This window comes from Planctellipticum variicoloris, assembly GCF_030622045.1.
Lineage (GTDB): Bacteria > Planctomycetota > Planctomycetia > Planctomycetales > Planctomycetaceae > Planctellipticum > Planctellipticum variicoloris.
This window is the reverse complement of sequence record NZ_CP130886.1, coordinates 6,860,547-6,916,976: the sequence shown is the minus strand read 5'-3', so window position 1 is coordinate 6,916,976 and position 56,430 is coordinate 6,860,547. Positions and strand designations below refer to the sequence as shown.

55 protein-coding genes and 1 pseudogene (1 of these 56 cut by a window edge) are annotated in these 56,430 nt (G+C 63.1%); 46 read left to right on the top strand and 10 right to left on the bottom strand.

From position 1 onward, the window contains the following. Positions 1-302 carry the 5' portion of a hypothetical protein gene (locus SH412_RS27005; RefSeq protein ID WP_336521146.1) on the bottom strand. It extends 169 nt beyond the left edge of the window, so 302 of the gene's 471 nt are visible here — the first part of the coding sequence; its start codon is at positions 300-302; its stop codon lies beyond the left edge, outside the window. Between the two features lie 374 nt (positions 303-676). On the opposite strand from SH412_RS27005, the gene SH412_RS27000 reads away from it, so the two are divergent. The 3 genes from SH412_RS27000 to SH412_RS26990 are packed head-to-tail and all read left to right on the top strand — an operon-like array spanning position 677 to position 3,454. Continuing rightward, positions 677-922, top strand: a complete 246-nt coding sequence (locus SH412_RS27000) for a hypothetical protein (protein WP_336521145.1) — start codon at positions 677-679, stop codon at positions 920-922. Further along, on the top strand, positions 919-1,257 hold the full coding sequence (locus tag SH412_RS26995; RefSeq protein WP_336521144.1) for a hypothetical protein: 339 nt from the start codon (positions 919-921) through the stop codon (positions 1,255-1,257). Before SH412_RS27000 ends, SH412_RS26995 begins: the two co-directional genes overlap by 4 nt. A gap of 28 nt (positions 1,258-1,285) precedes the next feature. Further along, entirely contained in the window at positions 1,286-3,454 is a 2,169-nt protein-coding gene (locus SH412_RS26990) for a sulfatase-like hydrolase/transferase (protein WP_336521143.1), read from the top strand. Positions 3,455-3,522: 68 nt separating this feature from the next. Here SH412_RS26990 and SH412_RS26985 read toward each other — a convergent pair whose 3' ends face one another. From SH412_RS26985 to fabG, 3 genes are read right to left on the bottom strand one after another with little or no spacing between them, the layout of a single operon-like run. Then, complete coding sequence (locus SH412_RS26985) at positions 3,523-4,692, bottom strand: thiolase family protein (RefSeq protein WP_336521142.1); 1,170 nt, start codon at positions 4,690-4,692, stop codon at positions 3,523-3,525. Then, a complete protein-coding gene (locus SH412_RS26980; RefSeq protein ID WP_336521141.1) occupies positions 4,689-6,257 on the bottom strand; it encodes an acyl CoA:acetate/3-ketoacid CoA transferase in 1,569 nt (522 codons plus the stop codon). Before SH412_RS26980 ends, SH412_RS26985 begins: the two co-directional genes overlap by 4 nt. Continuing rightward, a complete protein-coding gene (fabG, locus tag SH412_RS26975) occupies positions 6,254-7,006 on the bottom strand; it encodes a 3-oxoacyl-ACP reductase FabG (protein ID WP_336521140.1) in 753 nt (250 codons plus the stop codon). Before fabG ends, SH412_RS26980 begins: the two co-directional genes overlap by 4 nt. A gap of 249 nt (positions 7,007-7,255) precedes the next feature. On the opposite strand from fabG, the gene SH412_RS26970 reads away from it, so the two are divergent. The 3 genes from SH412_RS26970 to SH412_RS26960 are packed head-to-tail and all read left to right on the top strand — an operon-like array spanning position 7,256 to position 8,639. After that, positions 7,256-7,711 (top strand): type II secretion system protein, encoded by a 456-nt coding sequence (locus tag SH412_RS26970; RefSeq protein ID WP_336521139.1) that lies wholly within the window; start codon positions 7,256-7,258, stop codon positions 7,709-7,711. Beyond that, positions 7,708-8,235, top strand: a complete 528-nt coding sequence (locus tag SH412_RS26965) for a PulJ/GspJ family protein (protein ID WP_336521138.1) — start codon at positions 7,708-7,710, stop codon at positions 8,233-8,235. Before SH412_RS26970 ends, SH412_RS26965 begins: the two co-directional genes overlap by 4 nt. Next, positions 8,232-8,639 carry a hypothetical protein gene (locus SH412_RS26960; RefSeq protein ID WP_336521137.1) on the top strand — a complete coding sequence of 136 codons (408 nt, stop codon included), beginning with the start codon at positions 8,232-8,234 and terminating at the stop codon, positions 8,637-8,639. Before SH412_RS26965 ends, SH412_RS26960 begins: the two co-directional genes overlap by 4 nt. 16 nt (positions 8,640-8,655) lie before the next feature. Here the strand turns inward: SH412_RS26960 and SH412_RS26955 are convergent, their stop codons facing one another. After that, positions 8,656-10,104, bottom strand: coding sequence for a neutral/alkaline non-lysosomal ceramidase N-terminal domain-containing protein (locus tag SH412_RS26955; protein ID WP_336521136.1), 1,449 nt, complete (start codon positions 10,102-10,104; stop codon positions 8,656-8,658). Continuing rightward, the gene (locus SH412_RS26950) at positions 10,101-11,360 is read right to left on the bottom strand and encodes an MFS transporter (RefSeq protein ID WP_336521135.1); all 1,260 of its coding nucleotides are present in this window, start codon (positions 11,358-11,360) and stop codon (positions 10,101-10,103) included. The genes SH412_RS26955 and SH412_RS26950 overlap by 4 nt, the downstream gene beginning before the upstream one ends. A 191-nt stretch (positions 11,361-11,551) precedes the next feature. Between SH412_RS26950 and SH412_RS26945 the strand changes: the two genes are divergently transcribed. After that, positions 11,552-12,946 (top strand): aminotransferase family protein, encoded by a 1,395-nt coding sequence (locus tag SH412_RS26945; RefSeq protein ID WP_336521134.1) that lies wholly within the window; start codon positions 11,552-11,554, stop codon positions 12,944-12,946. A 90-nt stretch (positions 12,947-13,036) separates the two neighbouring features. Further along, positions 13,037-13,495 (top strand): hypothetical protein, encoded by a 459-nt coding sequence (locus tag SH412_RS26940; protein WP_336521133.1) that lies wholly within the window; start codon positions 13,037-13,039, stop codon positions 13,493-13,495. A 27-nt stretch (positions 13,496-13,522) separates the two neighbouring features. Here the strand turns inward: SH412_RS26940 and SH412_RS26935 are convergent, their stop codons facing one another. The 3 genes from SH412_RS26935 to SH412_RS26925 all read right to left on the bottom strand — a co-directional run bounded on the left by SH412_RS26935 (position 13,523) and on the right by SH412_RS26925 (position 16,275). Then, positions 13,523-14,905 carry a transposase gene (locus tag SH412_RS26935; protein WP_336521132.1) on the bottom strand — a complete coding sequence of 461 codons (1,383 nt, stop codon included), beginning with the start codon at positions 14,903-14,905 and terminating at the stop codon, positions 13,523-13,525. Between the two features lie 147 nt (positions 14,906-15,052). Next, positions 15,053-15,334: a hypothetical protein gene (locus SH412_RS26930; RefSeq protein WP_336521131.1), complete on the bottom strand. Its 282-nt coding sequence runs from the start codon at positions 15,332-15,334 to the stop codon at positions 15,053-15,055. Between the two features lie 656 nt (positions 15,335-15,990). Further along, on the bottom strand, positions 15,991-16,275 hold the full coding sequence (locus SH412_RS26925) for a hypothetical protein (RefSeq protein ID WP_336521130.1): 285 nt from the start codon (positions 16,273-16,275) through the stop codon (positions 15,991-15,993). A gap of 930 nt (positions 16,276-17,205) precedes the next feature. Here SH412_RS26925 and SH412_RS26920 point away from each other — a divergent pair. The 28 genes from SH412_RS26920 to SH412_RS26785 all read left to right on the top strand — a co-directional run bounded on the left by SH412_RS26920 (position 17,206) and on the right by SH412_RS26785 (position 42,480). Continuing rightward, positions 17,206-18,588, top strand: a complete 1,383-nt coding sequence (locus SH412_RS26920; protein ID WP_336520611.1) for a transposase — start codon at positions 17,206-17,208, stop codon at positions 18,586-18,588. A gap of 202 nt (positions 18,589-18,790) precedes the next feature. Then, the gene (locus SH412_RS26915; protein ID WP_336521129.1) at positions 18,791-19,426 is read left to right on the top strand and encodes a hypothetical protein; all 636 of its coding nucleotides are present in this window, start codon (positions 18,791-18,793) and stop codon (positions 19,424-19,426) included. 360 nt (positions 19,427-19,786) lie between these two features. Further along, complete coding sequence (locus SH412_RS26910) at positions 19,787-20,602, top strand: class I SAM-dependent methyltransferase (RefSeq protein ID WP_336521128.1); 816 nt, start codon at positions 19,787-19,789, stop codon at positions 20,600-20,602. Between the two features lie 565 nt (positions 20,603-21,167). Next, a complete protein-coding gene (locus SH412_RS26905; RefSeq protein ID WP_336521127.1) occupies positions 21,168-26,249 on the top strand; it encodes a chemotaxis protein CheB in 5,082 nt (1,693 codons plus the stop codon). Between the two features lie 36 nt (positions 26,250-26,285). Then, entirely contained in the window at positions 26,286-27,158 is an 873-nt protein-coding gene (locus tag SH412_RS26900; protein WP_336521126.1) for a Na-translocating system protein MpsC family protein, read from the top strand. 699 nt (positions 27,159-27,857) lie between these two features. After that, positions 27,858-28,187, top strand: coding sequence for a carbon storage regulator (locus SH412_RS28745; protein WP_419555762.1), 330 nt, complete (start codon positions 27,858-27,860; stop codon positions 28,185-28,187). A gap of 133 nt (positions 28,188-28,320) precedes the next feature. Then, entirely contained in the window at positions 28,321-28,797 is a 477-nt protein-coding gene (locus tag SH412_RS26890; RefSeq protein ID WP_336521125.1) for a hypothetical protein, read from the top strand. A gap of 123 nt (positions 28,798-28,920) precedes the next feature. Beyond that, positions 28,921-29,196, top strand: coding sequence for a DUF1328 domain-containing protein (locus SH412_RS26885; protein ID WP_336519365.1), 276 nt, complete (start codon positions 28,921-28,923; stop codon positions 29,194-29,196). Beyond that, positions 29,168-29,656, top strand: coding sequence for a ferritin-like domain-containing protein (locus SH412_RS26880; protein ID WP_336519364.1), 489 nt, complete (start codon positions 29,168-29,170; stop codon positions 29,654-29,656). Before SH412_RS26885 ends, SH412_RS26880 begins: the two co-directional genes overlap by 29 nt. A 104-nt stretch (positions 29,657-29,760) precedes the next feature. After that, complete coding sequence (locus tag SH412_RS26875; protein ID WP_336519363.1) at positions 29,761-30,153, top strand: response regulator transcription factor; 393 nt, start codon at positions 29,761-29,763, stop codon at positions 30,151-30,153. Positions 30,154-30,235: 82 nt separating this feature from the next. Beyond that, positions 30,236-30,661 (top strand): hypothetical protein, encoded by a 426-nt coding sequence (locus SH412_RS26870; protein WP_336519362.1) that lies wholly within the window; start codon positions 30,236-30,238, stop codon positions 30,659-30,661. A gap of 2 nt (positions 30,662-30,663) precedes the next feature. Then, positions 30,664-31,128 (top strand): phage holin family protein, encoded by a 465-nt coding sequence (locus tag SH412_RS26865; protein ID WP_336521124.1) that lies wholly within the window; start codon positions 30,664-30,666, stop codon positions 31,126-31,128. After that, entirely contained in the window at positions 31,092-31,643 is a 552-nt protein-coding gene (locus tag SH412_RS26860) for a hypothetical protein (RefSeq protein WP_336521123.1), read from the top strand. Before SH412_RS26865 ends, SH412_RS26860 begins: the two co-directional genes overlap by 37 nt. A gap of 12 nt (positions 31,644-31,655) precedes the next feature. Then, positions 31,656-31,859 (top strand): CsbD family protein, encoded by a 204-nt coding sequence (locus SH412_RS26855; RefSeq protein WP_336521122.1) that lies wholly within the window; start codon positions 31,656-31,658, stop codon positions 31,857-31,859. Between the two features lie 100 nt (positions 31,860-31,959). After that, a complete protein-coding gene (locus SH412_RS26850) occupies positions 31,960-32,706 on the top strand; it encodes a COG1470 family protein (RefSeq protein WP_336521121.1) in 747 nt (248 codons plus the stop codon). A 95-nt stretch (positions 32,707-32,801) separates the two neighbouring features. Further along, positions 32,802-33,236: a four-helix bundle copper-binding protein gene (locus SH412_RS26845; protein WP_336521120.1), complete on the top strand. Its 435-nt coding sequence runs from the start codon at positions 32,802-32,804 to the stop codon at positions 33,234-33,236. Positions 33,237-33,416: 180 nt separating this feature from the next. After that, positions 33,417-35,204: a hypothetical protein gene (locus SH412_RS26840; protein WP_336521119.1), complete on the top strand. Its 1,788-nt coding sequence runs from the start codon at positions 33,417-33,419 to the stop codon at positions 35,202-35,204. A 65-nt stretch (positions 35,205-35,269) separates the two neighbouring features. Continuing rightward, the gene (locus tag SH412_RS26835; protein ID WP_336521118.1) at positions 35,270-35,497 is read left to right on the top strand and encodes a hypothetical protein; all 228 of its coding nucleotides are present in this window, start codon (positions 35,270-35,272) and stop codon (positions 35,495-35,497) included. Positions 35,498-35,772: 275 nt separating this feature from the next. Further along, a complete protein-coding gene (locus SH412_RS26830; protein WP_336521117.1) occupies positions 35,773-37,218 on the top strand; it encodes a PDZ domain-containing protein in 1,446 nt (481 codons plus the stop codon). A gap of 58 nt (positions 37,219-37,276) precedes the next feature. Beyond that, positions 37,277-37,426, top strand: a complete 150-nt coding sequence (locus SH412_RS26825; protein ID WP_336521116.1) for a lmo0937 family membrane protein — start codon at positions 37,277-37,279, stop codon at positions 37,424-37,426. A 448-nt stretch (positions 37,427-37,874) separates the two neighbouring features. Then, positions 37,875-38,273, top strand: a complete 399-nt coding sequence (locus tag SH412_RS26820) for a Na-translocating system protein MpsC family protein (protein ID WP_336521115.1) — start codon at positions 37,875-37,877, stop codon at positions 38,271-38,273. A gap of 189 nt (positions 38,274-38,462) precedes the next feature. Next, positions 38,463-38,618, top strand: a complete 156-nt coding sequence (locus SH412_RS26815) for a DUF3309 family protein (RefSeq protein WP_336521114.1) — start codon at positions 38,463-38,465, stop codon at positions 38,616-38,618. A 54-nt stretch (positions 38,619-38,672) separates the two neighbouring features. After that, entirely contained in the window at positions 38,673-38,867 is a 195-nt protein-coding gene (locus SH412_RS26810; protein ID WP_336521113.1) for a PLDc N-terminal domain-containing protein, read from the top strand. Positions 38,868-38,942: 75 nt separating this feature from the next. Continuing rightward, a complete protein-coding gene (locus tag SH412_RS26805; RefSeq protein WP_336521112.1) occupies positions 38,943-39,380 on the top strand; it encodes a sll1863 family stress response protein in 438 nt (145 codons plus the stop codon). A gap of 46 nt (positions 39,381-39,426) precedes the next feature. Continuing rightward, the gene (locus SH412_RS26800) at positions 39,427-39,603 is read left to right on the top strand and encodes a CsbD family protein (RefSeq protein ID WP_336521111.1); all 177 of its coding nucleotides are present in this window, start codon (positions 39,427-39,429) and stop codon (positions 39,601-39,603) included. Between the two features lie 113 nt (positions 39,604-39,716). After that, positions 39,717-40,064: a hypothetical protein gene (locus SH412_RS26795; RefSeq protein WP_336521110.1), complete on the top strand. Its 348-nt coding sequence runs from the start codon at positions 39,717-39,719 to the stop codon at positions 40,062-40,064. Between the two features lie 70 nt (positions 40,065-40,134). After that, a complete protein-coding gene (locus SH412_RS26790) occupies positions 40,135-41,982 on the top strand; it encodes an alpha-amylase family glycosyl hydrolase (RefSeq protein ID WP_336521109.1) in 1,848 nt (615 codons plus the stop codon). A gap of 276 nt (positions 41,983-42,258) precedes the next feature. Then, positions 42,259-42,480, top strand: a complete 222-nt coding sequence (locus tag SH412_RS26785) for a hypothetical protein (RefSeq protein WP_336521108.1) — start codon at positions 42,259-42,261, stop codon at positions 42,478-42,480. On the opposite strand, the gene SH412_RS26780 is transcribed toward SH412_RS26785, so the two are convergent. Then, the gene (locus SH412_RS26780; protein WP_336521107.1) at positions 42,396-43,511 is read right to left on the bottom strand and encodes a tyrosine-type recombinase/integrase; all 1,116 of its coding nucleotides are present in this window, start codon (positions 43,509-43,511) and stop codon (positions 42,396-42,398) included. The two genes, SH412_RS26785 and SH412_RS26780, sit on opposite strands and share 85 nt — an antisense overlap. Before the next feature lie 401 nt (positions 43,512-43,912). Here SH412_RS26780 and SH412_RS26775 point away from each other — a divergent pair, with 401 nt between their 5' ends. The 10 genes and pseudogenes from SH412_RS26775 to pglW all read left to right on the top strand — a co-directional run bounded on the left by SH412_RS26775 (position 43,913) and on the right by pglW (position 56,325). Further along, entirely contained in the window at positions 43,913-45,853 is a 1,941-nt protein-coding gene (locus SH412_RS26775; protein WP_336521106.1) for a recombinase family protein, read from the top strand. A gap of 246 nt (positions 45,854-46,099) precedes the next feature. Next, positions 46,100-46,808, top strand: a pseudogene (locus tag SH412_RS28740) (IS5 family transposase). Between the two features lie 334 nt (positions 46,809-47,142). Beyond that, positions 47,143-47,511, top strand: coding sequence for a hypothetical protein (locus SH412_RS26760; RefSeq protein WP_336521104.1), 369 nt, complete (start codon positions 47,143-47,145; stop codon positions 47,509-47,511). A gap of 667 nt (positions 47,512-48,178) precedes the next feature. Further along, positions 48,179-48,418, top strand: a complete 240-nt coding sequence (locus tag SH412_RS26755; RefSeq protein ID WP_336521103.1) for a hypothetical protein — start codon at positions 48,179-48,181, stop codon at positions 48,416-48,418. 102 nt (positions 48,419-48,520) lie between these two features. Then, complete coding sequence (locus SH412_RS26750; RefSeq protein ID WP_336521102.1) at positions 48,521-48,718, top strand: hypothetical protein; 198 nt, start codon at positions 48,521-48,523, stop codon at positions 48,716-48,718. A gap of 266 nt (positions 48,719-48,984) precedes the next feature. Further along, positions 48,985-49,224, top strand: coding sequence for a molybdopterin converting factor (locus SH412_RS26745; RefSeq protein WP_336521101.1), 240 nt, complete (start codon positions 48,985-48,987; stop codon positions 49,222-49,224). Between the two features lie 142 nt (positions 49,225-49,366). Next, entirely contained in the window at positions 49,367-50,386 is a 1,020-nt protein-coding gene (locus tag SH412_RS26740) for a hypothetical protein (protein ID WP_336521100.1), read from the top strand. Further along, on the top strand, positions 50,328-50,990 hold the full coding sequence (locus SH412_RS26735; protein ID WP_336521099.1) for a hypothetical protein: 663 nt from the start codon (positions 50,328-50,330) through the stop codon (positions 50,988-50,990). The genes SH412_RS26740 and SH412_RS26735 overlap by 59 nt, the downstream gene beginning before the upstream one ends. Then, the gene (locus SH412_RS26730; RefSeq protein WP_336521098.1) at positions 50,968-51,645 is read left to right on the top strand and encodes a ThiF family adenylyltransferase; all 678 of its coding nucleotides are present in this window, start codon (positions 50,968-50,970) and stop codon (positions 51,643-51,645) included. The genes SH412_RS26735 and SH412_RS26730 overlap by 23 nt, the downstream gene beginning before the upstream one ends. A gap of 378 nt (positions 51,646-52,023) precedes the next feature. Beyond that, positions 52,024-56,325, top strand: a complete 4,302-nt coding sequence (gene pglW / locus SH412_RS26725; protein WP_336521097.1) for a BREX system serine/threonine kinase PglW — start codon at positions 52,024-52,026, stop codon at positions 56,323-56,325. Positions 56,326-56,430: the final 105 nt, after the last annotated feature.

The following is a 56,430-nucleotide window of genomic DNA, read 5'->3' as shown; positions in this document are numbered from 1 at the left end:
GGAATCCATACGCAATCAAGACGTTTTATCTGCTCCCAGGGATAGTGCGTTTCGTATGCAGTGACTCCGGTCATATCGATCCGACCGCGACAGATCGGCTTCAAGGCAATGCGTCGAATCGCGCCGAACAGCAGACATCCGAAGACGACCAGGACCATGAGAGTCAAGAAGATACGCTGATGAAGCATCAGGAATTGGACCGTCCAGAGCGACAGAAGCGATGACGCGACGATCAAAAGAACGGCGACACAGCCCATTGCCGCCAGAAATATGGGCAGCGGGCGGAACACAGAGTAGCTCAACTCCAGGAACACCTGGCCCCCGCGAGAGACTGTTTCCATGTCTGTGCGACCGTAGCGGAATTGCTCCGGAAACCGCTTCCGAGCAGCCCCGGAAGCGAACATCTCAACCGAATCAGTTCACGCCATAGTTCGCGACGCTCGGTTGCTCGACCGTCACGAACCAGGCGAAGTTTGCCGGGCAGAGCTTCAGGATTTTCGGCGCCGTGTCGACCGGCGGACGGCCGGCGCCAGAACGGGGGCCGCCATGCCCCGCTTGAACTGATGGCTTTTGTCTCTCTTTTTTCAACCTGACGCCTCGGATGGCGTTGATAGAATATTCTCAGAATCAACGATACGCCACACGGTGTTGCGAACTGCAAGCGGAAGTGGTGAAGATGGCCTGGTTCGAATTCTTCTGGACGCCGGAAATCGAGGCCCACCTGGCCGAACACGGCGTCACCCCGGAAGAATTTGAGGAGGTTGTCATGCACCCAGTCCGGCGCGGACTCAGCAGGACGCAGCCGCGCCGGTTCGCTGACGGGCGCACCGCTGCCGACCGCTACATTCGTTGCGTCTACGAACTAATGGACGACGGCATCACCGTCGTACCTGTGACCGCCTACGACCGGAGAGAACCATGATCGGCCCGAGGACTCCCGAAGAATCCGCCAGGCTGCTCGACCGATGGAGGGCTTCCCTGGCGGAATTTGAGCAAGAACGCGACGACGTCGACGCGATGATGGATGCTTTCGCCCGCGCCGGCAAGGAGCGAACATTCAGCGGATTCGTGCGGCGGGCGATCCACACGAGCGACATCCCGCTCGATGCGCTGGCAGCCGCCGCCGGTGTCGGCTGGGGCGATCTGGAGGCGTTCCTCGCCGGGACCGGCGACCTGCCGAGCTCGGCGATCGACCGACTCGTTGAGACCCTCAGGATCGAAGTCGCCATGTCCCCGGCCAGCAGAGAGGCTGAATAACTTCCGAATCGACCTCCGGAGCCGCACCATGCTTCGCCGCCTGTTCCCCGCCTTGCTGCTGGTCGCCAGTCTGACGCCGGCTCTCTCCGCCGCCGACCGGCCCAACATCCTCTGGATCAGCGCCGAAGATCTCAGCCCGGACCTCGGCTGCTACGGCGATGCCTACGCTCGCACGCCGCATCTCGACCGCTTCGCGACGGAATCCGTCCGCTACACGCGCTGCTTCACCCACGCCGGCGTCTGCGCCCCGTCGCGCAGCGGGCTGATCACTGGCATGTATCCCCCCTCCATCGGCACGCAGCACATGCGCTGCAAGGGCGTCCCCCCGGCGGTCGTCAAATGCTTCCCCGAATATCTCCGCCAGGCGGGCTACTATTGCACGAACAACTCCAAGACCGACTACCAGTTCGATTCCCCCGGCTCCGCCTGGGACGAGAGCAGCGGCAAAGCCCACTGGAAGCAACGGGCCGACGGTCAGCCCTTCTTCGCCGTCTTCAACTTCACAACTTCCCACGAAAGCCAGGCCCGCAATCCCAGTCCCGCGACGCAGAAGCTGATCACCGCCCTGCCGGACGCTCTGAAACACGATCCCGCCCAGGCCGTATTGCCCCCCTTCTGGCCGGATACGTCCGTCGTCCGCCGGAATTACGCCGACTACGCCGATACGGTCTCCGCGATGGACACCCAGGTCGGCGAAGTCCTGCGCGAACTGGAAGCCGCCGGGCTGGCCGACGACACTATCGTCTGGTTCTGGGGCGATCACGGCCGGGGTCTGACCCGCTGCAAGCGCTGGCTCTACGACTCCGGAACCCACGTCCCCCTGCTGGTCCGCGTCCCGGAAAAATATCGCACGCTCGTCTTCGGCGACCGGACTCCTCAATTCTCGGCCGGTTCCACCTGCGATGATCTGGTCGCCTTTGTCGACTTCGCTCCGACGATGCTGACGCTCGCCGGCGTGTCCCTTCCCAGGCATTTCCAGGGTCAGCCGTTCCTTGGCCCCGAGCCGGTCGCTCCGCGGCAGTACGTCTACGGGCATCGCGACCGGATGGACGAGGCCTACGACTGCATCCGCATGGTCCGCGACAAGCGATTCAAGTACCTCCGCAACTTCCTGTCACAGGTCTCCTACGGGCAGGACATCTCCTACATGAACGAGATGCCGATCCTCAAGGAGATGCGCCGCATGCACGCCGAGGGAACGCTCGCCGGACCGCCGGAGCTCTTCTTCCGCCCCACGAAGCCGGTGGAAGAGTTGTTCGATACCGAGGCCGATCCCGACGAACTGACCAACCTCGCCGACCGCCCCGAGCACCGCGCGACGCTGCTCCGCTTCCGCACGGAGCTCGACCGCTGGATGCGCGAGATCGGCGACACCGCCCTCCTCCCCGAACCGATGCTCGACGAACTCAAACGACCGGGCGGGGTCTGGGCGGTCACCGCCGCACCGGGCATTGCGCGGGACATCGCCGCGGACGGCGGCGGACGCCAGGCCTATCGCGTCTATTCCAATACACCCGGCGCCTCGATCGGCTGGCGGCGCAATAACGCAGGGGCCGGCAATCGCCAGACCTGGCTCCTCCCTGACGCGGCTGGCCGCGTGCTGCTGGACCGCGATGAACAGATCGAGCTGCGCGCCTTCCGACTCGGCAACAAAGACAGCGAGATCGTCCCGTTCCAGCCGGGCGACGAGGACGTCGCCGCGAAGCCGGATGTCGCACCGGTCCACTGGCGGGAAGCTCTGTTCGAGACCGGCGAACTAGAGCGTGCAAAAGCCCTCAAGGATCTCGAACTTCAACCGGGCGATCACACGCAGGAATACGTCGCCGCACTGACCGACTCCGCCGGCTCCGTCCGCTGGTGGGCCGTCTGGCAGCTCACCGACGGCGCGAAAGCCCTTCCCGCAGTCCTCGTATCAAGGTTCGAGGAACTGGTCACCGCCGAACAGTCTCCGGCGGTCCAGATTCTGCTGGTTCAGACGTTACTGGCGGCTGGTTCGAAGTCGGTCCGGCTCAGCGATCTGACGCAGCGCCTCGAAGATCCCCAGGACAGCGTCGGCCTCCACGCCGCCATCGCCCTGAACCGCCTCGGCGAACTTGCCCGCCCGGCGATTCCCGAATTGCGGAAGGCGGTCAAAGCCGGCGAGTACGTCGGGCGCGTGTCGACGACCGTGCTGGAACACCTGGGCGTCAGACCGTAACGCGGGAGACGGAACGGTCCTCAGGCCAGACATCTGCCCCTCGACAATCTCCCGCAATTCAGCGTCACTTACGCAGTCTTCACCGCCGCGGCAATCCCCATCCCTCCGCCAACACATAGCGCTGCGGCCGCCCGGTTCGACTCCCCGCGGGCAATCCGCCACGCAAGATGCGTCAGCAGCCGCGCGCCGCTGGCGCCGATCGGATGACCCAGCGCGATCGCCCCGCCGTCAGGATTCACAACAGGCCGTCCGCGTTCCAACCCATCCGCGGACAGGCCGAGTTCCCGCAGGCAGGCCAGGCTCTGTGCCGCGAAGGCCTCGTTCAGCTCCAGCGTATCGAAATCGTTGATGGCTCCCCCTCGTCGCGCCACGAGCCCCCGCAGCGCATGCACCGGCCCCAGCCCCATCCGCTGCGGATCGCAACCGACCACGCCCCCCAGTTCGAACTCCGCCAGCGCCGGCCAACCCTGCGACTTCGCCCATTCACTGTCCGCCAGCAGCAGCACCGCCGCCCCGTCGTTGACGCCGGACGCATTCCCCGCCGTGATCGTCCCGTCCGGTCGAAACACCGTCCTCAAGCTCGCCAGAGACTCCTCCGTCGACTGCGGTCGCGGATGTTCGTCGGCTTCCAGCCCGTTCAGGGGAACCAGCTCGTCCGCAAAGCGTCCCGCGGCCTGAGCCGCCGCCCAGTTGCGCTGGCTCCGGGCCGCAAACGCGTCCTGCTCCGCGCGCGTGATGCCGTATTCAGCCGCCAGATCCTCGACAGTCTCCCCCATGTGCCGGTGACTGAAGCTGTCGACGAGGCCGTCGCGCAACATCGAGTCGACCGCCGTGGCGACATCCGGCGCCTCCTTCGGGGCCGGTCGTGAAACCAGCAGCGGCGACTGCGACATCGACTCCACGCCGCCGCAGAGAACCGCCCGCGCCTCCCCGGCCCGAATCGCCTGAGCCCCCAGCAGCACCGACTGCAGCCCGGAGGCGCACATCATGTTGACCGTGTACGCCGGGACTTCAAGCGGCAGTCCAAGCTGCACGCCGACCTGCCGGGCAATGTTCATTCCGTGGCCGGCCGCCAGCACGTTCCCCAAGACGACCAGATCAATTCCCGCGGGATTCAGATCCCGCAGAACCGCCCGCCCCGCCGCAGTCGCCAGCTCGACCGGCCCCACCATCGCCAGCCCGCCCCGAAACTTGCCAAACGGAGTCCGCCGGGCCGCACAAATCACAATGCGCGTCATAACGCCGATTCCTCAACTGAGCGCGGCGGCGCAAACAAATGCGCCGCCATCGGTCGGACTTCTCTCATCAGCGGCCGGAACTCCATCAGATCCAGCACCTGCGACTGGAGATCGATCCCCGGCGCCAGCTCAATCAGCTCCAGGCCGTCGCCGGTCAGCCGGAAGACTGCCCTCTCGGTGGCGAACAGCACATCGTGGTTGAGCCGCCGGGCCTGCTCGCCGCTGAACGAAACCTGCTCGACTTGCCGGACAAACTTGCGAACACGGCCTTCCTGGACAATCCGCAGGCGACCCTGCTCGACGGCAACCTCCAGCCCGCCGGTCGTGAACGTGCCGCAGAAGACCAGCCGCCGCGCGTTCTGCGAGATGTTGACGAATCCCCCGACCCCCGCGAATCGCTCTCCAAACCGCGAGACATTCACATTGCCGGCGGCATCCACCTGCGCCGCCCCCAGCGCCGCGAAATCGAGACCGCCGCCGTCGTAGAAATCAAACTGCGACGGCTGATCGATGATCGCCTGCGGGTGAATCGCCGCGCCAAAGCTCAGCCCCCCCGCCGGCAACCCGCCAATGGGGCCGCTCTCGACTGTCAACGTAAAGTCTCCGAGCACGCCCCGCTCGGCCGCAATGCGGGCGACTCCTTCCGGCAGACCGATTCCCAGATTCGCAATCGCCCCGGCCGGCAGCTCGTCGCAGGCCCGTGCTGCAATAATCCGCCGTTCATCCAGCGGCAACGGCGGCAGCTTCCAGCAGTCGCCGTCGCTGGAAGCCGGTTCGCAGTACCGGGGATTGCTGGCTTCCCCGAACGTCTGCCAGTGATGATCGTCATCCGCAACAACGATGTGATCGACGAGGATGCCGGGGACCCGGACCCGTTTCGGATCGGCCGGCCGATCGAGCAGCCGCCGGACCTGCGCCAGCACGATTCCCCGGCTGTTTCGCGCCGCCTGGGCGATCGGCAGCACCTCACCGATCACGGCCTCATCATCCATCACCAGATTGCCTAGCGGATCGGCAGCCGTCGCACGAATCAGACCGACATGAATCGGAAACGCGTGATAAAACAGCCACGTCCGCCCCGCCAGTTCGACCCGCTCCACCAACGGCTCGGTCGTCTTCGCATTCAGACGTCCGCCTCCATGCCGCGGATCGATGAACGTCTCCAGACCGACGTGCGTGATGCAGCCGGGACGCCCCCCGGCAATGTCGCGGAACAGTTCGCAGATCACCCCCTGCGGGAAATTGTAGGCCTCGATCTCCCCGGAAAGCGCCATCTGCCCCAGCCGCGGCGCCAGTCCCCAGTGGCCTCCGATAACCCGTTTCAGCAGGCCAGAATGGGCAAGATGGTTCAGCCCCCGCTGCTTCCCGTCCCCCTGGCCCGCTCCGTAAACCAGAGTCAAATCACGAGGCGTCCCGGTGGCCAGAAAGCGTTGTTCGAGCGCGCTCGTCAGCGCCTCCGGATGCGCGGCCCCGACGAACCCGCCGCACGCCACAGTCGCACCCGATGAAATCCGCGCGACGGCTGATTCCGCCGTGCAGAGCTTGTGCGAAACCGGGGACATCATGCCCACCAGCCCCCATTGACATGGATCGTCTGTCCGGTCACATACGAAGCCAAGTCGCTGCAGAGAAACGCGATGACGTTCGAAATCTCGTCCGGCTCTCCGAACCGCCGCAGCGGAATCTGGGCAATCATCTGCGCCCGGACCTCGTCCGGAATCGATTTTCCCATCTCCGTCAGCACGACCCCGGGCGCGACGGCGTTCACCGTGATCCGTCGGGGGGCCAGCTCTTTGCTCAGCACCTTCGTCATCGCAATCACCCCGGCCTTGGCCGAGGCATAGTTTGCCTGCCCGAAGAAACCGATCACTCCCGAGATCGAAGCCATGCTGACGATTCGACCACCGTCCTGCATCCGCGGCAGCGCCGCTTTGCAGACCCGAAACACGCCCGACAGATTCGTCTCGATCACGTCGTCCCACTCGGCGTCGCTCAGATTCTTCAACGTCCGGTCCCGCAGAATCGCCGCATTGTTGACCAGCAGATCGACCCGCCCCCATTTCGCGACCACCGCGTCAAAGAACTGCTCCATCCCGACGCGCGAGCGGACATCGCCAGGAGCGACGAAACCCGCATCCCCCAGCTCGGCGAGGGCCGTCTCCGCCGTCCGACGATTGGCCCCGTCGGCGTCATCCAGATAGTTGACCGCGACGCGCGCCCCCGCCGCCTGCAGCCGACGGGCCGTCGCCAGCCCCAGCCCCTGACCGCCGCCAGTCACCACGGCCACCTTGCCCGACAGATCGATCGAAATCATGGAACGCGCCAGTCCTCAGTGCAGGAAGATCGGAGTGTGTTAATGCGGAAAAGACTACCACGAACGCCCGCCGGAATCCGCCCGGCATCGACCGGCTGACCTCGGGAACAAGCCGTCAGCCCCGCGGCCTCGTCCGGCCCGCTTGCGTTCCGACTTCGGGTACGTTAATCCAGAGGGTGACGCGTGTGCTCGATTTCTCGCACAACTCCGCCTCCAATCGCTCGCGTGGCTCCTTCCCCGGAATCCCGGATGCAGCTTTCGTTTCGGACTGTCGTGACCGTCGGACGACGCAACGCTTCGCGCGAGCGTCGGCGCCGCGCGTTCACATTGCTCGAACTGATCGTCACCTGCGTCCTGCTGGGCATCCTGTTCACCGTGATGGTGCCGCTGCTCGCGTCGACCGCACGACAGCGCCAGGCGTCCGACCGCCGGCTCGTCGCCCTGACTCATGCCGCCAACCTCCTCGAACGCTGGACCGCCCGCGAGTACGTCGACCTGGCCGCCGGCGCGACGGAATCCGTCCCTCTGCCCGAAGACGTCCTCCAACTGCTCCCCCAGGGCCAAGCCGAAGTTACCGTCGCGGACGAGCCCGATGGCCCCCCCGCCCGACGGATCGCGGTCACGATTCGCTGGCAGGATCGCCACGGACCGGCCCGCCCCGTCCGACTCACCGGCTGGGTCTTTCGCGCGGGAGGCCCCCCATGAAGTCGACCCGCCGCGGCGTCAGCCTGATTTCGTTGATGGTCGTCATCGCAATCCTCTCGGGACTCCTCCTGATGGTCGGGACGCTGCTGCGTGGACTGCTGGTCGCCGAAGTCGCCACCGCCGCCCGCGTCTCGCAGCTTCGTCAGTGGGAGCAACTCACAATTCAATTCCGCCGTGACGTCCACGCGGCGACCGATGCAGGCATTTTCGTCTCCGCCGAACCGATCGGTCAGGAATTGCAGCTCACCGCGCCCGGCGGACGAATCGACTACGCCCTCCGCGACGGAGCCGTCGAACGTCATCAACCATCGATGTCCCGTCACGATGTCTGGCGATTTCCCGATCAGCAGACCGAAGTGACTGAGGACGCCGAGGCCCGGCTCGTCACGCTCCGTGTGACCTTCCCGGCCGCCGCACTCGACGACACGATTCATCCGGCGGCCCGAGCGCATGCCCTGACCATCGACGCCGAACTGGGACGCGAACACCGTCAACGCCCCCCGGCCACGGAGCCCCCCCGATGAGCCGACGGACTTCCGCGCGCCATGGACGGCTCGCACGCCCGCGCTCCCCTCGCAGAGGAGGAGCCCTGATCATTGCCCTGGTGCTGCTGACGGTCGCGTCGCTGCTGGGGGTGGTCGTCGTCCGGTCGGTCATCGCCCACGCCCGCCAGCTCCAGCGGACCCCTTGGCGGCTGCAGGCCGAAGCCCTCGTGGAGGCGGGTCTCAACCGCGCCGCAGCACAGCTCGCAACATCGCCGGCCTACGCCGGCGAGACCTGGCGGATCACCGCCGCAGATCTCGGCGACCGCTTTGAGGCCCGGGTCGACATCCGCCGCGATTCCGCCGGCCTGACGGTAACGGTCCTCTACCCGGACCGTTTCACCGACCGCGTCCAGCTCACCCGCACGATCCCGGCCGCGCCATAGAACGTGCCGCAATCGCTCAGTGACCTTGAGTCATCTCCGCAATCGCCACCGCCGCCGCCTCGATCACCCCTTCCAGGCACCCCGGCGCCAGCATCGCGATCTGTTCCTGGTAGATTCCCTTCCCGTACGTCTCGCGCGTTGGCAGATAGGAACATCGCCAGCCGTCCCCCAGCATCATCGGCACGATCGTCCACCGGGGAAACCGCGTTCGCAGCTCCGTCTGAAAGAGCTGGTACAGCTCCCCCTCGCCGGCGATCCAGATCGCGTCACCGATGCGCATAAGACAGAGCTGATACGGAAACGTCGCCCCCGGCGGGCAGGCGCTCCAGCGCGTCACCGCCCGCGTCAGCCGCTCCACCATCGCCCGGCAGTCGCGCGTGCGCAGGCCATCGCCCGCGGCACGGGCGGCCTCCTCCTGAGCCTGCCAGTCCGCCCGTTCCGCGCGGAGATCCTCCAGTCGCGGACGACTCGCGACATACGGCGTCTCGACCGTGACCCGGCGGACCGCAAAGTGCTTCACAGCCTCGGCCCGTTCGCGGGTCAGCGGCTCGTGCTTCCACGTCCCCAGCGTCGCCCCCGACACCACCGGCCCCGCGTAGACGAAATCCGTTCCCGCCGGCCCCAGCGATTCGAACGCCGCCAGCGCCGCATAGCCCAGTTCGCGTCCGTTGCGGTCGGCGACTGCCACGTCGCCGACAAATCCGTCCCGCGGTCCCAGATCCCCGCACGCGCCCAGCAGAAACACGCAGGGAGCGCCAGTCTGCCGCTCGATAACCTCGCGCATCGCCCCCGGATAGTCGGGGCTGATCAGCGTGTTGTCCCACGCCAGCGTCGTCGGATGACAGGCATAGTTCACAACGGTCGCCAGCAGCCGACCGTCGTCGCCGGTGATCCGGCCCACGAGGACGGTATCGTCGGCGAAGCCCTCCGGGTTGAGTCCGCAGACGAACTGCTGCGACGACTGATCCCATGCGTCCCGATGGGCGGCCAGTGTGCAGCGCCCCGTGGCATATGAAATCGTCGCCGGCCGCAACGCACTCAGCGCCTGGCTCACCACGTCGACGACGACGATCAGCAGTTCGGCCAGGTACGGCGCGATCAGGTCTCCCCCCGGCAGGTCGCCGCGCGACGGATCCATCAGCCCCGCCGCGTGGGTATGCGAGAACGTCACCAGCAGTTGCTCTTCCGTCAGCCCGTGAGCCGTCATCACGGTCTGCCGGAGCGAAGCCATCATCTCCGGCCACAACAGGCAATGATCGAGGGCGACGAGCACGAACGGCAGTCCGCCGGCATCGAGCGGCGCGAACGCCAGCGCCGACGCCGTCAGCGGACGATGCACGCCGGTCGCCCGATCGTGCGTCGCCGCCCCCCACATCCGGTGATAGATCCCCACCGGCGGCGTGATGTCCGCCTGCGCCAGGCCGAATCGGCAATGGCTCGTCGGAATAGCAATGCAGTCGATCATGCGGAAACCGTTCGTGGAGTCGGATCGAGAAACGCCCAGCAGCACGCCACCCCCAGGTAGATGCCGCCGAAGCACCACAAAATCGCATCCCAGCCGATGTGCGGCACCAGCAGCCCCACCGCCAGCGGGCACAAGGCCGCCCCGATGTTGCCGCACATGTTCATCACCGCAAACAGCGTCGCCGCCCGTCGCCCCCCCAGATCCATCGTCACGGCATAGCTTGTGGCGCTCCCCAGCGCGAACGCCAGCGATCCCAGCGAAATCACCGACACCGCCAGCGTCGCATTCTGAATCGGCGCCGCGGCGAAGATCAACAGCCCGCAGACGGTATGGCTCAGCCCTCCGACAAGCTGCCGCGACACCCGTCGGCTGCCGCTCCAGCGGTCGATCCGGTCAATCGCCCAGCCCCCCGCCGCGCCGCCGGCGACCACCCCCAGCAACGGCAGACTCGTCAGCAACCCCGCCTCAGCCGTCGACACTCCCCGCGTCGCCTGCAGGTACGACGGAAACCACGTTGCGTAGAAGACGTACCCGGCCGCCCGGAGAAACTGCTGCAGGCAGATCAGAATCGTCCGCGAATCAGTCCACCACTCCGGGCTGTCGTCGAACTCGGCAACAGCCGGTTGCGGCTGATCGCTCGCAACCGCCTCGACCTGCGCCGGCCGTTCGCGGAACCACCACGGAAAGATCGCCGCCCACAGCAGTCCCGGCAGCGCATACAAAACAAACGCCACCCGCCAGCCCGGCCATGTCGACTCCGCCAGCACCTTGACCAGCCAGCCGGTCAGCGCCGTCGAAACCGCCCCGCCGACCGACATCGAACTCCCCAGCGCCCCCGACGGAAACGCCCGCTCCTGGGCCGGAAACCAGCGGACGATCGACTGCACGCAGCAGGGAAAGATCCCCGCAATGGTGATCCCCGCCAGCAGCCAGACCAGCATCATGGCAACCCACGAACTGCTGAACGCCAGCGCCGCGGCGCATCCCGAACTGAGCGCCACGCACGCCGGCAGCATCCACCGCGAGCCGAACCGCTGGCCGAGCCACCCCGCCGGCAACTGGCTGAACGCATAGGTCCAGTAGTAGCCGCTCATCACGAAGCCCATCGCCCCGGTCGACAGCCCGAAGTCGCTCCGGATATTCCCCGCCACCACGCCGATCGCCGTCCGCTGCATGTATGCGATCATCGCCGCCAGGCAGAAAGCCCCCAGGACGACGTACCGGGCGCTGGTGGTTTTCTCATTCGCTGCCGGCATCTCGTCTCCGGTGGTTGGCCATTTCGCTTCTGGATGGCACGCCCCGACTCCTCGATGGGTGTGTTTGGTTGTCGAACCACCCCCGTCCCGAATCCTCAGGCCGTGACATTCCTCGGATCGCGAGACCCGTTATACTCGCCGCCGCTCCCCCGGTGCCACGTGCAATCCCTCCCTCCCCGCGAGATGATTCGATGTCCGAGTCCGCACCGTTCTCCCCGCCCCTGATCACCGACGCCCAGTCCGCCGAAGAACAGTACCTCCGCCAGATCTTCGTCCGCGACCAGATGGCCGAATGGTCCAAAGATCCGCTGATCATGGCGAAGGCCGACGGCGTCTGTTACTGGGACATCCACGGCAAACGCTACCTCGATGCCCTGTCGGGCATCTACGTCGTCTCCGTCGGCCACAACAACCGCCGGGTCATCGAAGCCATGAAGCAGCAGCTCGACACGCTGCACTTCTCCCCCCCCATGCACGGCACCAACCCCGTCGCCGTCCGCCTCGCCAACCTGCTGGCCGACGTCACCCCCGGCGACCTCAACACCACCAAGTTCGAATGCGGCGGGGCCGAGGTCACCGAGGCCGCCATCAAACTCGCCCGCCAGTACCATCGTCTCCAGGGCAACCCCGGCAAGTACAAGATCATCAGCCGCTATCAGTCCTGGCACGGCTCGACGATGGGCTCCCTCGCCGCCTCGGGACTCAAATCCCGTAAAACGGTCAACGAACCCCTTCCCGCCGGCTTCCTGCACGTCTTCCCCCCCACCTGCTACCGCTGCCCGTACGGCAAAGAATACAACGGCGGGCAGTGCGGCCTGACCTGCGCCTCCATGATCGAACAGACCATCGACATGGAAGATCCCGCCACCGTCGCGGCGATCATGGTCGAACCGATCGGCCACACCGGGGGCGTGATCGATCCCCCCGAGGAGTATCTCCCCCTCCTCCGCGAATACTGCGACAAGCACAACGTCCTGCTGATCTTCGACGAAGTCATCACCGGCGCCGGACGGACGGGACGCATGTTCGCCGCAGAAACTTTCGGCGTCACGCCCGACGTCCTCTGTACGGGCAAAGGGCTCAGCGGCGGCTTCGTCCCGATCAGCGCGATGATCGTCCGCGGCCCGATCGCCGACGCCTTCTGGGGGCCGATCGAAACGAATCCCGGCTTCGTCGAAGGCCACACCAACGAAGGGCACCCCGTCGCCTGCGCCGCGGCGATCGCCGTCATCCAGGAGATCCTCGAACGGGACCTGTGCGGGAATTCCCGCACGCAGGGGGCCCGCCTGCGGGCCGGCTTCGAACGCCTGGCGGAGCGCTACGGCTGCATCGGCGACATCCGCGGCAAGGGCCTTTTCCAGGCGATCGAGTTCGTCCAGGACCGCGCGACGAAGACCGCGTTCCCGAAAGCGACGAACTTCGGCGTCCGCGTCGGCCGCCGGGCGCTGCAGCACGGCCTCCTCTGCCGGTTCGATCCCAACTGGATCGCCTTCGGCCCGCCGCTGGTGAGCACCGCCGAACAGATCGACGAAATGCTGGCGGTCCTGGAGCAGAGCCTGGTGGAGATCCTCAACGAGGTCGGCTAGGCATACGATTTCGACACAGATCGGGGGAGATTGTTCTGATCATTTCGCCGTGGCTGCCGTCGACAGGTTCCAGCAACGAGAGATCTTCGCATGACGCTTGACCGGATCGCGCTCGTTCGAGGCCGGGTCGCGGGCATGCTTGGAGCAGTATTGGTCGTCGGCGCCATTGCCGGATGCGCGGGCGGAGCGGTCGCACCTGCGGCCCGCGTACGATTCGTCGGGGAACGCGAGTGGCCGCTGTCCCAGGGTTCCCGGCTGACGGTGGCCATGAAAGAGCAGGTGATCGACGAGTTCTCAGGGCTCGCGTCGATCGTCGTCCGGCACGCGCGTCCGTCAACCGGCCAGAAGCCGGTCGAGAAGCTTGAAATGCGTTTTGCCAATCCCGGCGATCCGCCCGACTGGATTGAAATCCCTGCTGCCGCTCCGCAAGACGGTACTCAGACGTTCGAATTGCCCTTTTCGGCGCCACTTCCGCACACGTTTGATTTTCGCGTGACGATCGACGGCAAAGCCGAAGAACTCATCGGGTGGCGCCTCGAACAGGACTAGCAGCGTGTTGAACAAAGCACTTTTCCGTCACCCGGCCAGGCAGGCGGCCGCCGCTCCGGGGCGGACGAATCCGTCGGCTCGTTCCGCTCGGTCGGTCTGGCTCCGCAGGAGCCAATCGAGCGCGGCCCAAACCGCCGCGAAGGCCGCCCAAACCGCCACATTCCGCCCCTGCAGTCTCCGTGGCTTGCCAACTCCCAGCAGCTTCCACATCACTCGCCCGAGATTGTGCGCCGCCGTCGCGATCAGGTAGCGCTTCGTCACCTCCGTCAGCCCTTCGAGCCAGCTCCGACGCATGCCGCCCGTCTCGCAGACGTGAGCGAAGGTCCGTTCGCAGACTTCGCTCCGCCGTTTCTGCAACTGTTTCCCCTTCGCCCGCCGGACCCGCTGACGGTTCCCCATCACCGCCCGCTGGTCCTCCGGCGTCTTGTCCGTCCACGTCCAGTCGTTCTTGCGTGTCGGCTCCGGAATGTAGGTCCGAAAGCCGAGCGACTGGCACTGCTCCAGCGTGGCGACCGAGTGATACCCCTTGTCCGCCGCCACTTCTTCGATGCTGTGCTCGCAGCCGATGGCCTGCAGGTTTTCCTCCGCTTTCAGCACGCTGTCGACCAGCGTGTGCGGGTCGGCATGATCGGCCGAGCGAATCTCGGCGGCCAGAATCAGGTCGCTCTCCAGGTCCACCACGTGCTCGGCCTTGTACGCCAGATGCGTTGTCCCGTCTTTCATGCGGGCGATCTTCGCTTCGGGATCGGTCTCGCTGACCCATTCCTCGTTCGAGACCTTCTTGTCCTTGCGGTTCCGGTCGAACCGGCGGACCTCTTCGTCACTCGGCTCTTCGCCGGGGGCGATCACGCCTTCTTCCCGCATCAGCCGGACGACATACGCCTTCCAGCCTTCGCCGGTGTCGCGGCGGACGATCGACTTCATCGCCGCATCCGCTTCCAGCGTGGTTGAATCGACGCCGACCGTCTTCCCCGACAGCAGCTTCTTTTCGGACGCGATCTTCAGCACGAACTGAAAGACTTCCTCGAACACTTCCACCGGCAGCCGCCGGCGGGTCAGCGACAGCGTCGAGTGCTCGGGACTCGATTCGTTCAGGGTCAGCCCCAGGAACTCCCGCAGCGACAGGCTGTCGGAGCACCGCCAGGCGATCCCCCGCTGACTGTCGATCCCTTCGAAATAGCCCACCAGCAGCATGCGGAAATAGACGCCCGGCGGGATCGAGCGTTGGCCGCGAGTCTCGACCTGCTCGTAGAACGCCTGGCACCGCTTCTCGATCCAGCGGTCGAAACCGGCCTCGGCGAGCAGCGCGTTGAGCGCCTTGTAGAAGGGATGTCCCTGCGAGCGGGGCAGCTGCTCCGCCGTGACAAACAGCGGCTCCTGCCGCGATTCCTTCCGCCGTCCCATCGCCATCGGGAACCCTCCGTGACCGCCGCGCCTGACCGACCGCGAGAAGATAACAAACCGCGTTCGATCGTGGCAGCGTCAGGGGGAATACTTCAACACGCTGCTAGACTGTGTAATGCTACCGATTGTCGACGGCGACCGTAGTCACCTTCTTCAGCAGTCTGCCAGCCAGTCGGCCGCACAGGCGACCGGCATTCCATTCCACTCGGAAGGGAAAACGCTGTGAAGAGTGACCGCTCTGATCGTGGCTCGCTCGCCGCCCAGCAGGACGATGTCGCCCGCCCGAGCCGTCAGGCAGGTCCGCTGCTGGTTTTCCAAGCGGGTTTGTCCCAACGGATCGTCCAGCCATGCGACCAGGATCGGATGGCTCTCGGGGTGAAGATGAAAGGCGACAGCGCGAATTACCCGGGGCGTCGAAGAAAAGTCGTGAATCATCGGCAACCGCTTCCATGCACAGGATCTCGGCGGTGTCGCTCGCGATGAGCCACGGATCCTCTGTTCGAAATCCGGAAACCCGCAGGGCACCGCAATGTAAAACCGAACGGTGGTCACTCGCCTGTCCGGCATACCGGGACTTTCCACGCCAGTTGGGGTTTGAACACGCGGCGCTGGTACCGTTCGCGAACGGACCACGCGCGTTGAATCTCAGCGCAGGATTCACGAATCTCATCAGGAGTTGGCTCCCAGACTGGATCGGAATCGCATCGTCGTGCTCGTCGGCCGATCGGGTCGGACTGGTGAAGTGGCCGTATGACCACAAGCAGTGGCAAAGCCTCGGCGGAATGCCGTTGCGGGTTCTGAGATGATTCGCAGAGTGATTCGACTGTCAACATGCTGATCCCCGTTCGAATACCGTGCCGGAGCGATGAATGGCCGCTCCGACTTGTGACGGTGCTTGCACTGGCACAGACGCCAATGCGGACGATTGCGCGATGCACGCCGCTTCAAAAGAGCGTCAGGAGACTCTCTTCGCGCTGAGTTACCGGACCCCGGCCGAAACGGCAGTGCTGGAATGAGAGGGACACTGCGGGGGGACTTTCGGCCGGGGTCAACGGCTCAGTTTGCCGGAGACGACGCGACGTGCGGGCCGCTCAACAGTTTCCCGCGATCCAGTCGGCGGCGCAAGTGACGACACGATCGCATTGACTCAGCGGGCTCACGCTGTAAAGTTCTACCGCGGCTACGGTCTCCCGTTTGCCATTGACTACAATCGCGTCGCCCGCTCTGGTAGTCAGCCAGGAATGCTGTGAATCGATCAAGCAGACGCCATAGGGAGTTACTCCCAGCCAGACGGCGACGGAACGATAATCATCTCCCCGCAGCTCGAACAACAGCGCACTCACCGATCGTTCGGTAGACCGCACGGTTTCGCTCATGATTTCCTCCCTGTCACAATTGAAGCAATTCGCCGGCCAGAACGCATCCGGTGCAGCGCATGCGTGGGTACCAACACAAAAAGCCGACGCGGTGAATCCCTTAGAACGAGGATTCATCGCATCGGCTCACACTGGAGCGCGCTCTCCGGCACGGACCGAATTGCGCTCTCTCTTGTCTTCCGAGATATCGTCACAGCGGTATGCTTCCGCCGTCAGACGACGAACGCATGATAGCCCGGTCGCCTGGAATTGCCATGCGGTATCGGGGAATCCGCCGAAGTTTGCGCGGAAGCGATGCCGTGGCCGTGCTTTGCGAAAGGTATGGCTAGTCGGCGGGCTGTTACTCTCGTGAAGCTGCGACCTTTCAACCCCATGGATGGTCGCCGAGTTCCGATCTCGCAGACCATCTGCAAACTCGCTCTGCGTTCGAGTAGGAGCCGGATGCAACCACGCCCTTACGTGCCGGACTGCTTCGGACTGACGCCGAGGTGAGCCTGCTGCCTAACGGGCTGGCTTCCCGGCCTGTGCCGCTCGCAATCGGAGGGATGCTCGGTGACCTTGCCTCGTGTTCGAGAGACTCCTTCGCACGAGAACATCACGTCGCCGGTCGCTCGCAGGCAGCGAAGGGGGAACTCGTTCTAAACTCGAAGCGCGTCCGCGATCACGTCGATTGATAGAGAAGGTTCCGTCGAATTCCCGCTATTTTAGACTTTCGCCGAGAACGACGCTATTCATTGGAGCGATCACGCGTAGGATCGGGACTGATCGGGTTGCTGAGAAGCTGTTCTGAGTGTGAACAGAGTTTGCCCGGTTTTTATCGGATGACCAGCTAACAGCGTGTTGAAGTATTCCCCCTGACGCTGCCACGATCGAACGCGGTTTGTTATCTTCTCGCGGTCGGTCAGGCGCGGCGGTCACGGAGGGTTCCCGATGGCGATGGGACGGCGGAAGGAATCGCGGCAGGAGCCGCTGTTTGTCACGGCGGAGCAGCTGCCCCGCTCGCAGGGACATCCCTTCTACAAAGCGCTCAACGCGCTGCTCGCCGAAGCCGGCTTCGACCGCTGGATCGAGAAGCGGTGCCAGGCGTTCTACGAGCAGGTCGAGACTCGCGGGCAGCGCTCGATCCCGCCGGGCGTCTATTTCCGCATGCTGCTGGTGGGGTACTTCGAAGGGATCGACAGTCAGCGGGGGATCGCCTGGCGATGCTCCGACAGCCTGTCGCTGCGGGAGTTTCTGGGCATTCCGCTCGACGAATCGAGTCCCGAGCATTCGACGCTGTCGCTGACCCGCCGGCGGCTGCCGGTGGAAGTGTTCGAGGAAGTCTTTCAGTTCGTGCTGAAGATCGCGTCCGAAAAGAAGCTGCTCTCAGGCAAGACGGTGGGTGTCGACTCGACGACGCTGGAAGCGGATGCGGCGATGAAGTCGATCGTCCGCCGCGACACCGGCGAAGGCTGGAAGGCGTATGTCGTCCGGCTGATGCGGGAAGAAGGCGTGATTGCTCCCGACGAAGAACCGAGTGACGAAGACGTCCGCCGGTTCGACAAGAACCGCAAGAACAAGAAGGTCTCGAACGAGGAGTGGGTCAGCGAGACCGATCCCGAGGCGAAGATCGCCCGCATGAAGGACGGGACGACGCATCTGGCGTACAAGGCCGAGCACGTGGTGGACCTGGAGAGCGACCTGATCCTGGCCGCGGAGATTCGTCCCGCCGATCACGGGGATCAACAGACGCTGGTCGACAGCGTGCTGAAAGCGGAAGAAAACCTGCAGGCGATCGGCTGCGAACAGAGCATTGAAGAGGTGGCGGCGGACAAGGGGTATCACTCGGTCGCCACGCTGGAACTGTGCCAGTCGCTGGGCTTTCGGACCTACATCCCGGAGCCGAAGCGCAAGAGCGACTGGACGTGGACGGACAAGACGCCGGAGGACCAGCGGGCGGTGATGGGGAACCGTCAGCGGGTCCGGCGGGCGAAGGGGAAGCAGTTGCAGAAACGGCGGAGCGAAGTCTGCGAACGGACCTTCGCTCACGTCTGCGAGACGGGCGGGATGCGTCGGAGCTGGCTCGAAGGCCTGACAGAGGTGACGAAGCGCTACCTGATCGCGACGGCGGCGCACAATCTCGGGCGCGTGATGTGGAAGCTGCTGGGAGTTGGCAAGCCACGGAGACTGCAGGGGCGGAATGTGGCGGTTTGGGCGGTGTTCGGGGCGGTTTGGTCCGCGCTCGATTGGCTCCTGCGGAGCCAGACCGACCGAGCCGAGCAACCCGCCGGACTCGTCGCCCCCGCCCCAATCGTCGCCCGCCTGGCCGGGTGACGGAAAAGTGCTTTGTTCAACACGCTGCTAAGGGGTAGCCCGCCAACGCGGGAGACCCATTAACGAGTAAGCCGACGGGACGGAACGCTTTCGAGCGTTCCGTCCCGTCGGCTTTTTTCGTTTCTGCGTCGCCGATCTCGCAGACTCATCGAAACCGTCGGTTTCGAGTCAGACTCCTCGTGTTTTCGTACGGAGAAGAAGAATGCAGAAGATTATGGCGGCTTTACTTCTGGCGACAGCGCTCAGCGCGTGCCGGCCGGCTCAGGCGGCGCTGATCATGGGATCGGAAGCGTTCAGCCTCACGGGGGTCACCAATAACTACGTACCTGCGGGCGCAAACCTTCTTAACATTACATCCTTCAATTCCTTTACGCTGAAGACCAGTTCCGGCAACTGGACCAACGCGCTGGTATCGGATCCGTTGGGGAGTACTCATTCTCTCGGAGTCTCCGCACTGAATATCGGCACCCTGAACACGTTCTCGTTCGGCGATTCCGTGTTTGGTACGTTTCAGGCGAATGCCGCACAGCAGGCCAGCAGCACAAATCTCGGTCAACTGTCGCGGACATTCTTCTTTCTGGGGACGTTCACCCCCGGGACGGCGTTTGTCGATATGTCCAGCCAGCCATTCATGCCTTCTCCTGCCAGCTTTACGCTGACATTCAATCAGTCGGGCGGAGCAACATCGGAGATTTCCGGTTCGGCGACGCTGAACGCGCCGCCGAATGTCACCAACTTTGCTACTCCGGAACCCACGACGATGGCGATGTTTGGCTCGATGTGCGTACCTCTGGCGCTGGGCTGGTATCGCCGCCGGTCGAGCGTAGTTTCGATTTGAACGATTGGTCCGACGCCTGAGATTCGCGGAAGAGCTGGCCCGCCCGCTCCTCGATTTCTGGTTGTCGGAGCACGCGCCGCGAGGCGGGGCGCCGTAATAGCTCCTGCCTCGCGGTTTGCTGCGCAGTGACGGCCGGCGCAAGCGGCCCGAGATTCTGAAAATCAATTCCGCCAGGACATACTTCCTGATTTGGAGAGTCATGTTATGAGTGCGACCCTGACTACTCTGAACACCCGCAACCTTGGCCCCCTGGATAGAGCCTGCGACGGTCAAGCCGTTGAGAAGGCCGTACTCTCCTCCTACGATGGCTCAAACGTCGTCTCCCGACTGCTCCGAATGGAGACATGGAGGCCGGCGCTGATGAATCTCGGATACTTCCCCTTTCGGGGACCCTTGGCGGCGCTCAACGTCGTCGTCAATCTGGAAGGCGCACAGCGCCAACTGGTCTTCAAATCCGTCACACTTCTGGATGTGCAGTCCCGGCACCGCGTGCTGGACCTCGCCTGCGGACGGGGAAAGAGCTCCTTCATTATTCACTGCCTGCAGCCCGCGGCGACGGTGGTCGGAGTGGATCTGCTGGACCGGAACATTCAAGTCGCGCAGGCTTTATTCGATCATGCGCAGAATCTTTCGTATCAGACAGGCGACGCCGCCGACCTGGACTTTCCCGACGGTTCGTTTGACCGGTTGCTGTGTCTGGAAGCCGCGTTCCATTTTCCTGACCGCGCGCAGTTTCTGCAGGAGGCCTGGCGCGTGCTTCGCCCGGGCGGCCGGATGGTCGTCGTGGACTTCGCCTGGAAGACTGAAGCCCATCGCGCGCATCGTAATGATCCGGAAACCCGCATTGTCCGCGACATCTGGCAATGGGAAGACTTTTTTTCAATCGCCGATTACGAGCGGGAATCCGCCGCCGCGGGATTTCGGCTGATTTCGTCGAGCGACTGGAGTAGCCGCGTTTCGAATCCCATTCAGCAAGTCTTCCGTTGTCTTTCCCGATTGGGAAACACTCGAGCAGGACGACAACTTCTCGAGTGGAGAAATCCGCTGTACCGGTCGATTTCGACGGAGGACTGGAGATCGCTGGCCACCGCCGTCCGCGCCCATCAGCATGTCCGGAGCGTCTCCAGCTACATGGCATTCGTGCTGGAAAAGCCGGATCCCCTCTCGTTTCGCTGAAGCTGATGGCGAGTCAACGGATGGCACGCTGACATGTTTCGCAACCGCACTTTTGTTCGCGGATGCAATGCGCAGATGTCGGCGCCTTGGCAACCTCTGCGTTCAGTCACCGCCGCCCCCCCCCGACAAATACCGACGCGAGTCCAGGAACGCGAGCGGGCATGGCATCCGATCTCAGCGGCACGGCGATTACACGCAATCGGAACTCTAAAGCAAGACGCCTGTTGCAGTTCCGATGTCGTCTGATATGATCATTCTTTGTCGCGAGTCGTATTGAGATTGCAGAATCTCGCTTCGCCCAAGACATCGGATGACTGAATAAAGCGCAATCCGCCTGGTCCGTCTGCGACCAGTGCCGGGGGGCGAGTTAGTAAGTAAGCCGACGTGATGGAATTCCTTTTGGGGGTTCCGCCACGTCGGCTTTTTTTGTGGTTCTACCGGCCTTTCAGCGAGACGCTTCGATGCTGCTGCCGACAGGTCATATGCGGTTCGTCGACGACGACGGCCTGGAGCGATCTGTCGATCCCATGACTGCGGCCCTTCGCACAACGAGAAAGTGTTCTTCATGAAGAAGAAACAGTCGGCGCACTCTGAAACGCCGGTTGAACCGGCGGCGCCCGCGGTCGATCCCGCACCTCAACCGCCCAAACGCAGCCCGGAGGTTTCCTTTCCGATTGTCGGGATCGGCGCCTCAGCGGGGGGGCTGGAGGCGTTTACGCAATTGCTCAAGGCGCTGCCGCCGGACACGGGCATGGCGTTTGTCCTGGTGCAGCATCTGGACCCGGACCACGAAAGCGCGCTGACACAGATTCTTTCGCGTACCACGTCGCTCCCGGTGAGCGATGTCGCGAACAATCAGTCGGTCGAGCCGAATCACGTCTACATCATTCCGCCCGACACGATTCTCAGCATCGCCGATGGCCTTCTGAAGCTTCAGCCGCGACTGAAGAATCGTACGCCGCATCGACCGATTGACGTTTTCTTTGAATCGCTGGCGCTGGATCACGCGGAGCGAGCCATTGGAGTCGTCTTATCGGGCACGGCGAGCGACGGGACGCTGGGACTGGAGGCAATTAAAGTCGCAGGCGGGATTACCTTTGCGCAGGACAGTTCGGCCAAGTACGACTCGATGCCCCGCAGCGCCGTGGCGGCGGGCTGCGTGGACCTCGTCCTCTCGCCGGAGGAGATCGCGCTGGAGATCGCGCGGATTGCGAAGCATCCGTATGTTTCCGGGCAACCGCTGACGTTTTCCGATCGTACGTCCGAGGACCTCGAAAACGCGACCGCGCACCAGGACAACGACACGCCGGCCATTTCCGGCAGCGGCCCATCGCCATTTACAGACGCTGCGTCGTCGCATGTTCACGGGAAAGTAGAAGAGGAGACAAACACCTCTGAGCGAGGAGAGGATGGTTACGCGAAGACGCTGTCGATTCTTCGAAGCCATTCGGGCGTCGACTTCTCGCTCTACAAGTCGAGCACAATTCAGCGTCGCATTACGCGACGACTGGTGATCAATAAGCAGAACACGCTGGAGGACTACGCGGCATTTCTCCGTGGCAACGTCAAGGAGCTGGATGCGCTGTGCTCCGACGTGCTGATCAGCGTGACGACTTTCTTCCGAAATCCCGAAGCGTTCGAGGCCCTCCAGCGTCTGGTGCTGCCCGAACTCCTGAGACAGCCGGGCGACGATCCGGTCCGCGTCTGGGTGCCGGGATGCTCGACGGGGCAGGAGGCTTACTCCATCGCCATCGCGTTCATGGAGCTGGCGGAGAAGTCGACCCGCGGCCGCAATCTGCAGGTGTTTGCCACCGACCTCAACGAAGCGCTGCTGGACAGGGCGCGTGCCGGGCTCTATCCCAGGAGTCTCTCCGACGAAATCAGCCCCGAGCGACTGCGCCGGTTCTTCGTCGAAGAGCAAGGGGGCTACCGCGTCAGCAAGTCGCTGCGGGAAATAGTGGTCTTCGCACGGCAGAACCTTCTCGCAGACCCGCCCTTCTCGCGGATGGATCTCATCAGTTGTCGCAACGTGCTGATTTACCTCGGACCGAATCTGCAGAAGAAAGCGCTTCCAACATTTCACTACGCGCTCAAGGCCGGCGGGTTCCTGTTCCTGGGCGCTTCGGAATCGATTGGCGGTTTCGGCGAGCTGTTTGAGCCGGTGGACAAGAAATCCCGGATCTACTCGAAGAAATCCGCGCCGACTCCCGCCTTTCACATGCCGGCCGGTCGCGGGCACGGGGCGCGGACATTGCCGGGCCGCCGGGCCACTGCGTTTCCGGCCGCACAGCCGCAAGGGATGGGCGCTCATAGCGGCGAACTCAACGCTCAGCGCGAGGCCGACCGAATCACTGTCCAGCAGTTCGCCCCTCCGGGTGTGCTCGTCGACGCCGAGCTGCAGGTTCTGCAGTTTCGCGGTTCCACGGGCGCGTTTCTGGAACCACCGGTCGGCAAAGCCAGCTTCAACCTGCTGAAGATGGTGCGAGAGGGCCTGATGCTGCCGCTCAGCGCTGCCTTCAAAGACGCAAAAACCGGGAACAAGGCCACGCGCCGGGAGAACGTCCGAGTCAAACAGAACGGCGAGACGCGTGCGGTGAACTTGGAAGTGATCCCGCTCAAGAACCTGCCCGAACCCTGCTTCCTGATCCTGTTTGAAGATGCGGAGACCGCCGTCCGTGCGCCGGTGCGATCGCAGCCAGCGGGGCCGCCGCTCAGCAAAGAGGCGGAGGCCGGCCGGATTTCCGAGCTCGAAGCCGATCTCTCCGAGATGCGCGAGTATCTCCTGGCCATCCAGGAACAGCACGAGGCGACTAATGAGGAGCTCCAGGCGGCCAGTGAAGAAGTCCAGTCGGCCAATGAAGAGCTGCAGAGCATCAATGAGGAACTGGAGACCTCCAAGGAGGAGCTGGAATCGGCCAACGAAGAGCTGACGACCGTCAACGAGGAAATGGCCCATCGGAACTCCGAGCTCACCGGCCTCAACAACGACCTCGTCAATTTTCAGAATTCGACGAGACTGGTCGTCCTGCTGCTCGCGCGCGATCTCACCATCCGCCGCTTCAGCCCGCAGGCGGAGAAACAGTTCGAACTGCGGGCCACCGATGTGGGTCGGCCGGTCAGCCACATCCGGCATAACCTCGTACTCGCCGACGACGCGCAGACCCCGCTCGACCTGGAAGCGGTGTGCGTCGAAGTCATCGCCTCGGTGAGCGAGAAGGAATGCGAGGTCCTGGACAGCGCCGGACACTGGCATTCGCTGCGGGCCCGCCCATACATGACGCTTGACAAAAACGTGGACGGCGCCGTGCTGCTGCTGCTGGAAATCGACCAGCTCAAGCAGAGCGAACAGGCCATCGCCGCGGCCCGCGACTACGCCGTGAACACGGTCGAAACGGTGCGCGAGCCGCTGGTCGTGCTCGACTCCGACCTGCGCGTCGAAAGCGCCAATCGCTCGTTCTACCGGGAATTCCAGGTCGATCCTGCGCAGACGGTCGGCACGTTCATCTACGACCTGGGCAATCATCAGTGGGACATCCCGCGGCTGCGTACTCTGCTCGAAGAGATTCTGCCGCAGAGTAAAACGGTCGAAGACTTCGAGGTCGAGCATGACTTCGAGCAACTCGGCCGCCGAACCATGCTCCTCAACGCACGGACTATCCTGAACCGGCAGCAGAAGACCGAGCGAATTTTGCTGGCTATCGAAGACATCACCGACCGCAAGCAGGCCGAACTGGCGTTGCAGGCGAGCAACGCCCGCTTCGAAGCCGTCTTCAACGTCTCTCCGGTCGGCATGTACCTCGTGGATGCGACTTTCCACATTCGCATGGTGAGTCAGCAGGCACGCCCGATCTTCGGCGACATCGGCGAATTGATCGGCAGAGACTTCGTCGAAGTCATCCACATCCTGTGGCCTCCGCAATGCGCCGACGACATCGTCCGTCGTTTTCAGCAGACTCTCGAGACCGGCGAACCGTACACCATCAGCGGGTTCTCCGAAGTGCGCCTCGACCGCACGGTACGCGAATACTACGACTGGCAGGTCCATCGGATCGGCTTGCCCGATGGCGAGTACGGCATGATCTGCTACTTCGTCGACATTTCGGGACGCGTGCTCGCCGAAGAAAGGCTGAACGCCTCCGAAACGTTGTACCGCCGGCTCTTTGAGACGGCGAAGGACGGCGTCCTGATTCTCGACGCCGATTCCGGTCGAATCCTGGAAGCCAACCCGTTCATGACCGAACTGTCCGGCTATCCGACCGCAGACTTCATCGGCAAGGAACTGTGGGAGATCGGTCTGTTTCGCGACAAGGCCGCCAACGAAGCCGCCTTTCGGGAGCTGCAGCAGCAGGGGTATGTCCGCTACGACCATCTGCCGCTCAAGTCCCGCAGCAGCGAGCCGGTTGAAGTCGAGTTCGTCAGCAACATCTACCAATGGGATCATCGGCGCGTCGCGCAGTGCAATATCCGGGATATCAGCGACCGCAGTCGTCTGGAGAAGCAGACGCGAAAACAGGCGGCCGAGTTGTCGGACCTTCATCGCCGCAAAGACGAGTTCCTGGCGATGCTCAGCCACGAGCTCCGCAGCCCGCTCGCTCCGATCGCCAACGCCGTCGAGCTGCTGGGCCTCCAGCAGGGAACCGAGACGCTGATCCAGCAGCAGGCCCGCAGCATCATCGAACGCCAGATGAAACAACTGCAGCGACTCGTCGATGACCTGCTCGAAGTCTCCCGCATTACCACGGGCCGGGTTCAGTTGCGCCGGGAACGGGTTGTCGTGAGCCGCATCGTCGAAGGCGCCGTCGAGACGGTTCGCCCGCTGATCGAGCAGCGTTTCCACGAGCTCACCGTCTCGGTGCCACCCGATCCGATCTGGCTGCACGCCGACGTCGCGCGGCTGGAGCAGGTGCTGGCCAACCTGCTCACCAACGCCGCGAAGTACACGAGCGAAGGCGGGCATATCTGGGTCACGGTCCAACAGGAGGCGGACGAGTGTGTTCTGCGGGTGCGGGATACGGGCGCCGGCATCTCGCCGGAGCTGCTACCGCATATCTTCGATCTGTTCACGCAGGCGGAACGCTCCCTGGATCGCTCGCAAGGGGGACTTGGCATCGGCCTGGCGCTGGTCCAGCGGCTCACTCAACTGCACGGGGGAGCAGTCGACGCCGAGAGCGAACCGGGACAGGGCAGCGAATTCATCGTCCGCCTGCCGATCGCGCCGCAAGAAGGGGCGCAGCCGGCGCTGCCGACATCGGAACACGCTGAAGCGGCTTCGCGCCCGCTGCGGGTGCTGGTGGTCGACGACAACGTGGATACCGTGCTGAGTTTTACCATGCTGCTCCGCGCCTCGGGACATGACGTGCGGACGGCGTACGACGGGCTGACGGCGGTGCAGGCTGCGCTCGACTACCAGCCGGACGTGGTGTTGCTGGACATCGGACTGCCGGTCCTGAATGGTTATGAGGTCGCAAAACGTATCCGACAAGAGAGCACTCTCCGAAACGTTGTGCTCATCGCCTTGACCGGCTACGGGCAGGAGACAGACCGTCAGGAGGCTCTGCAGTCGGGATTCAATCACCACCTGGTCAAGCCGGCCCGTTTAGAGCAGCTTCAGAAAATCCTGACAACCGTCTCGGAGCGGGTGACCTGAAGCGAGCCGGAACGGCCCGAACGATACCCGTGCAAAATGAGGAAGACTGTGCCGACGAATCACAAGCCCCTGCGAATACTGATCGTGGATGATAACCGGGACGGAGCGGACGCTCTGGGTTTGCTGGTGGAGGCGCTTGGCAACGAGGCCCACGTGACCTACGGCGGGACGCAGGCGCTCGACGTGGCGTCTGCCTTTTGCCCCGATCTGATCCTCGTCGACCTTCTGATGCCGAATATGAACGGGTGCGAGCTCGTCACTCAACTGCGACAGAAGCCAGGCTTCGCACACATTCGGATGGTCGCCGTCACCGGCTTGAAGGACGAGGGGCACAAGACGCTGGCCTTGAAATCCGGGTTCGATGCCTTGGTCGTCAAACCCGCGACTCTGGAAGACATCAACTCCGCGCTGGCTTCGGTTGTTCCAACAGCGACTCCTCGGAGTCGATCGCCAAAAAGGTCGCCGGCGCGTGTGAGTCCCGGAACCGAACGTCGACTGCCGATGGACGAGGCGCGGCGCATCCGGAGCGAGCGCCCTTCCAAAAGTCTGACTCAGGCGGAGGGCGAAGCGGCCATCTGCGATGGAGTCATTCGCTTTCAGGAGGAGTATCTGGGCTGGCGTTCGGATCAGGTGCACGTCCACCTTATCAAAGACTTCGTGCTGGTCCGTATCCGCGGCGCTTTAACGCTCGCCGAGCGACAACTCTGCAATTCGACGTCGTCGGGAAAAGGCCGCGATCTTATTAAGCAGACTCGCAAGCACCTGCTCGAGCTGGCCCGCCCGATGCTGGCGTCGCTCATCCACGAAGCCACGGGCGCGAAGGTCGCGAGCATGCATCACGACATCAGCACCGTCACCGGCGAAGAAGTGGTTCTCTTCTCCCTCGCCGAAATGCCGCGCTTCGAGTAATCGAGTCGCTCTAGAGCATGCAGAATCGAACGGACTCACGGCAGCAGCAGCGCGTCTGCAGCAGCGGCTGTGCGGACGATGACCGTTCACGCCCTCTGGCCGTTTGCAGTTCTCAGAACTTCGTATGGTCGCACGCATACTTGAGAAGAGTTCTTCAATACACGAGCAATTCGGCTATCATTTCCAAACTGGCGGGCTATCATAGAGTTGTCGCTGAGTCGGTTGTTTGATCAACCGTCTCGCAGACACATCGGATGACCAGAGAAATCGCAATCCGGCAGACTCCGGAAGGCGCGTTCATCAGTAAGCCGACGCGGCGAAGTCCTTTTCAAAGGGCCTCGCCACGTCGGCTTTTTTCGTTGGTCTTCGGGGCGTTTCAAACTGGCGAAGTTCTAAGAGCCTTCGGGAGACGTTTCTCGATTCCTCGGGCCTTTGCGACCGGCAAGTTCTCCCAACGGTTCGAATCTGTCGACAGCGTCTGGCCGGGATCGCAAACGTCCGCAACGGTTCGATGGTTTCGCCAAGGAGCCTGTGTGGGGTTCTTCGAGAGGCGTGGGCATGTGTGTGAGTGCCGACGACCTGACAATGAGAACGGGCGTCGCTCCAGGACGTCAACGACACGCGGCCCCGACCGTCGGTCGTTCAGGTTCCCATTCGTTTCCAGGTTCAAGTCGGGCATTCAAGGCAGGGAAGTTGAAAATGCTGGTCCTGACGAGAAAGTTGCGGGAATCGTTGATCGTCGGCGGGGGCGACTCGGCTCATCGCGAGCTGACCGTGACCGTCCTGGAGATTCTTGGCGATCGCGTGCGTCTCGGCATCGAGGCACACAACGACGTCAAAGTGCATCGCTGGGAAGTCTGGGAACGCATCCGCCAGGCCGCGGTTCTGGTCCCGGTTCCCGTTCTGAACAGTGCAAGTCTCAGGTCCGTGACGAAAGCCTCCTTCATCCCGGACCTGAACGGGCTTGATCGGGTGGTCGATCGCGCTGCGGCTCAGGATCTGCGAGGGGTTGTGACGACCGACGTCTGAGATATCCCCGCGCGATTCTTCGCGCGACACGCTTCGATGCCCCGCTTCACGGCTGGTGGATTCGTTCCCCGCCGGGAAGCGCACGTTCAACGTACCCATTTCCGTTTCGCGTTTCGCTCAAGGAGGTTTCTTCATGTCTCGCTCACTAATGTCTGTGTTTGCCGGACTCATCGCCGCCGTCAGCCTTTCGTTCGCCACCAGCGACGTCGAGGCCCGTTGCGGTCAGCGCTACGGCCGTGCCAACTGCGGCCAGCCGATGAATGTCTGCGGCGGCGCTCAGTACGGCTCGTGCGGTTATCGCCAGAACCAGTCTTGCGGCAATCGGCAGGTCCGGGCCTGCGGTTCGCGCTACCGCTCCTGCGGCCACCGGCAGACCGGCTGCTACGGTCGTCAACAGTCCGCGTGCGCTGGCTACCAGCAGGCCGCCGGTTGCGCTCCGGTCGCGAACTATGCCACGCGTGCGAACTGCAGCGCTCCGGTCGCGGCAACTTACTGCGACCCGCAGGCCGCGAGCTGTGCCGCCCCCGCCTATTACGCTCCGGCGCCAGACAGCTATGACGCTCCTCAACCTCCGATGACGAGCGCACCGGCCCCCGCACCGACGCTCTGAGGATGTTCCCGGCGGAGACGGGACGTTCAACTTCAAACTGCTGGGGGCGCCCGACGACGACAAGGGGCTGGACTTCAGCAAGTAACGATCGGGACGCGAAGCGTCCGGAAGGAGCCATTCGAAATGTCGAGGACCGGCCTGGTGTTTCTGATCGCGGCTCTGGTTGCGGCCGTCTTCGGCTTCGGCGCGGATGCGCCGCCCGCCTGGACCTGGGAGAAAGGCTCGTCCCTGCTCTTCCTGGTCCTGGCGGCGGCCTCCTTCGTCGGCAGCACCCTGAGGGAACCTTCTCTGTTCTGGGAAGTGCTCAAAGAGTTCCGCGGCAGTCATTCCCGAACATTGATCCTGAATCCGATCCACGAAAGAAAATGCGATGATCGAAACAACGCACGTCGCTCATGACCACGAGGACGTCACGCGGGAAGACCTGGTGGCGTTGCTTAACGAGGACCTCGCCGGCGAGTACCAGGCGATCATCTCTTATGTGATTTACTCGCAGGTGATCCGCGGCCCGCAGTACATGGCGATTGCCGCCGAGCTGGAGAAGCACGCGGCCGAAGAGCTCGCGCATGCTCTGATCATCGCCGGTCAGATCGACTATCTGGGAGGGGAGCCGCTGGCGGTTCCCAGGACCGTCAGGACCTCGATGATCGCCGAAGAGATGCTGCGGTTCGATCTGGAGGCCGAAACCGAGACGATTGTCCGCTATCGCCGGCGCGTCCGGCAATGCGAAGCGCTGGAAGAATACGCACTCGCCGAACAGATCCGGGAGATCCTCGTGCAGGAACAGGACCATCTGGTGTCTCTCGCGACGGCGCTGGGAATCGAGACCCCCGATCCGTCCCGGTCCGATGCGGCTTAAGGCCCCGCTCGGGGGTTTACTCAGACGTCGCCAGTCAGCAGGAAACACAAGAGGTACGAAATCGGGCCGGTCAACATCACCATCGCTTCGACAAGGAACACAACATGCTGGTTTTGATCGCGGACTCCGACCAGGCCTTTCGCGAAGCTCTGCGGTACCACCTGTGGGACTGCGGTCATGAAGTGGATCTCGCGGCGGACGGACTGGAGTGCGTCCGGGTTCTGCGCGAGTTCGAACCCGCGGTGCTGGTCGTCGATCGCAAGCTGCCGTGGGGCGGGTGTGAAGGCGTCCTGGCCGCAATTCAGTCCGACCGCCTGATGACGGACATCGCGGTCATCATTATCGGAAACGAGCTCCGCGAGCAGCCTCCCGAACTGAAGACCTCGAACACCGTGGCGTGGATCTCGAAGTCTTCGCAACGCGGTGCAGCGCTGGAGCAGATCTCGGCGGCGATCGCCGCCGAGCGGTTCGTCGACGTTGCTTACGACGACCACTGACGGTCGCCACGGACGGCCCCCGTCAAACGAATTCAAACACATCCAGTCCGGACAGAACCTCCTCTTTCAGAAAGACCGAATCATGGCGAATGCAACGATCGCTCCCGGCGCCAGTCGTGAAGAATGGACTCAGGCGGGCGGCAAGGCGGGGGACGCCGCCGCTGCGGCCGGCGAAATGGCCAGTCACGCCGCCAGTGCGGTTGGAGCGATGGCCAGGCAGGCCGTCACCGGCATCGGCCAGCAGGCCGACGACCTGACCGCCCGGGCCGGCAGCGAGATCGAACGGCTGGGCGACCTGCTCAGCGAAAACACGCCGCACGACGGAATGCTCGGAACGGCCTCGCAGGCCGTGGCGCATTCCGTTCAGCGCGGGGGCCGGTACCTGGAAGAGGCCAAGCTCTCGGGAACCTCGGCCATGATCACCGAACTGGTTCGGCAGCATCCCGTCGCCGCGATCTTTGCCGGATTCGCAGCGGGATTTCTCGTAAGCCGCGCGCTGAGGGACTGAGCATGGCCGACGACGTTCCTGCAACAACGGTCGAAGGTCCGGTGACCGGCGAAGCCGACATGGCGTCGCTGGTGGCCGGCATCATCGACGATTTCCGGGCGCTGGTCGTCCAGCAGGTCCGGCTCATTCGGCAGGAAATCGCCGCCAACCTGCGGCTGCGGCAAGCGGCGACAGCCGTCGTCGCCATCGGCGTCGCGCTGGGGCTGCTTGCCGCCGGACTGCTCTGCCTGAGCCTCGTGCATGGACTGCACTGGCTGACGTGTCCCGCCGGGACTGATCCTGCGTGGCTCCCGCTGGGAGCTTGTTACGCCATTGTCGGTGCGGTGCTGTCGGTACTGAGCGCAGCACTAGTTTGTTTCGGGCGGCTGCGGTTGCGGTCCTTTCCGAGCTGGAACCATGTGGCCGACGAACTCATTCAGGAGACCGCGTTGTGGACGACGACCTCGCAACCATCCGCAGCCAGATGAATCAGACCCGCACCGATCTCTCGGAGAAACTCGAGTCGCTCGAGAGCCGCGTGTCGGACGGAATGCAGTCGACCGGAGCGGTCGTTGCCGACACGATGACCAGCGTCCGCGACGCAGTGCAGTCGGTCAGCCAGACGCTGGATCTGCGGAGGCAGGTGCAGCAGCACCCGTGGCTCGCCGTCGGGGCGTCTTTTGCCCTGGGCTGTCTGGTGGCGCGGCTGTCGTCGTCAAAGGCAAGACAGACCGTCGACGTCGATCGACCGACCGGCGCATCGCCCCAAGACCGGCTCCCGACGAGCGCCGGCTTGTTCGGTTCGCTTGCCGGCGTGCTCCGGGACGCGATCGCCATGGCACTGCCGTTGGCGCTGAATCGCGTCTTTCCGCAGTCGCCGGCGCAGACTGCGTCAACCGAAGCAACCGCACCGGAAGCGGCGAACATCCCACTGGCCGCGCAATCACTACCCGGCCCAGGCCGGCCGTTGAATCGTCAATTCGGCACAGCACGTTCTCTTTGAGGAGCACTGACCATGAACTGGGAACAGATTTCGGGCCGCTGGAAACAATGGACCGGCAAGGCGAAACAGAAGTGGGGCAAGCTCACCGACGATGACCTGACCGTGATCGCCGGCAAGCGCGATGAGCTGGCCGGGCTGCTGCAGGAACGCTACGGCTACGCCAAAGAGCAGGCGGAGAAAGAGATTGACGAGTTCGTCCGCGAACTGAAGCTCTAAACCGGGTCCAGATCAGCAGCAACGACACACGGAGCCCAGCCGCGCCCGCAATGTGCGAACGTGGCCGTTCTCCGCAAAATCACAAAGAAGGCGATTCACAATGATGAAGTCAACATTTGCAACTCTGGCGGCGATCGCACTGACGGCCCTCGCGGGCTGCACGCAAGGGACGCCGGGCGGGCCAGGCTCGACCGGCAAGGCGCCGGCCTATGGACAGACCGAAGACACCTTCAATCTGACGGTCCCGATGCTCTCGTCCTCGCTCCAGCAGGGCGCGCAGGCCGACGCCACGGTCGGCATCAAGCGGGCCAAGAACTTCGACGAAGACGTGACGCTGAAGTTCTCGGACGTTCCCAAAGGGGTGACGATCGAGCCCGGCAATCCCGCCATCAAGCACGGCGAAACCGACGCGAAGATCGTCTTCAAAGCCAGCGACGAAGCGCCGCTGGGCGATTTCCAGATCAAGGTGACGGGGCATCCGACCAAGGGGGGCGACGCCACGGTCGAGTTCAAGCTCACCATTGCCGCCAAGGACACATTCACGCTGAGTACGCCCCGCCTGTCGACCTCCGTCAAACAGGGAACTGCGCAAACGGTCTCGATCGGCATCTCGCGCGACAAGACGTTCGACCAGGACGTCGCCCTCAAGTTCGGCGACCTGCCGACGGGCGTGACGCTGGAGCCGGCCGCTCCAGTGATCAAAGCCGGCGCCGCCGAAACGCAGATCACGCTGACAGCCGCGGACGACGCGGCCCTGGGCGACTTCACCATCAAAGTGACCGGCCACCCCGCGGAGGGCGCCGACGCGGCCAATGAGCTGAAGCTGACCGTTGCTGCGAAAGAGTAGTCGGCGGGTACAGCGGACTGGTGGAAATCAATCCGCGGCTGGCTGCCACAGAAGGTCTGTGACGGCTGACGCGGGAAACTGTGAAAGGAACTGAAATGCTGCGAACACTCTGTCTGATGGCGGCTGTGCTGACCGTCGCCGTAACGGCCTCCGTCACAAACGTGGCTTGCGCCCAGGAAGAGCACGCCAAACACTTCACGAAGTGCGCCAAAGTCTGCGCGGACTGTCAGCTTCAGTGCGATTCGTGCTTCAAGCACTGCCTGACACTCCTGGTGGACGGCAAGAAGGAACACGCCGGAACGGCTCAGCTCTGCATCGACTGCGCCGAGTGCTGCAAGTCGTGCGCGACACTCTGCGCCCGGCAGAGCCCCCTCGCCCGGCACATGCAGGATTGCTGCGCAAAATGTTGCGACGAATGCGCCGCAGCCTGCGAGAAGTTCCCGGACGACAAGCATATGAAGGACTGCGCGAAGACGTGCCGCGAATGTGCCAAGGAATGTCGCGAGATGCCGAAGCACGTCAACAAATAATCAGGCTTGGATCTGCAATGGCCGTCGTCGGAGCGGGCTGGAGTCCCTGGAACAGCGTCTGCAGCCCGTTCGCGGCGACATGGGTCGCGGCAGTCTCCCCGTTTGCCTCACGGGATTCGTCAATCCATCCGACGCACGAGCAACTCGATGCGCGGATGCAATCTCACAAGGAATCCGTTCATGAACTCGCAGTACGTATTGAAGGGCTGCCTGGTCGCCGCAGTGGTGACCGTTGGCACACAGTTCAACTGGGACAGGCGCGTTGCAGCGCAACAGACGTCGGCCGGCGCCGTGAAGGGAGTGGAAGTCCTCACAAGAGGTCCCGTTCACGAGGCGTTTGCCGAAACCGTCACATTCGATCCGCAGCCGGGCATCGTGGTGCCGAAAGCGCCGCCGGACGCCATTGAGGAATTGCCGCCCGATCAGAAACCGGAAGGAGAGAATGTTGCGTGGATTCCCGGTTACTGGGCCTGGGACGACGAGCGTGAGGACTTCCTGTGGGTCAGCGGCATCTGGCGCGCCCTTCCTCCGGGCCGCCAATGGGTGCCCGGTTACTGGGGCCAGTCCGGCCGGGAGTTTCAATGGACTTCCGGGTATTGGGCCGATGCCAAAGAGAGTGAGAATGTCTATCTGCCGGAGCCGCCGGCATCCGTCGAAGCGGGTCCGAACGTCGCCGCCCCCTCGGCCGATCAGATCTGGATCCCTGGGAGCTGGGTTTGGAATGAGAACCGGTATGCCTGGCAACCCGGCTACTGGTCCGCGGCCCAGGAGAACTGGGTCTGGGTTCCGTCTCATTACCTGTGGTCGCCCCGAGGCTACGTCTTCGTCAACGGATACTACGACTATTCAGTCGCCCGTCGCGGGGTCCTGTTTGCGCCGGTCTATTTCGCGCCAGGGATCTATGCGCAACAAGGTTTCACCTACTCGCCAGCCATCGTGATCAGCACGGCCGTGTTCGGCAATCAGCTCTTCCTGCGGCCGAATTACAACCACTACTACTTCGGGGACTACTACGGTCCCAGCTACGCCAGCATGGGCTTCTCCCCGTGGTTCTCGTTTAATTCCGGTGGATACGGATACGATCCGTTTTACGCCCAGCAGCGCTGGCAGAATCGGCAGAACTCGGCATGGGAGAAATCCGTCCAGACCACTTACCAGGACCGTGTCGATCACGAAGCCGCTCGGCCGCCGCGAACGCTGGTCGCCCAGCAGGCCGTTCTCAAGACTGGCGACGCATCGCTGGAAAAGAACCTGGTGGCGGCCACGTCGCTCGAAGAAGTGGCCAGTAGCAAAGACACCGCGTTGCGATTTCAGCCCGTGACGAAGGACGAGCAGCAGGCACTGGCCAAGCATGGGCAGGAAGTCCGTCAATTCGGCGTTGAACGGCAGAAGCTGGAGTCCAAAACAGCGAAGACCTCCAGCGAGAAACCCACGACGGAATCCGAGCCGGCTCGAGTGAAGCTTCCGAAGTCTCCGATTCTGGCGCGGTCGCCCGATCAACTTGGCAAAGACCACGCGCCACCAAAGTCTCACGAGGCGCCACCATCCGACCCGAAGGTCGAGCCGAAACCGCGAGCGCCGGTGGTCAAAGGCGAATCGCCCAGGAGTCGGCCGAACGTGACGGGCCGCCAGCCGACAAGCAAGCCAATGCCGAAGGCCGAACCGAAGCCAGCGCCGAAGGCCGATCGGAAGCCAGACCCGAAAGCGGAACCGAAGCCTACTCCAAGGGCTGAACCAAAAGCAGCCCCGAAAGCAGAGCCCAAGCCTGCTCCACGAGTTGAACCAAAGCCGGCTCCGAAAGCGGCACCGAAGCCTGCCCCGAGGGCCGAACCGAAAGCTGCCCCGAAAGTAGAACCAAAGCCTGGTCCAAAGGCTGAACCGAAGCCAATGCCGAAGGCCGAACCGAAACCGGGTCGCTCCAATGCGGAGCCAAAGGGCGGCAAGGAGAAAGAGCAGCCCAGGTCGTAACCACACAGTCGCGGACCGGTTCAACGGCCGTCAGAGCCACTCACAGAATCAAGGATTTCGCGTCCATGCGTATCAACTCGCTGGTCATTGTCGGGGCAATTCTGATCGCGGCGGGGGCGATCGGCCTGTTCTATCGCGGCATCCCTTACACGAGCCGTGATGTCATCATTGACGTCGGTCCGGTCAAGGCCACCGCCGACACGAAGCGGACGTGGCCTGTGCCGCCGATTCTGGGAGGACTCGCAATTGCTGGCGGAGTTGTCTTGATCGTCATGGGATCCAGGAAATCGTAGCGCCCTGGTTCAGGCCGTCATTGCGGAGGCCAATGACGGCCTGACGGGGCAGCGACTCGTCTCTCTCCGACGAACGGGCGATGCAGTCCATGCGCCCGGCGTATTGGGGAACGCGGTCGACGAGTTCAGACCCGTGTTACGTCATTCAGACGAGTTGCGGGAAGTCACATTGTGGAGTTGCCGCGGCAAGGAGTTTGAAGACCTCACCGCAGTTGACCTGCCGCGAGAAGCATCATTGTGTCGCTGTTGCAGCAGGGAGAATGAGAATGCGTCAAATGAACACGTCCACTTCGCGAGTTGTCGCCCTGTCGAGCCTCCTGGCTCTGCTGGGCATTGTGGTCATGACCGAGGCGTCGGTGGCCCAGCGATCCATCGGAGAGCCGCCACCCGCCGAACGTCGCGGTCCGGAAGTCGCGCCGGCTCAGCGCGAGTTTGGCGACTTCTCTGTGGCCTTTCGCAATCTGGCCCGCCATGCGCTTCCCAGCATCGTTTCCATCGACGCCATTAGCCACCCGACACGACGCTGCGAGGGGCCGCTCGCGAGACGCGTTGTCGGCTCTGGATTCGTCATTGCTCCGTCGGGGCAGGTCCTGACCACGAGCGAACTGGTCTTCGGCGCCGAGCGAGTCGTCGTGCGGACCCATGATGGTTCTGAGTTTGTTGCATCGAGCGTACGGGCCGATCCTCGCACCAACACCGCAGTGATCGAGATCTCCCCGCTCGCGCCCTTGCCGGCGCTGCCATTGGGAGACAGCGATGCGATGCAAGTCGGAGACTGGGTGCTGGCGCTCGGACGCTCATCGCGACTGACGCCGTTGGCCCATGCGGGAATCCTCAACGGCATCGTCCCGGGGCCCGGCGCGGCGCGCGGCGAAGATTTCCTGCTGACGGATGCGGCCTTGAACGTAGGCGGCGGCCCGATCCTGAATCTTGCCGGCGAGGTGGTGGGCATCACATCGACCGTTTCGGAATGGAATGAAAATCTCGATCGCCGGGGAGTGGCGGCTCCCAGCAACCTGGTCCGCTGGTCCAGCCGCCAGCTTATCGATCACGGAATCGTGCATCGCGGATATCTCGGCGTGCACACGCAACCGCTCAACCGGGAGCTGGCGCGACAGTTCAATATCCCCCGCGGCGAAGGGGCCCTGATCAGCGGCGTGCATCCGGACTCTCCCGCCGCAGACGCCATGCTCCAGCCCGGCGATGTCATTACGCGGCTGGACGGCCGACCGATCATGGATGCACGGCATCTCACGAGCGTCGTAGAGCATCTGGACGCGGGCAAGACCTATCCACTCCAGATCATCCGCAACGGCGAATCCAGCGACGTGCAGATCACGGTCGGCAAACTGCCCGACCATCTTCAATTGACGCATCGAGTGCCACGCACGGACGCCGCCGGAGCTGCACAAATCCGAGCCGGCTCCTACGCCGATCTCGGGCTGGCGGTCCACGAGGCGACTCCCGAGGCGGTTCGACAGAGCGGATATCGGGACCCCGTCCGCGGCGTTCTGATCGACTCGGTTCAGCCGGGCAGCCCGGCGGCCGCCGCCGGACTGCAGAAGGGCATGGTCATCGAACGCGTCGGCAGGACGCCGGTCTCGTCTGCGGCAGACTTCTCCGCGACAGAGACCGGACTCGCGGCGGGCAATGGAGTCCTGTTTTACATCCACACCCCCAGGGGACCGCGTTTCGTCGTGATCGGCGGCGACGATTTCTGAATGTTGCGTGCAACGTGCTGACGGCAACAGTTTTCCGATTCTCTACAGGAATGCTCCCATGCTCTGGACGATTTTCGTCGTGCTGATGATTCTCTGGCTGCTCGGCGTCGTCACGGCCAACACGATGGGAGGTTTCATTCATCTGCTGTTGATTATCGCGATTGCGGTGGTGCTGATCCGGGTGATCCAGGGACGGTCCGCCGTCTGACCTCGTCGGGTCGGAGTGGCGACACCGACTCGGCCGCTTTCGCTCGCGGGATCGGGCAGACGCCGGATCATCTGCGGCCGGGGTTTTCGTTGATCGGACGCCGTCTGTTACGTGTTACGAAGGCCAGATCAGCCGGGGCATGACGCCGCTGGAAGATGTAACATCGCCGTCTTCAATGGGTGGCGGATTTCACCAGTTCCAAATTGGTGGAATCTCCGATACCGGCGTTGCGCGCGCCGCGGCACAATCTCCATTCCAACAGCGGCTAATGAGGCTGCTCAGTCGCTGCTGCGGATTCTTGACGGACCAGGGAGGGCTGCGTGCCGAGCGTCACATTCGGCAGAACCACGGGGCCGGAACAGGGGACCATCACATGCAATCCGCGATGACCGACTCACCGTCTGCCTGCACTAGGTCTGCCCCGTCACTGTTCGGCCGGTGTCGAACTGTGTCAGCACCGTCTCCGCCGCACAGCACGCGAGGCGAAATCGAAGCCGCTGTCTGCGAGGGAATTCGGCATTTCGCACTGGAGTATCTGGGACGCGGGCCGAAGCACATGCACGCGTACCTGATTGAGAATCTGCTGCTGGTCCGCCTGACGGAAGTGCTGACGACTGCAGAACAGCACTTGGCGGCCTTGCCCGCCGAGACCGGCGGAGACCTGATCAAGCAGGTGCGCAGCCAGCTCGTGGAGTCAGCGCAGCCGGCCCTGGAAGCAATGATCGTCGCGATCACTGGCGAAGAGATTCGATGTCTGCATCACGACATCAGTGTGTCCACGGGTGACGAAATCCTGCTGTTTACGCTGGCCGATGCCCCTGAAGTTCGCGAGCCGAAGAGGAGGTAGCGAAAGGCGGGACGTTTTGATCTGCAGAGCATTCTGGCGCAACGCGGCTTCGTCTGGCCGCTCACATAACCGCCTCCGACTGCACCTCGCCGCTCCAGAATCGCTCTGGCCGGTGTTGACTTCAGGTATGATCTCGCCGCCGCAGATTCTGTCGATCAATCAACCTGAGACTTGATGCGAAGGGCTGACATGCTGGGCACCATTCTGCTGATCGTTCTGATCCTGTTCCTGCTCGGGGCGCTCCCCACCTGGCCGCACAGTCGCAACTGGGGTTACGCGCCCAGCGGCGGGCTGGGACTGATCCTTCTGATTGTGGTTATCCTGCTGCTTCTGAGACGCATCTGATTCATCGAGTTCGGGGATTTCTTAGCAGGCAATGCATAACGAAAAGGTGATTTTGTGATTCCAACCGCCATCAGCATCGTCGGTACGGTCATACTGCTGCTGGACGTCTGGGCCATCATCAGCGTGCTGATGGGCCGCTCCGGAGTCCTGCGCAAGATTTTCTGGATCGTGATCATCCTCCTGCTCCCGCTCATCGGAATGGGACTGTATTTCCTCCTCGGTCGCAGTTCGGCGGATGCCGGGGCGTGACGACTTTGACAACTGAGTGCCGCGGCCGTCGGCAGTTCTGCGAGTCGCGGAGCGTTCGGTGAAAGGGATTCCATCATGTCGCGCAGGATGTATGGTGTTTTGTTCCTCAGCGGGCTCGTGATTGGCGGGTGCGAACAATCCTCCCGCGAGCAGACACCCGGAAGTGTCACATCCGAGGATGTCCGCCGCGATGTCGGAAAAGCGGCTCAGACGGCAGCAGATTTCTCATTGCAGGCGAAAGAGGACTTCCAGCGGAGCCTTGAGGCCCGACTTGAGGAGCTGGATGCCGAAATCGCCAAGCTCCGTGAGAAGGGAGGCAACCTGAAAGACCAGGCCGCAGCCACCTTTAAAATGAAGATGGCCGAGCTCGAAACGAAGCGGGACGCCGCCCGCGCCAAGCTGGCCGAAGTCGGTCAGTCGAGCGCGGAAGCCTGGAAGGATGTCCGGAACGGAGCGGAGTCGGCCTGGGACGAACTGGATAAAGCGTTTCGCGAGGCAGCCAGCGAGTTCTGATCGATCGGTGTTGTGAGCATCAACGATAGCAAAAGGAGTCTCCACCATGAGTGGGCGAACAGACATCGTGAAGGGGAAAATCAAGGAAGCCGCCGGTGCGCTGACCGGCAGCGACAGGCTGCGCGAGGAAGGCCGGACCGACCAGGCCGTCGGAAAGGCCAAACAGGCCATCCAGAAGGTCGCGGATACCGTGAAGAAAGCCGCGAAGAAAGTGATCGAGTAGTCCGCGGGCACGGCATGACACTCGTAAGGAGACATTGAGGTGCGGTTGTGAGTGACAACGTGAGCGGTTTTTGTGACGGCGTCCACGAGCAGCTCGAAGCCCTTGAGGGGCGGATGGATGCCCTGAAGGCCAATATCGGGACAACCTGGCATTCGCTGCATGAGAAGCTCGACGAAGTACGCCGCCGAGACGTCGAGACCAGACCGGTCGTGATAAAGGCCCGGACCCGCTTGCAGCAGTGGTTTCAGGAACGGGGGGCCGAAGTGCAAGGCACGATCGAGCAGTCCGTGAAGGGCCACGAGACCGGTCAGCTCTCCGAGCGAGCGGAAAGAGCCGAGGAATTTGCCGGGATTGCCATCATGCTCGCTCGGGCGAGCATTGACGACGCCGAGCGGATGATCCTCGAAGCCATCGCCGCCAGGCTTGACGCAGACGCCGCGTCGGAGCGTCAACCCGAGTGACATCTGCTTGCGAGGCATGAGGATCGCGGCGGGCGTCTGGAAATCAAACGGAACGTTAGGAAAGTTCTTCATGCCCACTCTACCAGCCGAGCAGGTTCGTGGCGGAATGGGATCGCTTCCGTACGAGGGCGGCGTCGCGTTTCGCGTCTGGGCGCCTCACGCCGACGCGGTGTACGTCACGGGCTCTTTCAATGACTGGTCGCCCGATGCGCACCCGATGGTCAAGGAGGAAGAGGGTTACTGGTACTCAGACATTGCCTCGGCCGCCATCGGCAACGAGTACAAGTATCGGATCATCAATGGCGGCAGGGAACTGCTGCGGATGGACCCCTATGCGCGGCAGGTCATCAGTTCGGTCGGGAATGCCGTCGTCTACGACCCGCAGTTTGACTGGGCCGGCGACGATTTCCATCTCCCGGCAGTCAACGAACTCGTGATCTATGAGCTGCACCTGGGGACGTTCCACGACCAGGAAGACGGGACGTCGGACAAGTTTGCAGAAGCCGTCAAGAAGCTCGACCATCTGCAGCGACTCGGCGTGAACGTCATCGAAGTGATGCCACTGGCCCAGTTTCCCGGCTACTCGTCGTGGGGCTACAACCCCTCGTGCGTCTTTGCCGTGGAAACCAATTACGGCGGTCCCGTCGGCTTCAAGCGTTTTGTCAAGGCGGTTCATCAGGCCGGCATGGCGGTGGTGCTGGATGTCGTCTACAACCACTTCGGTCCGAGCGACCTGGATCTGTGGCAGTTCGACGGCTGGAGCGAAAACGGACAGGGCGGCATCTACTTCTATAACGACTGGCACGCCGAGACCCCGTGGGGAGCGACGCGCCCCGACTACGGCCGCAAGGAAGTCCGCCAGTTCATCCGCGACAACGCCCTGATGTGGCTGGAGGAATATCACGTCGACGGCCTGCGGATGGACATGACTCTGTTCATGCACAACGTGCGGGGTAACGGCGATCCGGGCGGCGACCTCCCCGACGGCTGGAGCCTGATCCAATGGATCAATCGCGACATCCAGCAGAAGTACCCGGGACGCATCACCATTGCCGAGGACATGCAGACCGACGACCGGCTGACGAAGCCGGCCGACCAGGGGGGAGCGGGTTTCACGGCTCAATGGGGCGCCCGTTTCGTGCATCCTGTCAGGGCCGCCGTCATCGCGGCCAGCGACGAGCAGCGGTCGCTCGACAGCGTTCGCCAGGCGCTCGAAGGCGGTTACAACGGAAACCCCTTCCAGCGCGTCATCTACAGCGAATCGCACGACGAAGTGGCGAACGGGCAATCCCGCGTCGCCTCAGAAATTGATCCGCAGAATCCCGCTAGCTGGTTCGCCCAGAAACGCACGACGCTCGCGGCCGCCCTCGTGCTGACCGCGCCCGGCATCCCGATGCTGTTCCAGGGACAGGAGTTCCTCGAAGACGGCTGGTTCGAGGATTCGGTTCCGCTCGACTGGCACAAGTCGGAGGAATTCAGCGGCCTGGTGCGGATGTATCGAGACCTGATTCATCTGCGTCTCAACCGGTTCGGCACAACGCGCGGACTGACGGGCTCCGGACTGAATACCTTCCACGAGAATCAGGCGGACAACGTCATCGCCTATCACCGCTGGCACCAGGGCGGCCCCGCCGACGACGTGGTGGTCGTCGTGAATCTCTCCCATGTGGCCCACTGCAACTACGCGATCGGTTTCCCCGCCCCTGGAATCTGGCGACTGCGGCTCAACAGCGACTGGAGCGGCTATAGCCGCGGCTTTGGAAACCAGCAATGCTCCGACGTGGCCGCTGGAATTGAGCCTGGAGGCGAATCGCAGGGGCCCGGCGCCGGGAAGCGAGATGGCTTTCCAGCCGGCGGAACGATCAGCATCGGACCGTACAGCGTCGTGATGTTTTCGCAGGACAAGCCCGGCGAGTAGCGGTGACGACGTCGTGGAGCGAACTGTCGAAGCCGCCGATCAGGGACGAGATCGACTTCGGTATGCCCGCTGGTGTTGCCGGACCGATGCGGTTCTTGCCGGTGCTGGAGCCAACGGCGGACGACCGTGGATCGAGGCGAGTGGCCGGACACCTTGAGACGCAGACGAATGGACTTCTTCTGGAGGAGATGGCGACGACCGCTCCAGAAACTAACCCGAATGATTCACCCCGCTCCAACGCAAAGGTAACCGTTCACACCCCGCCAGCCTCGTCGGTTGAGATCTGGTCTTCGCGCCCGCGGCGAAATCGGCGACATCATCGGCATGTCGCACGAAACAACGCCGGTGACTCCCGAGCAGATCGCCGCCCTGCCGCCCGAATTCCGGGCGCTGCTGCAGGCGGTGATCGACCACTACGAACGGCGCATCGCCGCCCTCGAAGCCGAAATCGCCACGCTCAAGAAAACGCCCTGCAATTCGTCCCTGCCGGCCGGCTGATGACCGAGCGTGATCTGGCGGAGCAAGGGATCGACATTGGCATCCTGCAACAACGTCACGAAGCTGTGCCTCCAGCTCTTGGAACAGGTCGCTTGAGGCAGTCCACAACGTCTGGCAATTCGTAAATACGATCGCCGAATCTGGTCGGGATCCAGCGCTCCGGCTGCCACACAGCGTTTTTTGGCGATGACGCTGAGTTCGGCTCGCGTCAGCTCCCGTGCAAGGTGCTGTCGTTCGGCCAGCACGTTGGACTGAAGACGCTTGCCCAGGGCATCGCGGTTGGCAGCCGTCAGTGCCCCCGTTCGGGCAGGCGATTGTGGACGCCGAAAAACAATTCCAGTCGGGCGATCTCCGATCGTCGCGTGCAAGTTCGCGGTCACTTCCGAGACCAACGGAACACTGCGCTCGTTCCGTGTCTTAACCGACCAGTCCAGTTCCGGCTGGTTGCGGACGTGCAGCCAGCCGGCAGCAAGGTCAAGGTCTTCCACCAGGAGATGACACAGCTCTCCCGGACGCAGGCCGGTCTTCGCCCGCGTGAAGTGGATGGCAAACTCCCACTCGGCAGCCGCCTTCAAGAATTGCAGCTCGGTCTCGGCATCGAAGACGAAGATCGGCTTGGCGTCTTCGATTCGCAGTCGTTCGAGCCTCAACTCGCTGAGGGGATTCCTGGCATCGGGCGGCAGGCGCCGATTCCGCATCGCGAACTGGTCGATCGAGCGGGGGGGCACTTCGGCAATGAATTGCATTCCCTTGTCGCTCAACGGCCGCTGTGGCGTATTGGGATGCCCGTTGGGGACGACCCGATAAGTTCGGAGAGACCTGACAAACCCCAACGCAGCGAGATCGTGGGCCTGCAGTCCGGATCGCACGGTGTCCGCGTACTCGACGAGATAGCGGGACGCCGTCCGGGATCGTGCCATCGTCGCCATCGATGAGCGGAGGACGTGCTCGTGGTCATCGAGGAACGACTGCCGCAGACCCGCCACGCTGATCGGCTCAAATCGAAAGTGCGTGGGAGACGCGGTCGCCACCTGGGCATTCAGCTCGGCCGCCAGGCGTTCCGCGGCCTCCCGATCCGACCCGATGCGGCGGCTTTCGCTGCGGCCTCTGAAACACTTCCCGGCGCACCGATTGTGCACAAAACGTGCGCCAGGAAGGTGGTTCTGCAGCAAAGAAAAAGCCGCAAGTTGCTTTCAGGAAAGCAACTTGCGGCAATCGATCGAAGGCGGAAGCGGAGAGGGGGGGACACTCCGCATGTCGGTTTGTAATTGATTTTGCCATTGGCACTTGCGACGTAAGTGACTTTGAACAGAAGAAGTTGCGGCTGGTCAGGTGTGGTCACCATTGGTCAGGGATTCTCAGGATTGGTCAGAATCATTGGCACACTGTGCCAATGATTTCGGGCGAGTGATGTCTCCGACCGGAGATGATCATGAGTCGTAGCCAGCCGCTTGTGGCCCGCAATGGGCATACCCTGCGTGTATTGATCGTGGCCCGCATCAGCGGGTGCCAAAACCAAAAGGAATTGAGTCTCGAAGATCAGGAGGATCATGCCAAGCAGGAAGTCGCGGATCGATACGATGGTCCTTGCGAATATACCATCATTGCGACCAAAGGCAAAGGAGAGCGGTTAGACCGCCCTGAACTGGTTGAGGTCGAGAGGCTCATTCGCTCCGCAGAATTTGATCTGATTATCATGGAAGATGCCGGTCGTCTGATCCGCGGGACTGTGGTGGTCGCATTGTGGGGGCTGGCAGTCGATCGCGGCACCCGCTGCATCGCACCGAATGATGGTTGTGATACGGCTGATCCGACCTGGGAAGAGGCCTTGATCACAGCCTGCAAAGACCATGTCAGCCACTGTGCCCACACGTCGCGCCGCATCAAGCAAAAGCAAATGAACCGCTTTCGACGAAACGGTGGGGCGACGCCGCTCCACACATACGGGTACATCAAACCCGAAGGAGCCAAGTACTATAGTGAATGGCGTAAGGACGATGATTCCATTCCGCATCTTCAAAAGGCACTGCACATTCTGCGTCGCGAGAAAAATTGGACTGCGGTTGCCGATTACTTCAACAAGCATGGCGTGTCCACGGGGCCATATTGCCGGAACAAGCGGTGGGATGGCGCCATGGTTCGACGGTTGTTTCACAATCCCCTTCTGAAAGGAAGGCCACAGCGCGGCGCTCGTTGTTCCGACAAGAATTATGAATGCGGTCGCCGAATGTCGAAAGTGAATCCCGCGGGGCCAACCTATCGCGACGAACCCCATCTCGCGCATTTTGATCCCGATGAATTGGATGCCGTTCTCGCTGAAGTAGACGAAAAGCATCGCAGATTGGGAAGGAGACGGCCTTCCCAGGCGGCTCCCATCGGTCATGGCAAGCGTGCACGCTTCCCAGGACAATGTGCGGTCTGTTGGTACTGCGGTCGCGACATGGTCTGGGGCGGTAACGGGATCCAGAAAAACCTGATGTGCAACGGTTCTCGTCATTACCAGTGCTGGAACTCGGTCGGTTTCAACGGCCCGCTGCTGACTCAAAAGGTGCTAGCAGCCATCACCACAGAGTTGTGGAATCTCGATGGCTTCAATGAACAGCTCGCGGAATTGGTACAGTTGGCCACTGAACATCAGGCCGATGACCAGACAGCCTGGCAACAGCTTGAAAAGGCTGAAGCCGCGTTGGAGCGAGAGAAGACCAACGTTCGAGCCGTGATTCGACAAAATGGTCCGTCCAGTCTGCTGTCGGAAATGTTGAACGAACTCGCACAGCGAGATAGCGAGCTGGCGCAATGGCGCCGTGTCCTACAATTGCAATCACGCGAACAGCCCGAATTGCCACTGACTGGTGCGGCCTTGAGGCAAGCATTCGAAGAAGCATCGTGTGGTCTGGCTGCCGATTCCTTTGGCTTCAGCAGCTTGCTGCGGTCGCTGGTCTCCGAGTGCTACGTCTATGTCGTCCGTTCCGTTGACGGAGGACACTTCTTGCCGCGCGTAAAGGTAAAGCTCTCCCTCGGTAGCATTGTCCAAGGCATCGACCAGGCTCCAGCGGTCAAGGAATTCCTGACTCGCGTTTTGACGATCAACCTATTCGAGCCGCCCGTGCGAATACAGATCAGAGAAGAAGTTGTCAAGCAATTCGCTGAACGCGTGAAACAACGTGACATCGCCGCGAATCTGGGAACTCACCAAGCCACTATTCAGCATGCTCTCAGATTGGACCGCATGATGCGCGAGCGTGGGCTGTCAAGTCCCTACGAAATCATTACTGTTCCGCCGCTGGAGACCGTGTACCGAAAACTCAAGCGATCTCGTAATGAACGATATCAGTTTGAATCTCGCGAAGGCTATCAATCTCCTGCACTCTGATCAACCGTCAAAGCTATCGCCGATCATACAATCAGTAAGGCCCGTTTCAAAAGCCTTGAAGACCTGAACTGACTGGCAAGGGATTTGCTGATTCGAGTCTCCCCAAAGAAGGCTCATGCCATGCATCTCACCCTGCGATGGTGGCCCTCACGCGGCCGCAACATCACAGGGTTCAGGACGGTCCCGAAGTCTGAACTCACTGATGGGCAATGGTTTCTGATCGCTGATCTGTTCGTCGAACTCCCCATGTCCTCCGCGGGCGGACGCTCGCGCGTCGCTCCGCGCCCCTGTTTCGAGGGCATCTTGTGGATCCTGCGGACCGGCGCCCGCTGGCAGGACTTACCAGTCCAGTATCCCTCTCCTGCCACGTGCTGGCGGCGGCTGCAGGAATGGACGGAGTCCGGCGTGCTGCACGCGGCCTGGGAACGGCTGCTCGAGCAACGCAGCGATCTGAGGCGGTTACGGCTCGACGAAGCGATTGCCGACGGCACCTTTGCCGCGGCAAAAAAGGGGGCGCGGACGTCGGCCTGACGAAGAAAGGCAAGGGCACGAAGATCATGCTGCTCGTCGATCGCGAGGGCCTGCCCGTCGCGGTCGATATCACCAGTGCCAGCCACAACGAGGTCACGCTGATCGAACCGTTGCTGGAGTAGCGCGTACTCGATCCGGCCCCCGCGCGACTGCTGTTTGACAAGGCGGCGGACAGCGACCCCCTGCGCCAGCGGCTGCAACTGCAGCACATCGAGTTGATCTGCCGGCATCGATTGAATCGCAGAAGACCACCGGTCCAGGATGGTCGCGTGGCGCGCCGACTTAGCCGCCGCTGGCGCGTGGAGCGGACCTCGCCTGGCTGCAGTCGTTCCGCCGACTCGTGACTCGCTACGAATACCGTGATGACATCTTCCTTGGCTTCGTGACCCTCGCCTGTATGTTCATTACTCTCAGACGGTTTTGAAACTGGTTCTAACGAAAACGCCACCGAGCAATAACTCGGAGGCGTTTTTCATTTGGAGTTCAGCCTAAAATGACTCAAAAGCGCACAAATCGTCCGAGGCGTACGTCCCCTATTGTGCCGAACAGCGTTCTGCACCAATTGATCACAGAGATTGCTCGTGAAATTGCCCGACGACGGCAGCTGACAACGCAATCGAGCGACGACGACAACCAAATTCCGAGAGCGAATAAACGTCAAAAACGCTCCCACATGCCGCCGTTCTAATGCCCGCTCTCCGTTTCGCTTGATCGACGGCGGTCTGCCGGTCCTGCGGGCGAAGTTCCCCCTGAATCTCATGGAGTTCCTGCCGACACCATCACGTCTGCCCGTTTCGACAACTGCGTTCCAGCGCGAGTTGACCGTAGACCTGTTCGAGAAACTGCAGCGCGAACGGGTTCGTCCAGCAGTCGTCACTGGCATGCAGACTGCTGGCACGACGTACAAAGTGTTGGCTACACAACTCGGGACGGAAGCCCCGGTCGCTCAACGGGCTGCTCAACTTCAACGGTTGATGGAATCGGCTGGCGCGACCGATCCCTATCTCCTGATTCGCACGCCGATCGAGGGCAACTCCAAATACAGCCGTCATCGCCATCCGCGATTCCGCTTTGAGCCGCGGCACGGCTACGAACAGCCGAGTTTCCTTGAAGCTGGTTCACGCTAATCGCATTGATCAATCGATAAAGTGACGCTTTTCCGCCGCGTTTCGCTCCTGCGAGATGCGGCCTTTTCGTTTTCAGAGATGGGAGCCAATCTTGACGCAGCCACATTCTCATCAACCAGACCACCCGCTCTGGCGACTGTTACGGCTCTGGGCCAAGGCGGTCGCCGAGCGACTCAGGGCAAATAAAGCTCGCCCTGATCAACCCAAATCCAAGTAAGCAGACCGACTGTGTCTGGCTGCCGCCGCGACGATGAGCTGATTCATCGATGGCAACGTCGTCAGATGAGCCGATCTTTGGCGGTCGCGTGAACATACCGCGGACAGGGAGCGGCATCGCCGGGATCTTGGGGGAATTCCCGACGAACGGTCGGCGGCGGGCGGTTTCAGCGGGGACAGCAGAACACTGGAGCCCTTGATCGATGGGTCGGCCGTTTTGACAGCCGAAACGTCACTTGTCGCCCGTCCGGTGACCCCGATCCCCCGGATCGTGACCACAACTTCCGCGAACGATCCCGCCATCGCCGACATCGACGACTGACGATGAACTACAAAGACCTGCAAGAGGAGACCGAGTCTTGCCGCGCCCCCCGTCCGAGCGCAACACGTCCCGTCCCACTCGCCCCCTTCGATGCTCCCCCTTCCGTCCCCACCTGCCGGAGTCTCCGTGATGGACCTATTCGTGGGGACCGGCGGCGAGATCACGACGCTCTACTCCGAGGTGCTGGATCTGGCGGCGCTCGGCGCCTTGAGCATCCAGCGGGCCAGCCACATCGAACCGGATGAGGCGGGCCAGTGGTGGGCTGACATTGTCGACGGACCTCGGCTGGGGCCCTTCGAACGCCGCAGCGACGCCCTGGCCGCCGAAGTCGCCTGGCTGACCGAGCATCGGTTGCCGCCTCTCCGCTGATTTCTCTCCTCTCGCAACACCGCAGTTATGCCGCCGCCCGGAACCGTTCCGGGCGGCTGCTTTCGTTTTCCCCGTCCTGTTTCTCGTAAAGGAATGTTGCAGATGACTCAGACCCAACTTGATCGCGCGGTCGCCCGCGCGACCGGCGACGACGTCGCCACGATCCAGGCCCACGGCTTTTCGCTCGTCGATCCCGAGGATGGCGAGCTGGCGCAGCCCGACGACGGGCTGCTGGAAAAATTTCTGGACTGGGATGCGCTGGCGGAACGTGCCAATCGCCGGACGTACGCAGTGGCCTGAACATCCTGGTTTTCGCGCTCCACACAACGACTTCGAGGACACTTTGCTCATGAAAGGCACGAACAGGCCGGCTTGGTACGAGAACTCCTGGCTGTGGGGCGGCCTCCTTCGTCGATGAATTCCAGATCCACGAGCTGACCGACCGTCAGCTGGTCCTCGACCACGGCTCTGGTCCGGAAGCCCGCGACCGGCTTCGCGATCAGCGGCGGTCGGAGATGCACTCCGTGTGCGTTCCTGTCTCTTTCCCACCATCGAAAGATCTTCGTATGCGAATTCTGTTCATCAACAACGACGGCGGCGGTTTCGCGGACTACCTCGAACTCCCCGCCGGCACAACGGTCATGCAACTGTTTCAGCAACGGATGGGGCAGGCCCGGGCTCAGGACTACCTGATCCGGGTGAACCGACAGCCGACGGCCGCCGATGCCGAGCTCCACGAAGGCGACCGGGTCTCGATGACGCCGGTCAAGATCGAAGGGGCCTCGGGGAGGCTCGTTGAGCGTTGAGGCCAGGCGAAGGCCAGTCCGCTGGTTCTTCCTCGCTGGTTCAGCCCGAGACCTGTAACCCCGTCTTCGACAGCGCCGGGAGCGGTTCGCAGGGACCCTCCCGGCGCTTTTCCATGCACTCTTTCTCCGGGAGGACGTTGTCATGATCCTGAGTTCGCGTCAGCGGTGGCGGTGTGCGCTCCGCATCACCGCGGCGCTGGCCCACCATTTTCACGAACAGCAGCAACTGACGCTGCCCGAACGCTGGTTTCAACAGGCGCAGGAGCTCGCCGCCCGCCACGAGTTCGTCCGCCGGCGGGGCTGGATGGAAGCTGGCGACTCGATCCGGCGGCAACTGCTGCTCCGCGTCCAGTGGCAGCTGACGGAGTTGCGGCGGCTTCAGCAGCAGTTGGAACTGCTGCAGCAGCCGGCCCCGACGTTGTCGGTCGCCGAGGTCTACCGGGAGCTGACAGCCTTGGAACACGAGTTCGAACGGGTGACGATCGAGCCGCAGCGAACCCGCATCCTCCTGACCACCGAGCGGATCGTGCTCAAGGGGCTCGATGTCGGTCCCTTCGAACTGGTCTGGAACTGGTCGAAACTCGGCGCCGCCGAGGAACTGCAGGTCGTCGCCTTGGAACCCTGTCGTCCCAATGACCGGTCCGATGTCACGCATCCCCACGTCCAGGACAACCTCCTCTGCGAAGGAGAAGCCTCGGTCCCCCTGGAACAGGCTCTCCGCTCCGGGCGGCTGGGCGACTATTTCGCCATCCTGCAGCAGACCCTCAAGACCTACAACCCCAGCAGCCCCTACGTGCACGTCGAAGACTGGTTCTCCCGCCGTTGCAGCTCATGCAGCGATTCCATGGACGAATGCGACGAATCGGACTGCTACATCTGCAGCGAAGTCCTCTGCTGCGACTGTATCGCCTGCTGCGCCGAGTGCCATTCGTCGACCTGCCGCAGTTGTCTCGACGCCTGCCCGGAGTGCCACCGGGACCGTTGCGCCGCCTGCCAGCCCGAGGAGGGCTTCCGGAACGGTGTCGTTTGTGAATCCTGCCAGACCGCCAAGGACCAAAATGAAACCGATACCGCCGATGACGAAGAAGAGAATTCGGGAACCGATGCCGCCGGAGCTGCGGTTCAGTCCGTATGCCTGGGCGAAGTGGGAGTTCTTGCGTGACCGGGGCCCCACCGAGATCGGCGGGTTCGGGATTTCTGCTCCCGACGATCTCCTGCTGGTCGAGGATTTTGTGCTGCTGCCGCAGCTGACAACTGCCGTGACGGTGGCCTTTGACGATGCCGCCGTCGCAGAATTCTTCGATCGGCAGGTGGATCTGGGTCGCCGGCCGGAGCAGTTCGCCCGGATCTGGCTGCACACGCATCCGGGGAATTCCGCCGATCCCAGCTCGCCCGATGAAGAGACTTTTGATCGGGTTTTTGGAAACTGCTCCTGGGCGGTGATGGGGATCCTGGCTCGCGGCGGGGAAACCTATGCCCGTTTCCGCTGCCAGAGTGCGATCGCGCTGGCGGCGGAGATCGCTGTCAGGGTGGATTTTGAAGCGGCGTTCCCTGGGAGCGATCAGGCTGCCTGGGCCGACGAGTACGACGCCTGCGTCACGGTGCAGGACACTTTGCCGATGCCACGACACTCCCGGCGCCGGCTGCGGCACCTGGCGGCCGCCGGGCACGAGCTGGAGTTCGACACGCTGGACGATCCGTTCGGGGATCTGTTCGCAGAGTCTTGCCTGGAAGGGAGGCACGATGGAGACGACGAACCGCTTTGAGCGGCAAGCCGAGCTGGTCCCCCGGGATCGGCTCGAGGGAATGACGGCCACCGTCATCGGCGTCGGCGCCATCGGCCGGGCGGTGGCCCTGCAACTGGCAGCGATCGGTGTGCCGAAACTGCAGTTGATCGACTTCGATGTCGTCGAGCCGACCAACATTACCACGCAGGGCTACCGCTGGTCCGACTGCGGACAGCTCAAGGTCGAGGCTCTGCAGGCAGCCCTGCAGAGCCAGATCCCGGAGGTGGCGGTTGAGACCGTTGCCGACCGGTTTCGGGCGCATCAGCCCGTGGGCGAGGTGGTGTTCTGTTGTGTGGACTCGATTTCCGTCCGGGCGACGATCTGGCGGGCGGTGAAAGACCGCTGCCGGTTCTGGGCGGACGGGCGGATGCTGGGGGAAGTGCTGCGCGTGCTGACCGTCGCCGACGATCAGGGGCGGGAGCACTACCCCACGACGCTGTTTACCCAGGCCGAGGCTCAGACGGGACGCTGCACCTCGCGGAGCACGATTTATTGTGCGCAGATCGCCGCCGGGTTGATGGTCCACCAGTTCACCCGCTGGCTGCGGGAACTCCCCGTGGAGCCGGACCAGACGCTGAATCTGCTGGCGGGGGAGCTAACGACGGCGGAAATGGAAATGTTGGCTCGCCGCTGAGAATAGCGCTCCAAGGGGAGCCGGGGAAACCTGGCTCCCCTTGGAGCGATTTTGTTAGCTATTCGCAAATGGAATCCCGGGGTGTTATGTGGAAATCCCGCGATACGTCGCCGGCCCCCGTAATGCAGCGATCGTCGAACCGGATTGACCGCGTCAGCCTTCTCCCGTGCCAATTGTCCCGGCCGACCGGCCGTGTTAAAGTCTGTTCAGTCCACGTGACGTCCGCAGAACCGGCGGACACCGCGGGGATGAAGGCTACGGATTGCCGAAAAGCTGCGTCTGGCACGGAGGAGCCCTGTCGGCGTCTGAACTCTTCAGGCTCGGCGTGGAATCGCGACATGGGGATGAACCAACCGAGCCGTGCAGACAGCGAGCGCGATGACGACCGCAAAGAACTGGACTGCGATCAGCGAATCGAAATTTCCCTGGGAGCAGGAGGCTCTGGAGTTCGTCCGCAGCCACTTCCCCACGCACGAGCCGTTCCGCGCCTGGTCGAATTTCGAGTTCATCGCCGACGATGGCAGCATTAACGAGGTCGACCTCCTCGTCTTCACCACCGCCGGCTTCTTCTTGATCGAGATCAAAAGCCAGCCCGGGCGGCTGACGGGGGACGCCGGCACCTGGACGTGGTTCTCGGACGGCAAATTCAAGACCGTCGACAACCCGTTGATCGGCACCAACCTCAAGGCGAAGAAGCTGCGCTCACTGCTGGAGCGGCAGAAGGCTTTCAAGAAGGAACGGCTGCCCTTCGTCGAGCCTCTCGTCTTCTGTTCGGCCGCGCAACTCCAGTTGGAGCTGGAAGGAAACGCCCGGCTGCGCGTCTGCCCGCGGGACCGGCCGAAATCGGACGGAAGCCCCGAGCGGCTTGGCATCATGGCGGCAATCCGCCGCCGGGACTTCCCGGGGCTCGAAGCTCCCCCCAAGGGGACGCACGACCGCCCCACGGCGAAGCTCGTCGCTCAGGCGTTGGAACAGGCCGGCATCCGGCCGTCGCAGCGGCTGCGGAAAGTTTCTGACTACGTCCTGCAGAAACTTGTCGGCGAGGGGCCCGGCTACCAGGACTGGGAGGCCAGGCATGCCCAGGTGAAGGAGTCCGTCCGGCGGGTGCGACTCTACCTCGTCCGCGCAGGCGCCACGCCGGAAGAGCGGCAGATGCGGGAACGCGCGGCCCTGCGGGAGTTCCAACTCCTGGAAACATTGCAGCATCCCGGCATTCTGAAAGTCTACGGCTACACGGAACACGAAGTCGGCTCGGCGTTGATCTTCGAGCAGGATCCGCTCAGCATCCGGCTCGACCATTTCCTCCGCCAGCGATCCGATTCGCTCAGCTACGACGTCCGGCTCGATCTCGTCCGCCAGCTGGCCGAGGTCGTCCGGTTCGCTCATGACAAGCGCATCGTCCATCGGGCTCTCTGCCCGCAGAGCATTCTGGTCACTGCCGCCGATACCGACCGGCCGCGGCTGAAGGTTTTCAACTGGCAGGTTGGCTACCGCGACAGCTCCTCGTCGACCGGCGCGTCCCGTCAAGTTTCCGCCACGTCACACGTCGAACGGCTGGTCGATCAGGCCGGTACCGCCTATATGGCGCCCGAAGCCCTGACCGACGACGCTTTTGGCGAGCATCTCGACGTCTTCTCCTTGGGCGCCATCGCCTACCACATCTTCTCCGGCCAGCCACCCGCGGCCGACGCCATCGCACTGAGCGAGAAGCTGCGGGATACGACCGGGCTGCAGATCAGTTCCGTGCTCAATGGCGCCGGGGAATGGCTCCAACTCCTGATCCAGGGGGCCACCCATCCGGTTGTCATGAACCGGACGGACTCCGTGGCCCTGTTCCTGGAAACGCTTGACGAGGTCGAGAACGAGCTGACCACCCCGGAACACGAATACGGCGACGATCCGACGCGGGCTGCGACGGGCGATGTCCTTCCCGGCGGCTATCGAGTCGTCCGGCGGATTGGTCAGGGCTCGACGTCCGTGGCCCTGCTGGTCGAGCAGAACGACCAGGACTTCGTCCTCAAAGTCGCGAATTCTCCCGAGCAGAATGCCCGGATCCAGGACGAAGCGGACATCCTGGCGAAGCTCCGGCACTCCCACATCGTGGAGTATGTGAAGACCGTCGAGCTCGGCGACCGGCTGGGCCTGTTGCTCCGGCCGGTGTTTGTCGACAAGGACAAGCGGTCGATCGAGACTCTCGGCCGACGGGTTTACCACGAAGGACCGCTGCACATCGATCTGTTGCAGCGTTTCGGCGAAGATCTGCTCGGTGTGGTCAGCCATCTGGAAGAACAGGGCATCCCGCACCGCGATATCAAGCCCGAGAACATCGCCATCGGGATGGTCGGCCGCGGTGACAAGCTGCACCTGGTGCTGTTCGATTTCTCGCTGTCGCGGATGCCCCCGGAGAACATTGTCGCGGGAACCCAAGCCTACCTCGACCCCTTTCTGCGGTTGCGCAAACCTCCGCGGTGGGACCTGCATGCTGAGCGGTACGCAGTAGCGCTGACGCTCTACGAACTGGCAATCGGGCAGCTTCCGGAGTGGGGGGATGGAAAATCGGACGCCTCGCAGCTGCCGTCGACGGTCGAAATCACACTCGACGCTGAGAAGTTCGATCCCGGCCTGCGCGAACCGCTGATCGGCTTTTTCCGTCGGGCCCTCCGTCGCAATATCGCCGAACGATTCGACAACGCCGAGGACATGCTCCAGGCCTGGCGCGACAGTTTTCGGAAAGTCGATCAGGTCAGTCCGCCCATCGATCCGGCCGGGAAAGCCGAGCTCGAACAGCGGCTGGCCGAGGCGACGTTCGACACCTCGATCCTCGAACTCGGCCTGGGGACGCGGGCGACCAACGTGCTCGACCGCGCTAATATCCTGACCGTCGAAGACCTGCTTTCGACTCCCGGGGGACGTCTGCTGCGTCTGCGGGGGGTTGGCAACAAGACCCGCCGCGAGATTGCGGCGGCCGTTAAGATTCTGCGAGACCGGCTCGGTAAGCCGGCCGGCGCCGAGGAGTCCGCTGCCGAGGAGCCCGAGTCACAGGTTGAATCTCTGGCCTCGGCGACGCTCAGCGTCGACCTGATGGCCGAGCGGCTGCTCAGGACTGGCTCGCGAGAGGGAGAGTCCGTGACCCAGGTGGTCCGGCTGCTGCTGGGGCTGGGAGACGCCGGGCCGTGGCCGGCGCAGGCCGACATTGCCAGAGTCGTTGGCGTTACCCGCGCCCGCGTCGGTCAGATCGTCGGCAAGCTGCAGGCCCGCTGGGCCAAGGACCCCGCCCTCACGAAACTGCGGATCGACCTCGACGGGATCGTCGCCGGCCAGGGGGGCGTGATGACGATCCCCGAACTGGCCGAGGCCGTCCTCGTCGCCCGCGGTTCGATGGTCGAAGAGCCGCTGCGGACCGATCGAGCTCGCGCGGTGGTCCGCGCCGCCCTCGAAGTCGAACGGACAATGTCCGATCCGAAGCTGGCCGTGCAGCGCGATGGGGGCCGGGTCCTCGTCGCCCGCAATGCTGAGCTGCTCGCCTGGGCCGGGAAACTGGGGGACGTGGCCGACAGCCTGGCGGCCGAAGATCCCCTCGCCGGCGCCTCCCGGGTGCTGGAACGTCTGCGCGAAGTCCCGGCCCCTGCGGGTGCAGACATCGCCGATCCCCGGTTGCTCCGCCTGGCGGCCGCCGTCTCACGCACGGCCGCGGTCTCCAGCCGGCAGGAGCTTTACCCACGCGGCATGTCGGCCCTGCGGACCCTCAAGTTGTCGCAGGGGGCGATCTTCGGCGTCAGCGCGCTGACGGTGCCGCAGATCCGTGAACGGGTCAGCAGCCGCTATCCGGAGGCCGCGCCGCTGCCGGATCGGCCGCAGCTCGACGACCTGCTGCGGGAAGCGGGTTTCGAATTCGAATGGGACGCCACGCTCAAAGTGGGCCAGGGGGCTTACAAGCCGAAGTTCCGCAATTCGCTCTCCGTCACCAGCGGCAGCACGCCGACCAGCCGGCTGGAGACCCTCTCGGGTCGAGGCGAGCCCGGCGAGGTCACACCGGAAGAGGCCGACGCCCGGCAGTTCGAGGAAAAACTGCAGCGGGCGATGACCGAAGGAGCGTTCCTCTGCCTCCAGGTATCGCCGAAGGAATTCGACGCCGCGCGCGACGAGCTCTGCCGGCGATTCGATGTCGAGCTGATCGACCTCGAAGGGGTCTTCCTCGACGCCCTGCAGGACGTGGTCGTGAAGGCGAAGGTCGACTGGGACCTGGTGCTGCAGACCGACGCCGCGCCGAACCAGGGGGACTGGGACAAGCTGCTGATGCTCGTCGGCCGGGCGATGCCAGCGGTCGAGGCCCGGCTGCTGCAGGCGCAGAAGACGATGGTCGTGATCTACGCCGGGCTGCTGTCGCGGTACGGCCAGATGGACCTGCTCAGCCGGTTGTCGCAGAAAGTCGGCCGGCGGGATGGCATTCCCGGTCTGTGGCTACTGCTTCCGGGAGAACAGCCGCTCCTCGACGGAAAATCGGTCCCGCTCATCGGTCCGGGCCAGCGGGCGAAGATCCCACAGAGCTGGATCAAGAACGTGCATCGGGGACGAAAATCGAAGCGGGACGAGGAAGAGGATTTCACCGCGGAGGCGCGGAGGTCGCGGAGAAGAGAGGGAGCAGACCGAATACCCGATGCTCAACAGGATCGCTCGTGAGAACTCGTCCCTTTGTCTCTGTAGAACTTTCCGCCGTTTTCTGCTCGTCTTGACTCCGCGTTCTCCGCGCCTCCGCGGTCAAACTCTTTGTCTTCCGTCTTTCAT

What these genes read in the sequence shown, in the direction of transcription:
- SH412_RS27000 (WP_336521145.1), top strand. Translation starts at nt 677, where the DNA reads ATGGCCTGGTTCGAATTCTTCTGGACGCCGGAAATCGAGGCCCACCTG.
- SH412_RS26995 (WP_336521144.1), top strand. Translation starts at nt 919, where the DNA reads ATGATCGGCCCGAGGACTCCCGAAGAATCCGCCAGGCTGCTCGACCGA.
- SH412_RS26990 (WP_336521143.1), top strand. Translation starts at nt 1,286, where the DNA reads ATGCTTCGCCGCCTGTTCCCCGCCTTGCTGCTGGTCGCCAGTCTGACG.
- SH412_RS26985 (WP_336521142.1), bottom strand. Translation starts at nt 4,692, where the DNA reads ATGACGCGCATTGTGATTTGTGCGGCCCGGCGGACTCCGTTTGGCAAG.
- SH412_RS26980 (WP_336521141.1), bottom strand. Translation starts at nt 6,257, where the DNA reads ATGATGTCCCCGGTTTCGCACAAGCTCTGCACGGCGGAATCAGCCGTC.
- fabG (WP_336521140.1), bottom strand. Translation starts at nt 7,006, where the DNA reads ATGATTTCGATCGATCTGTCGGGCAAGGTGGCCGTGGTGACTGGCGGC.
- SH412_RS26970 (WP_336521139.1), top strand. Translation starts at nt 7,256, where the DNA reads ATGCAGCTTTCGTTTCGGACTGTCGTGACCGTCGGACGACGCAACGCT.
- SH412_RS26965 (WP_336521138.1), top strand. Translation starts at nt 7,708, where the DNA reads ATGAAGTCGACCCGCCGCGGCGTCAGCCTGATTTCGTTGATGGTCGTC.
- SH412_RS26960 (WP_336521137.1), top strand. Translation starts at nt 8,232, where the DNA reads ATGAGCCGACGGACTTCCGCGCGCCATGGACGGCTCGCACGCCCGCGC.
- SH412_RS26955 (WP_336521136.1), bottom strand. Translation starts at nt 10,104, where the DNA reads ATGATCGACTGCATTGCTATTCCGACGAGCCATTGCCGATTCGGCCTG.
- SH412_RS26950 (WP_336521135.1), bottom strand. Translation starts at nt 11,360, where the DNA reads ATGCCGGCAGCGAATGAGAAAACCACCAGCGCCCGGTACGTCGTCCTG.
- SH412_RS26945 (WP_336521134.1), top strand. Translation starts at nt 11,552, where the DNA reads ATGTCCGAGTCCGCACCGTTCTCCCCGCCCCTGATCACCGACGCCCAG.
- SH412_RS26940 (WP_336521133.1), top strand. Translation starts at nt 13,037, where the DNA reads ATGACGCTTGACCGGATCGCGCTCGTTCGAGGCCGGGTCGCGGGCATG.
- SH412_RS26935 (WP_336521132.1), bottom strand. Translation starts at nt 14,905, where the DNA reads ATGGCGATGGGACGGCGGAAGGAATCGCGGCAGGAGCCGCTGTTTGTC.
- SH412_RS26930 (WP_336521131.1), bottom strand. Translation starts at nt 15,334, where the DNA reads ATGATTCACGACTTTTCTTCGACGCCCCGGGTAATTCGCGCTGTCGCC.
- SH412_RS26925 (WP_336521130.1), bottom strand. Translation starts at nt 16,275, where the DNA reads ATGAGCGAAACCGTGCGGTCTACCGAACGATCGGTGAGTGCGCTGTTG.
- SH412_RS26920 (WP_336520611.1), top strand. Translation starts at nt 17,206, where the DNA reads ATGGCGATGGGACGGCGGAAGGAATCGCGGCAGGAGCCGCTGTTTGTC.
- SH412_RS26915 (WP_336521129.1), top strand. Translation starts at nt 18,791, where the DNA reads ATGCAGAAGATTATGGCGGCTTTACTTCTGGCGACAGCGCTCAGCGCG.
- SH412_RS26910 (WP_336521128.1), top strand. Translation starts at nt 19,787, where the DNA reads ATGAATCTCGGATACTTCCCCTTTCGGGGACCCTTGGCGGCGCTCAAC.
- SH412_RS26905 (WP_336521127.1), top strand. Translation starts at nt 21,168, where the DNA reads ATGAAGAAGAAACAGTCGGCGCACTCTGAAACGCCGGTTGAACCGGCG.
- SH412_RS26900 (WP_336521126.1), top strand. Translation starts at nt 26,286, where the DNA reads ATGAGGAAGACTGTGCCGACGAATCACAAGCCCCTGCGAATACTGATC.
- SH412_RS28745 (WP_419555762.1), top strand. Translation starts at nt 27,858, where the DNA reads ATGCTGGTCCTGACGAGAAAGTTGCGGGAATCGTTGATCGTCGGCGGG.
- SH412_RS26890 (WP_336521125.1), top strand. Translation starts at nt 28,321, where the DNA reads ATGTCTCGCTCACTAATGTCTGTGTTTGCCGGACTCATCGCCGCCGTC.
- SH412_RS26885 (WP_336519365.1), top strand. Translation starts at nt 28,921, where the DNA reads ATGTCGAGGACCGGCCTGGTGTTTCTGATCGCGGCTCTGGTTGCGGCC.
- SH412_RS26880 (WP_336519364.1), top strand. Translation starts at nt 29,168, where the DNA reads ATGATCGAAACAACGCACGTCGCTCATGACCACGAGGACGTCACGCGG.
- SH412_RS26875 (WP_336519363.1), top strand. Translation starts at nt 29,761, where the DNA reads ATGCTGGTTTTGATCGCGGACTCCGACCAGGCCTTTCGCGAAGCTCTG.
- SH412_RS26870 (WP_336519362.1), top strand. Translation starts at nt 30,236, where the DNA reads ATGGCGAATGCAACGATCGCTCCCGGCGCCAGTCGTGAAGAATGGACT.
- SH412_RS26865 (WP_336521124.1), top strand. Translation starts at nt 30,664, where the DNA reads ATGGCCGACGACGTTCCTGCAACAACGGTCGAAGGTCCGGTGACCGGC.
- SH412_RS26855 (WP_336521122.1), top strand. Translation starts at nt 31,656, where the DNA reads ATGAACTGGGAACAGATTTCGGGCCGCTGGAAACAATGGACCGGCAAG.
- SH412_RS26850 (WP_336521121.1), top strand. Translation starts at nt 31,960, where the DNA reads ATGATGAAGTCAACATTTGCAACTCTGGCGGCGATCGCACTGACGGCC.
- SH412_RS26845 (WP_336521120.1), top strand. Translation starts at nt 32,802, where the DNA reads ATGCTGCGAACACTCTGTCTGATGGCGGCTGTGCTGACCGTCGCCGTA.
- SH412_RS26840 (WP_336521119.1), top strand. Translation starts at nt 33,417, where the DNA reads ATGAACTCGCAGTACGTATTGAAGGGCTGCCTGGTCGCCGCAGTGGTG.
- SH412_RS26835 (WP_336521118.1), top strand. Translation starts at nt 35,270, where the DNA reads ATGCGTATCAACTCGCTGGTCATTGTCGGGGCAATTCTGATCGCGGCG.
- SH412_RS26830 (WP_336521117.1), top strand. Translation starts at nt 35,773, where the DNA reads ATGAACACGTCCACTTCGCGAGTTGTCGCCCTGTCGAGCCTCCTGGCT.
- SH412_RS26825 (WP_336521116.1), top strand. Translation starts at nt 37,277, where the DNA reads ATGCTCTGGACGATTTTCGTCGTGCTGATGATTCTCTGGCTGCTCGGC.
- SH412_RS26815 (WP_336521114.1), top strand. Translation starts at nt 38,463, where the DNA reads ATGCTGGGCACCATTCTGCTGATCGTTCTGATCCTGTTCCTGCTCGGG.
- SH412_RS26805 (WP_336521112.1), top strand. Translation starts at nt 38,943, where the DNA reads ATGTCGCGCAGGATGTATGGTGTTTTGTTCCTCAGCGGGCTCGTGATT.
- SH412_RS26800 (WP_336521111.1), top strand. Translation starts at nt 39,427, where the DNA reads ATGAGTGGGCGAACAGACATCGTGAAGGGGAAAATCAAGGAAGCCGCC.
- SH412_RS26795 (WP_336521110.1), top strand. Translation starts at nt 39,717, where the DNA reads ATGGATGCCCTGAAGGCCAATATCGGGACAACCTGGCATTCGCTGCAT.
- SH412_RS26790 (WP_336521109.1), top strand. Translation starts at nt 40,135, where the DNA reads ATGCCCACTCTACCAGCCGAGCAGGTTCGTGGCGGAATGGGATCGCTT.
- SH412_RS26775 (WP_336521106.1), top strand. Translation starts at nt 43,913, where the DNA reads ATGAGTCGTAGCCAGCCGCTTGTGGCCCGCAATGGGCATACCCTGCGT.
- SH412_RS26760 (WP_336521104.1), top strand. Translation starts at nt 47,143, where the DNA reads ATGGAGTTCCTGCCGACACCATCACGTCTGCCCGTTTCGACAACTGCG.
- SH412_RS26755 (WP_336521103.1), top strand. Translation starts at nt 48,179, where the DNA reads ATGGACCTATTCGTGGGGACCGGCGGCGAGATCACGACGCTCTACTCC.
- SH412_RS26750 (WP_336521102.1), top strand. Translation starts at nt 48,521, where the DNA reads ATGACTCAGACCCAACTTGATCGCGCGGTCGCCCGCGCGACCGGCGAC.
- SH412_RS26745 (WP_336521101.1), top strand. Translation starts at nt 48,985, where the DNA reads ATGCGAATTCTGTTCATCAACAACGACGGCGGCGGTTTCGCGGACTAC.
- SH412_RS26740 (WP_336521100.1), top strand. Translation starts at nt 49,367, where the DNA reads ATGATCCTGAGTTCGCGTCAGCGGTGGCGGTGTGCGCTCCGCATCACC.
- SH412_RS26735 (WP_336521099.1), top strand. Translation starts at nt 50,328, where the DNA reads ATGCCGCCGGAGCTGCGGTTCAGTCCGTATGCCTGGGCGAAGTGGGAG.
- SH412_RS26730 (WP_336521098.1), top strand. Translation starts at nt 50,968, where the DNA reads ATGGAGACGACGAACCGCTTTGAGCGGCAAGCCGAGCTGGTCCCCCGG.
- pglW (WP_336521097.1), top strand. Translation starts at nt 52,024, where the DNA reads ATGACGACCGCAAAGAACTGGACTGCGATCAGCGAATCGAAATTTCCC.